The sequence below is a fragment of the Chryseobacterium sp. SNU WT5 genome (genome assembly GCF_007362475.1).
Taxonomy (GTDB): domain Bacteria; phylum Bacteroidota; class Bacteroidia; order Flavobacteriales; family Weeksellaceae; genus Kaistella.
On the sequence record NZ_CP041687.1, the window covers coordinates 2,825,022 to 2,882,692 of the forward strand.

General features: G+C 34.6%; 52 protein-coding genes (1 of these 52 only partly in view). 29 read left to right on the forward strand and 23 right to left on the reverse strand.

What is annotated here, in order from left to right:
* The first annotated feature begins 284 nt into the window (after positions 1–284).
* The 8 genes from FNJ88_RS13315 (at position 285) to FNJ88_RS13350 (ending at position 7,023) form a co-directional block, all read left to right on the forward strand.
* Positions 285–1,688 carry a TolC family protein gene (locus FNJ88_RS13315; RefSeq protein ID WP_143853718.1) on the forward strand — a complete coding sequence of 468 codons (1,404 nt, stop codon included), beginning with the start codon at positions 285–287 and terminating at the stop codon, positions 1,686–1,688.
* Between the two features lie 32 nt (positions 1,689–1,720).
* Positions 1,721–2,680 (forward strand): HlyD family secretion protein, encoded by a 960-nt coding sequence (locus FNJ88_RS13320; protein ID WP_143853719.1) that lies wholly within the window; start codon positions 1,721–1,723, stop codon positions 2,678–2,680.
* 19 nt (positions 2,681–2,699) lie between these two features.
* Entirely contained in the window at positions 2,700–3,920 is a 1,221-nt protein-coding gene (locus tag FNJ88_RS13325) for an ABC transporter permease (protein WP_143853720.1), read from the forward strand.
* A 531-nt stretch (positions 3,921–4,451) separates the two neighbouring features.
* Positions 4,452–5,012: a Crp/Fnr family transcriptional regulator gene (locus FNJ88_RS13330; protein WP_143853721.1), complete on the forward strand. Its 561-nt coding sequence runs from the start codon at positions 4,452–4,454 to the stop codon at positions 5,010–5,012.
* Between the two features lie 51 nt (positions 5,013–5,063).
* The gene (locus FNJ88_RS13335; RefSeq protein ID WP_143853722.1) at positions 5,064–5,519 is read left to right on the forward strand and encodes a DinB family protein; all 456 of its coding nucleotides are present in this window, start codon (positions 5,064–5,066) and stop codon (positions 5,517–5,519) included.
* 32 nt (positions 5,520–5,551) lie between these two features.
* The gene (locus tag FNJ88_RS13340) at positions 5,552–5,944 is read left to right on the forward strand and encodes a hypothetical protein (RefSeq protein ID WP_228414534.1); all 393 of its coding nucleotides are present in this window, start codon (positions 5,552–5,554) and stop codon (positions 5,942–5,944) included.
* A 93-nt stretch (positions 5,945–6,037) separates the two neighbouring features.
* A complete protein-coding gene (locus FNJ88_RS13345; RefSeq protein WP_143853723.1) occupies positions 6,038–6,484 on the forward strand; it encodes a VOC family protein in 447 nt (148 codons plus the stop codon).
* A 146-nt stretch (positions 6,485–6,630) separates the two neighbouring features.
* Entirely contained in the window at positions 6,631–7,023 is a 393-nt protein-coding gene (locus FNJ88_RS13350; RefSeq protein ID WP_143853724.1) for a DUF1398 domain-containing protein, read from the forward strand.
* Between the two features lie 66 nt (positions 7,024–7,089).
* Here FNJ88_RS13350 and FNJ88_RS13355 read toward each other — a convergent pair whose 3' ends face one another.
* Positions 7,090–8,304: a 3-oxoadipyl-CoA thiolase gene (locus FNJ88_RS13355; RefSeq protein WP_143853725.1), complete on the reverse strand. Its 1,215-nt coding sequence runs from the start codon at positions 8,302–8,304 to the stop codon at positions 7,090–7,092.
* A gap of 544 nt (positions 8,305–8,848) precedes the next feature.
* Here FNJ88_RS13355 and FNJ88_RS13360 point away from each other — a divergent pair.
* The 3 genes from FNJ88_RS13360 (at position 8,849) to FNJ88_RS13370 (ending at position 12,710) form a co-directional block, all read left to right on the forward strand.
* Positions 8,849–10,552, forward strand: coding sequence for a sensor histidine kinase (locus tag FNJ88_RS13360; protein WP_143853726.1), 1,704 nt, complete (start codon positions 8,849–8,851; stop codon positions 10,550–10,552).
* Positions 10,549–11,199: a response regulator transcription factor gene (locus FNJ88_RS13365; protein ID WP_143853727.1), complete on the forward strand. Its 651-nt coding sequence runs from the start codon at positions 10,549–10,551 to the stop codon at positions 11,197–11,199. Before FNJ88_RS13360 ends, FNJ88_RS13365 begins: the two co-directional genes overlap by 4 nt.
* Before the next feature lie 125 nt (positions 11,200–11,324).
* Positions 11,325–12,710, forward strand: coding sequence for a glycosyltransferase (locus FNJ88_RS13370; protein ID WP_143853728.1), 1,386 nt, complete (start codon positions 11,325–11,327; stop codon positions 12,708–12,710).
* A 49-nt stretch (positions 12,711–12,759) separates the two neighbouring features.
* Here the strand turns inward: FNJ88_RS13370 and FNJ88_RS13375 are convergent, their stop codons facing one another.
* From FNJ88_RS13375 to FNJ88_RS13390, 4 genes are all read right to left on the reverse strand, one after another.
* Positions 12,760–13,521: a tryptophan-rich sensory protein gene (locus tag FNJ88_RS13375; RefSeq protein WP_143853729.1), complete on the reverse strand. Its 762-nt coding sequence runs from the start codon at positions 13,519–13,521 to the stop codon at positions 12,760–12,762.
* Between the two features lie 104 nt (positions 13,522–13,625).
* The gene (locus tag FNJ88_RS13380) at positions 13,626–14,723 is read right to left on the reverse strand and encodes an MBL fold metallo-hydrolase (RefSeq protein WP_143853730.1); all 1,098 of its coding nucleotides are present in this window, start codon (positions 14,721–14,723) and stop codon (positions 13,626–13,628) included.
* 222 nt (positions 14,724–14,945) lie between these two features.
* The gene (tatC, locus tag FNJ88_RS13385) at positions 14,946–15,773 is read right to left on the reverse strand and encodes a twin-arginine translocase subunit TatC (RefSeq protein WP_143853731.1); all 828 of its coding nucleotides are present in this window, start codon (positions 15,771–15,773) and stop codon (positions 14,946–14,948) included.
* Positions 15,774–15,924: 151 nt separating this feature from the next.
* On the reverse strand, positions 15,925–16,884 hold the full coding sequence (locus FNJ88_RS13390) for an SIS domain-containing protein (RefSeq protein ID WP_143853732.1): 960 nt from the start codon (positions 16,882–16,884) through the stop codon (positions 15,925–15,927).
* Positions 16,885–17,160: 276 nt separating this feature from the next.
* Here FNJ88_RS13390 and recQ point away from each other — a divergent pair, with 276 nt between their 5' ends.
* From recQ to FNJ88_RS13415, 5 genes are all read left to right on the forward strand, one after another.
* Positions 17,161–19,362, forward strand: a complete 2,202-nt coding sequence (gene recQ / locus FNJ88_RS13395; protein WP_143853733.1) for a DNA helicase RecQ — start codon at positions 17,161–17,163, stop codon at positions 19,360–19,362.
* A gap of 22 nt (positions 19,363–19,384) precedes the next feature.
* On the forward strand, positions 19,385–19,759 hold the full coding sequence (locus FNJ88_RS13400; protein ID WP_143853734.1) for a hypothetical protein: 375 nt from the start codon (positions 19,385–19,387) through the stop codon (positions 19,757–19,759).
* Positions 19,747–20,070 (forward strand): hypothetical protein, encoded by a 324-nt coding sequence (locus FNJ88_RS13405; protein ID WP_143853735.1) that lies wholly within the window; start codon positions 19,747–19,749, stop codon positions 20,068–20,070. The genes FNJ88_RS13400 and FNJ88_RS13405 overlap by 13 nt, the downstream gene beginning before the upstream one ends.
* 57 nt (positions 20,071–20,127) lie before the next feature.
* Positions 20,128–21,201, forward strand: a complete 1,074-nt coding sequence (locus FNJ88_RS13410; protein WP_143853736.1) for a glycosyltransferase — start codon at positions 20,128–20,130, stop codon at positions 21,199–21,201.
* Positions 21,202–21,354: 153 nt separating this feature from the next.
* Positions 21,355–23,907: an adenosylcobalamin-dependent ribonucleoside-diphosphate reductase gene (locus FNJ88_RS13415; protein ID WP_143853737.1), complete on the forward strand. Its 2,553-nt coding sequence runs from the start codon at positions 21,355–21,357 to the stop codon at positions 23,905–23,907.
* 93 nt (positions 23,908–24,000) lie between these two features.
* On the opposite strand, the gene FNJ88_RS13420 is transcribed toward FNJ88_RS13415, so the two are convergent.
* Both FNJ88_RS13420 and FNJ88_RS13425 read right to left on the reverse strand, forming a co-directional pair.
* The gene (locus FNJ88_RS13420; RefSeq protein ID WP_143853738.1) at positions 24,001–24,708 is read right to left on the reverse strand and encodes a DUF2071 domain-containing protein; all 708 of its coding nucleotides are present in this window, start codon (positions 24,706–24,708) and stop codon (positions 24,001–24,003) included.
* 71 nt (positions 24,709–24,779) lie between these two features.
* Positions 24,780–25,577, reverse strand: coding sequence for a hypothetical protein (locus tag FNJ88_RS13425; RefSeq protein WP_143853739.1), 798 nt, complete (start codon positions 25,575–25,577; stop codon positions 24,780–24,782).
* A gap of 392 nt (positions 25,578–25,969) precedes the next feature.
* On the opposite strand from FNJ88_RS13425, the gene lpdA reads away from it, so the two are divergent.
* From lpdA to FNJ88_RS13440, 3 genes are all read left to right on the forward strand, one after another.
* A complete protein-coding gene (gene lpdA / locus FNJ88_RS13430) occupies positions 25,970–27,373 on the forward strand; it encodes a dihydrolipoyl dehydrogenase (RefSeq protein WP_143853740.1) in 1,404 nt (467 codons plus the stop codon).
* A 197-nt stretch (positions 27,374–27,570) separates the two neighbouring features.
* On the forward strand, positions 27,571–29,751 hold the full coding sequence (locus FNJ88_RS13435; RefSeq protein WP_143853741.1) for a TonB-dependent siderophore receptor: 2,181 nt from the start codon (positions 27,571–27,573) through the stop codon (positions 29,749–29,751).
* Positions 29,752–29,809: 58 nt separating this feature from the next.
* Positions 29,810–31,027 (forward strand): PepSY-associated TM helix domain-containing protein, encoded by a 1,218-nt coding sequence (locus tag FNJ88_RS13440; RefSeq protein WP_143853742.1) that lies wholly within the window; start codon positions 29,810–29,812, stop codon positions 31,025–31,027.
* A gap of 89 nt (positions 31,028–31,116) precedes the next feature.
* On the opposite strand, the gene FNJ88_RS13445 is transcribed toward FNJ88_RS13440, so the two are convergent.
* Together FNJ88_RS13445 and FNJ88_RS13450 are read right to left on the reverse strand one after the other, a co-directional pair.
* Positions 31,117–32,991 (reverse strand): leucine-rich repeat domain-containing protein, encoded by a 1,875-nt coding sequence (locus FNJ88_RS13445; RefSeq protein ID WP_143853743.1) that lies wholly within the window; start codon positions 32,989–32,991, stop codon positions 31,117–31,119.
* Between the two features lie 561 nt (positions 32,992–33,552).
* A complete protein-coding gene (locus FNJ88_RS13450) occupies positions 33,553–34,683 on the reverse strand; it encodes a leucine-rich repeat domain-containing protein (protein ID WP_143853744.1) in 1,131 nt (376 codons plus the stop codon).
* Between the two features lie 146 nt (positions 34,684–34,829).
* Here FNJ88_RS13450 and FNJ88_RS13455 point away from each other — a divergent pair, with 146 nt between their 5' ends.
* Positions 34,830–35,672 (forward strand): S1 RNA-binding domain-containing protein, encoded by an 843-nt coding sequence (locus FNJ88_RS13455; RefSeq protein WP_143853745.1) that lies wholly within the window; start codon positions 34,830–34,832, stop codon positions 35,670–35,672.
* Positions 35,673–35,734: 62 nt separating this feature from the next.
* On the opposite strand, the gene FNJ88_RS13460 is transcribed toward FNJ88_RS13455, so the two are convergent.
* From FNJ88_RS13460 to FNJ88_RS13485, 6 genes are all read right to left on the reverse strand, one after another.
* Positions 35,735–37,312: a flotillin family protein gene (locus FNJ88_RS13460; RefSeq protein ID WP_143853746.1), complete on the reverse strand. Its 1,578-nt coding sequence runs from the start codon at positions 37,310–37,312 to the stop codon at positions 35,735–35,737.
* Positions 37,313–37,326: 14 nt separating this feature from the next.
* Positions 37,327–37,896 carry an NfeD family protein gene (locus FNJ88_RS13465; protein ID WP_228414535.1) on the reverse strand — a complete coding sequence of 190 codons (570 nt, stop codon included), beginning with the start codon at positions 37,894–37,896 and terminating at the stop codon, positions 37,327–37,329.
* Between the two features lie 51 nt (positions 37,897–37,947).
* Positions 37,948–38,295, reverse strand: a complete 348-nt coding sequence (locus FNJ88_RS13470) for a hypothetical protein (protein ID WP_143853747.1) — start codon at positions 38,293–38,295, stop codon at positions 37,948–37,950.
* Between the two features lie 20 nt (positions 38,296–38,315).
* On the reverse strand, positions 38,316–39,119 hold the full coding sequence (locus FNJ88_RS13475; RefSeq protein WP_143853748.1) for a GLPGLI family protein: 804 nt from the start codon (positions 39,117–39,119) through the stop codon (positions 38,316–38,318).
* A gap of 115 nt (positions 39,120–39,234) precedes the next feature.
* Positions 39,235–39,645, reverse strand: coding sequence for a hypothetical protein (locus tag FNJ88_RS13480; protein ID WP_143853749.1), 411 nt, complete (start codon positions 39,643–39,645; stop codon positions 39,235–39,237).
* Between the two features lie 205 nt (positions 39,646–39,850).
* Positions 39,851–41,629, reverse strand: a complete 1,779-nt coding sequence (locus FNJ88_RS13485; RefSeq protein ID WP_143853750.1) for an AMP-dependent synthetase/ligase — start codon at positions 41,627–41,629, stop codon at positions 39,851–39,853.
* A gap of 169 nt (positions 41,630–41,798) precedes the next feature.
* Between FNJ88_RS13485 and FNJ88_RS13490 the strand changes: the two genes are divergently transcribed.
* From FNJ88_RS13490 to FNJ88_RS13500, 3 genes are read left to right on the forward strand one after another with little or no spacing between them, the layout of a single operon-like run.
* The gene (locus FNJ88_RS13490) at positions 41,799–42,938 is read left to right on the forward strand and encodes an acyl-CoA dehydrogenase (protein WP_143853751.1); all 1,140 of its coding nucleotides are present in this window, start codon (positions 41,799–41,801) and stop codon (positions 42,936–42,938) included.
* A 22-nt stretch (positions 42,939–42,960) separates the two neighbouring features.
* On the forward strand, positions 42,961–43,323 hold the full coding sequence (locus FNJ88_RS13495) for a hypothetical protein (protein WP_143853752.1): 363 nt from the start codon (positions 42,961–42,963) through the stop codon (positions 43,321–43,323).
* Between the two features lie 45 nt (positions 43,324–43,368).
* Complete coding sequence (locus tag FNJ88_RS13500; protein ID WP_143853753.1) at positions 43,369–43,611, forward strand: hypothetical protein; 243 nt, start codon at positions 43,369–43,371, stop codon at positions 43,609–43,611.
* 25 nt (positions 43,612–43,636) lie between these two features.
* On the opposite strand, the gene FNJ88_RS13505 is transcribed toward FNJ88_RS13500, so the two are convergent.
* Positions 43,637–44,782, reverse strand: a complete 1,146-nt coding sequence (locus FNJ88_RS13505; protein ID WP_143853754.1) for a DUF4349 domain-containing protein — start codon at positions 44,780–44,782, stop codon at positions 43,637–43,639.
* A 129-nt stretch (positions 44,783–44,911) separates the two neighbouring features.
* Positions 44,912–46,507, reverse strand: a complete 1,596-nt coding sequence (locus FNJ88_RS13510) for a peptide chain release factor 3 (protein ID WP_143853755.1) — start codon at positions 46,505–46,507, stop codon at positions 44,912–44,914.
* A 148-nt stretch (positions 46,508–46,655) separates the two neighbouring features.
* Between FNJ88_RS13510 and FNJ88_RS13515 the strand changes: the two genes are divergently transcribed.
* The 3 genes from FNJ88_RS13515 (at position 46,656) to pheS (ending at position 49,241) form a co-directional block, all read left to right on the forward strand.
* Positions 46,656–47,489, forward strand: a complete 834-nt coding sequence (locus FNJ88_RS13515; protein ID WP_143853756.1) for a CPBP family intramembrane glutamic endopeptidase — start codon at positions 46,656–46,658, stop codon at positions 47,487–47,489.
* Positions 47,490–47,563: 74 nt separating this feature from the next.
* Positions 47,564–48,139: an RdgB/HAM1 family non-canonical purine NTP pyrophosphatase gene (gene rdgB, locus FNJ88_RS13520; RefSeq protein WP_143853757.1), complete on the forward strand. Its 576-nt coding sequence runs from the start codon at positions 47,564–47,566 to the stop codon at positions 48,137–48,139.
* Positions 48,140–48,230: 91 nt separating this feature from the next.
* Positions 48,231–49,241, forward strand: a complete 1,011-nt coding sequence (pheS, locus tag FNJ88_RS13525; protein WP_143853758.1) for a phenylalanine--tRNA ligase subunit alpha — start codon at positions 48,231–48,233, stop codon at positions 49,239–49,241.
* Positions 49,242–49,337: 96 nt separating this feature from the next.
* On the opposite strand, the gene FNJ88_RS13530 is transcribed toward pheS, so the two are convergent.
* Together FNJ88_RS13530 and FNJ88_RS13535 are read right to left on the reverse strand one after the other, a co-directional pair.
* Positions 49,338–51,764 (reverse strand): DUF5916 domain-containing protein, encoded by a 2,427-nt coding sequence (locus tag FNJ88_RS13530; protein WP_228414536.1) that lies wholly within the window; start codon positions 51,762–51,764, stop codon positions 49,338–49,340.
* A gap of 117 nt (positions 51,765–51,881) precedes the next feature.
* Positions 51,882–52,649 (reverse strand): DUF3108 domain-containing protein, encoded by a 768-nt coding sequence (locus tag FNJ88_RS13535; RefSeq protein ID WP_143853759.1) that lies wholly within the window; start codon positions 52,647–52,649, stop codon positions 51,882–51,884.
* 141 nt (positions 52,650–52,790) lie between these two features.
* On the opposite strand from FNJ88_RS13535, the gene FNJ88_RS13540 reads away from it, so the two are divergent.
* The 3 genes from FNJ88_RS13540 to xth all read left to right on the forward strand — a co-directional run bounded on the left by FNJ88_RS13540 (position 52,791) and on the right by xth (position 55,493).
* Positions 52,791–53,843 carry an NAD(P)/FAD-dependent oxidoreductase gene (locus FNJ88_RS13540; protein WP_143853760.1) on the forward strand — a complete coding sequence of 351 codons (1,053 nt, stop codon included), beginning with the start codon at positions 52,791–52,793 and terminating at the stop codon, positions 53,841–53,843.
* Between the two features lie 48 nt (positions 53,844–53,891).
* The gene (locus FNJ88_RS13545; RefSeq protein ID WP_143853761.1) at positions 53,892–54,224 is read left to right on the forward strand and encodes a 2Fe-2S iron-sulfur cluster-binding protein; all 333 of its coding nucleotides are present in this window, start codon (positions 53,892–53,894) and stop codon (positions 54,222–54,224) included.
* Between the two features lie 495 nt (positions 54,225–54,719).
* Positions 54,720–55,493, forward strand: coding sequence for an exodeoxyribonuclease III (gene xth / locus FNJ88_RS13550; RefSeq protein ID WP_143853762.1), 774 nt, complete (start codon positions 54,720–54,722; stop codon positions 55,491–55,493).
* A gap of 17 nt (positions 55,494–55,510) precedes the next feature.
* On the opposite strand, the gene FNJ88_RS13555 is transcribed toward xth, so the two are convergent.
* The 4 genes in view from FNJ88_RS13555 to FNJ88_RS13570 are tightly spaced (at most 44 nt apart) and all read right to left on the reverse strand, a layout consistent with a single transcriptional unit that may run on beyond the window.
* Positions 55,511–56,194, reverse strand: a complete 684-nt coding sequence (locus FNJ88_RS13555; protein WP_185145834.1) for a DNA-formamidopyrimidine glycosylase family protein — start codon at positions 56,192–56,194, stop codon at positions 55,511–55,513.
* Between the two features lie 38 nt (positions 56,195–56,232).
* Positions 56,233–57,345, reverse strand: coding sequence for a DNA topoisomerase IB (locus FNJ88_RS13560; protein WP_143853937.1), 1,113 nt, complete (start codon positions 57,343–57,345; stop codon positions 56,233–56,235).
* Between the two features lie 10 nt (positions 57,346–57,355).
* Positions 57,356–57,520 carry a phosphatidate cytidylyltransferase gene (locus FNJ88_RS13565; protein ID WP_143853764.1) on the reverse strand — a complete coding sequence of 55 codons (165 nt, stop codon included), beginning with the start codon at positions 57,518–57,520 and terminating at the stop codon, positions 57,356–57,358.
* Between the two features lie 44 nt (positions 57,521–57,564).
* Positions 57,565–57,671, reverse strand: partial view of a DUF6526 family protein gene (locus tag FNJ88_RS13570; RefSeq protein ID WP_143853765.1) — the final stretch only. It continues 331 nt past the right edge of the window; the window shows 107 of its 438 coding nt (coding positions 332–438); the start codon falls outside the window, past its right edge — the gene reads right to left on this strand; the stop codon is at positions 57,565–57,567.

Below are 57,671 nucleotides of genomic sequence, written 5' to 3' on the forward strand. Positions count from 1 at the left end.
AGTCACAAAAGTTGATTACCATAATGATAGACAGAAGAACACAAAAGTGAAAATCTATAGATTTTCAAAGCTTTTGTGATCTTAAGCGATTTGATTTTAAACTCTATTATCAAAGTAATCTTTGTTTCTTTATGGTTTAATATTTCTTTATTCTCATAGTTTATGTGGTAAACATCTTTAAAAAAAAATCTTTGCGGTCATGGTGCTTAAATTCATTTTTTGATAAATGTCAAAGGAATGAATTCTTATTTTCCGCAACTTTGCATCAACAAACAAACTTAGAAATGAAAACCTTAAATAATTTAAGCAAACTATTACTCTTTTTTCCTGCGTTCGCATTTGCGCAATCAGCGCCTACCTTACAGGAATTGATTGATAGTGCTTTAATCAACGACGGAACATTAACCCAACAAACGCTTGAAAATAAATACACCAAACTCGACGATCAAAAACTGAAAGATGTTTTTCTTCCGAAAGTTGAAGTTTCAGGGAAAGCTGGTTATTTATATACTTCAGCACATCTAAAATCACCCGAAATTAATCTTCCCGCAGTTCCGCCAATTTTTCCAGGCGCTACAATTCCAGAAGGACAAATCACCAATAATCTCAATATTTCAGGCTTTTCTACGATGGCAAAAGCAGAAGCAAGTGTCCTCTTATATTCAGGCGGAAAAGTAAAATATCTTAAAGAAGCCAATCGTGAGAAAAATATTTCTGAAAATTTGCTGATGCAGAAAAGCCGTGATGAAATAATTACCGAAATTTCTAAAGCTTATGATCAAATGGCTTTGATTCAGGAATCTAAGAAAGTTTTAGATGAGGCAAAAAAACGTTTAGACATTAATCGTAAAACCGCTGACAAAGCTTTAGGTTACGGATTAATTACTCCGTACGATCGCAAAAAAATCGAATTAGCACAGGCAACTTTGGATTCTAAATTAGTAGAGTATGAAGGAAAAAAAGAACTGTTGATTACTCAAATTCAAATATTAACTGGAATTGAGCGGGAAAGAATTGCTCAGATCGAACCGCAACTTCAAACAATTTCTTACGAAGTTTTAGATCAGAATATTGAAAATAGAGTAGAGATTCAAGCTTTGGAGCATGGTATCAAAGCAACCGATTATAAAATAAAAGCTGAAGAAAGATGGTGGGTTCCAAAAGTTCAAGCGCAAACTTCAGTGAGTTATTTTGGGTTGTTTAATAATAATATCTCAACTTCAAAAGAATTATTACCCAATACAGGAAAGAAATTAGATTTGAATCCTGCCAATATTAATGTGTTGCCTTTGGTTCAAGCCGGAGTTGGATTTAAATGGGATATTTTTGATGGAAATGAAGGAAAGCATTTGGTTGAAAAAGCAAAAATTGAAAAAGAAATTTTAGAGAACAAAAAACGTGATGCTTCCAAAAAACTCAATTTAAATTTAGCCAACAATCAAACCAATTATACGGTTGCTCAGGCTCAAATTAAGTTGAAAGAAAAATCCCGTGAAATAGCTAAGGAAGGCTTAGAACAAGTGGAGAAAGAATTCCGTTACGGAACCAAAACTTCGTCTGCTTTAATCGATGCAGAAAATGATCTCGAAAATGCAGAACTGGAATTGCAGAACGCCATCTTTAATCAAAGAAGAAGTGCAATAGAATTGATGAAGTCGACTCAGAATTTGCAGATTCAAAAACTTTAATTAAAACGAACAACCAACAACAAACAAACAAAATGAAAAATACTGTATTAAAATCTTTGGCTTTAGTAAGTGTCATTACACTTTCTGGCTGTAAAGAAGCAAAACCGGAAAGAGCGATCGTCGGAAAAACCAAGAAAGAGGTGGTTTCCTTTTCACCAAAATTGACCGGGAGAGTTCTGAAAATTTACGTAGAAGAAGGACAAACCGTAAAAGTGGGAGATACACTTGCTCTTTTAGATGTGCCAGAAATTTCGGCAAAAATCGCACAGGCAAAAGGGGCGACTTCTGCTGCCAGAGCACAGGTTCAAATGGCTAAAAATGGGGCGAGTCCTGATCAGCTTAGACAATTGAAAGCAAAACAAAACGGTTTACAACAGCAGTTCAACTATGCGCAGAAATCATTTAACCGTGCAAAAAATATGTATCGAGATAGTTTACTTTCGCCTCAAAATTATGATGAATATTTTGCAAAATACCAAGGTGCAAAAGCGCAGTTGGATGCGGTGAATGCAGAACTTCATGATGTTCAGTTAGGAACACGCTTCGAAAAAATTGACATGGCACAAGGTCAGGCAAATCAAGCGATGGGTGCTTTGCAGGAAGCCAATGTGGCCAATGCAGAAAAATATATTATTGCGACAAATGACATGGAGATTGAAACGATCGCTTTAAACAAAGGAGAATTAGCAACGGCCGGTTATCCGTTGTTTACAGGTTATATTCCCGAAACTTCTTATTTCCGTTTTACGATTCCTGAAAGTAAAATTGCAAAATACCAAAAAGGAATGTCGGTAAAAATGTTGGTGAATTATAGCAACAAAGAATTCTCAGGTAAAATTATAGCTATCAAACAATTGGCAAAATATGCTGATATCACCACCGCTTTCCCAGATTACGAACCTGAAGAAGCGATTTATGAAATTAAAGTTGTTCCTGAAAATAAGGACGCGACCATAGATATTTTGGTGAATTCAAACGTGACTTTAAAATAGTCGCCTCAAACCCAAAATAATGAAACAGATCAAATATTTATTGAAAAGGGAATTCCGGCTGTTTTTCACCAATAGAACGATGCTTTCGGTTTTCTTTTTAGCACCGGTTTTTTACGCTTTGCTTATCGGTTTTACGTATAAGTCCGGAAAGGTAGAAGATATTCCAGTCATTGTTGTGAACCACGATAATACACCGTTATCCAATCAAGTGGTGGAAATGTTGCAGGACAGTAAAACTTTGAAAATTCTGAGTTATATTCACGAACCAGCCGATCTTAAAGATGAAACGATTAAAACAGAAGCGGCTGCAGTCATCATTATTCCAGAACGTTTTGAGGCGATGATGCTTCAGAAAAAATATCCGGAATTGAATGTGTATGTGAACACGTCTAATGTGTTAACAGCCAACTTTGCCACCAAAGCCATTCAGCAAACTTTAGGAACATTTTCTGCGGGGGCTGAAATCAAAGCTTTACAAAAACGGGGGATGAATTTTGAATTGGCAAAAACCCAGTTTGAACCTTTCAAAGCCAATTATATTACGCTGTTTAATACGACCAGTAATTACCTTGTTTTTATGTGGCCTGCGATGATGGCGGTGATTTTACAACAGGTCATTTTACTCGCAATGGCAGTTACTTTTTCCGAAGAGTTTAAAAGAGAATCTTTCATCAAAGATTTCGCCGGAAAAGAAAAATACGCCATTTTCGTGATGACCATTAAATGTCTCCCAATTTGGCTTTTTGCGAATTTCAATATCTTATTTTTCTATCTGTGCAGTTTGTATTTCAAGATTCCAGTGCCGGAAAACTTATGGAATTTCTTTTTATTGACTGCCGTTTTTGTCGTTGCAGCAGCAAATCTTGGAGTATTGGTGAGCATTCTGGTTCCCGATGCTTTGAAAGCTACGCAGATTTTAATGGTTATTGCGTCTCCGGCGTTCATCATCAGTGGATTTACTTGGCCAACCTCTGCGATGCCAGAATTTATAAAAAACTTTACAGCAATAATTCCATTGACACCGTATTTAGAAGCGTTGAAGATTATGGTTGTACAAAATGGAGCTGATTATCTGACTAAAAAACACTTGATTCATTTGTTTATTTTAGGATGGGTTTATTTCATTATGGGTTGGATTGCCTTGAAAATTAAAATCCATTTTCTATTTAAAAAGTACAATATCTCTGAAGATTATCAAGAAGAAATTTCTGAAGATGATAATCCTAATTTAATCATTTAGGAACATCAATTTTCAGAATTAAAGAATAACAGTTTTCATACTGTTTGTTTGTTGAGAGCGTCTGAACTTCGGTTCGGACGCTCTTTTTTTTGGCAGAGATTTCCGCCTTCTGTTCCCGCTCTTTTTATTGTTGTATTCGGCTCCGCTCCGATAACAATAAAAATGAGCTCCATTCAAACCGCCCAGTGTTTCGACGAATCAAATAGCAAAGCTAAACGGAGAGTCAAGTCGGGCTGCAAACCTCCCTTCTAAAAAAAGCTATTTTTTAATTACAAATATTGAAATTAACTCAAAATTGCGTTTTAAAGTTACCGAAAAAATTTTCATTATTTGCTAAGTGAAACGCCTTTGTCTCGATCTATTTATTGTTTGAGGAATCCGGCGAACCTGGCGGTTCGCGACCTTAATTTTTTTACTGATAGAAAGAAGTACTTTGCGATCCTTGCGTTTAAATAAATTCAGAATTGACGCTGAATTCAAAATATAAACGATTTTATAATCTTTTCTTTATTTTTGTGAAAACTACACCACGTGAAACTCCTTGACCAAATTTCAAAATATATAAAGCCAGACGATGTTACCGAAGATTTTCTTAGGAACGAAACGCAAACCAAAACTTTTGCAAAAGGTGAATTATTAAGCCATCAAAATACCTACAACCGAAATGTCTATTACATGGAAGAAGGTTTAGCGAGAACGTATTATTTTGAAAAAGGAAAGGATATTACCACCAATTTTTATTCAGAAGGAAAATCATTCGGCAGCATCGACACGATTTTCGCCAGTGTTCCTTCCATTTATAATATCGAAACTTTGGAGGAAAGTACCATAACTTTTTGTGATTACAAAAAGTTAGAAGAATTGTGTTCCGTATCTTTAACTTCTGCGAATTTCAGTCGGTTTATTTTGGGGAACTTAATGACACAGATGACCAAACGGATAAGTTCTCTACAACACATGACGGCGAAGGAGAAATACGCTCAGCTTTTGGAAGAAAATCCAAACATCATTCTGCGTGCTCCGTTGGGAATGATTGCCACTTTTTTGGGTATTTCTCAGGAAACGCTCAGCAGAATTCGAAGCGAAATTTAAAATGTTAATATCTGCGTAAATAATTCTATTTTTGTTATTTAATACTAAATTATGCAAGACGTATTTAATGCTCAGGAAGCGCAGCACTTTATTGACCGTATAAATAAGCTTACCCCATTCGCAATACCGGCTTGGGGGAAAATGACTGTAGACCAGATGCTGGCACATTGCAATGTGACCTACGAAATGGTATATGAACCGCAAAAGCATAAAGCGCCAGGTGGAATTGCAAAATTTATTTTGAAAAAATTTGTAAAGCCGAAGGTTGTTGGTGAAAAAGGTTATTCTAAAAATTCTCCGACCGCACCTCAGTTTTTAATAAAGGAAAGACAGGATTATATCTTGGAAAAAAAACGGCTTATTGGTTTTATTCAAAAAACGCAACAGTTAGGTCGAGAAGCATTTGACGGAAAAGAATCCTTCTCTTTTGGGAAACTGAAAGCCCAAGAATGGAATAATATGTTTGCAAAACACTTGAATCACCACCTGGAACAATTCGGCGTTTAAAGAATAAAATAGGAAAACACAAAACAAGATTTATGAAAAAACTTACCTTTATCTTTTTGCTCATAAGCAGTTTTGCTTTCTCGCAGATGCCCAATATTTCCAGTGTTTGGATGAACAATTCTCAACCTTATTTGGGAAGCATTAGTTCTGAGAAAATACCGATGAAGGTGAAAATTAATATCTCTGAACAAGATAAAAAAAATGATCAGGAATATTTTCTTTCCGGTTTTACTTTGGTAGGAAACACCAATACCAAATTCGAAGGAAAGTTGAAAATTACCAAATACAAAGCCGGAAAGAAAAGAAATACCGTTTTCGGCGAATATGAACTCGTCGAAGAAAATAAAGGAAAACATTCTGGGATATTGAAAGGGAAATTTGTCTATACTTTTATTTGGAATAAGAAAACAGAGAAAATTGAATAGCAGTTCATTCAATTTTTTGGAAACTGGAATAGTTATGATGGAGCTATGACCTACCAAACCAACTGGAGAAATTAATAATTTAAATATAAAATAATGGCAACAGTAAATCCTTATCTAATGTTTGATGGAAAATGCAAAGAAGCATTTGATTTTTATAAAGATGCTTTCGGAAAAGACTTTGCAGATATTAATTTTTTTGGTGATATGCCGCCACAGGAAGACATGCCGCCTTTATCGGAAGCGCAAAAAGGAATGGTCATGCATGTAAGATTAGAAATCTCGGCAGAAACCATATTGTTTGGAAGTGATATTTTCCCTGGAACACCTGGCTTTAAACATGGCGATAATTATGCAGTTTCGCTCAATGCAGATTCTCGCGAAGAAGCTACTAATTTATTTACCAAATTATCCGAGGGTGGAACGGTAACAATGCCTTTAGTTGATACCTTTTGGGGCGCTTATTTTGGGATGTGGAAAGATAAATTCGGTATCGATTGGATGGTGAATTATGACGATCCAGCGAAAGTTCAGGCAGATTAATTTTAGGAGCAACAATAATTTCGGTTTGTGTAAAAACCAGTCGTCTCGTTTTAGATACGAGGCGCACTTTGTTTGCTTAATTCTTTAGATTATCTGAAATTAATATTTAGAATAAAATTTAGTTTTTCTTTTTAAAAATGATCGCAATGAAATTTACTTTAGAACAAATCACCGAAACTCAAACAAAAAGTAGAAATATATTTCCGGTATTAATTCAGCAATTTAAAATATTGGGAGTTGATCAATTTATCACTTTTGTTTCCGATGGACATACCGATTATTTTGATGATGAAAAAGAAAAAATTACTTCAGAAGGTTCACAAGATCTTGTAATTTCTGATAATACCAATGCAGGAAAATTCATCGAGCGATTAAAATTACATCAAAATGGTGAAACTGATTATGCAAGTTTTTGTAATGACTGCGCAGAAAATGGGATTGACAATTGGATTGTAGATTTGCAAAAAATGACTTGCACGTATTATGACAAAAGCGGAAACGAAACACTAGTGGAAAAAGTACCTAATATTTCTCTTTAATACAAAATGAAAAACCCTTTCAGTCTTTTAAAGATTGAAAGGGTTTTTTAAATAAATTGGATAAATTTAGATATTTACATTCTCCAGAATAATTGCATAACCTTGTCCGACCCCAATACACATCGTAGCCAAGGCATATTTCTTTCCAGTCTTTTGAAGTTCTAAAGCAGCAGAGTAAGTGATTCTGGTTCCACTCATTCCAAGTGGATGACCGAGCGCAATTGCGCCACCATTTACGTTGACTCTCGCATCATTATTTGCGAGTCCGAGTTCTTTTAAACACGCAATACTTTGAGAAGCAAAAGCTTCATTCAGTTCGATAATGTCGATTTGATCCAAGGTTAAGTTTGCTCTTTTCAAAGCTAATTTAGTAGCTTCAACCGGACCGATTCCCATAATTCTAGGCTCAACTCCAACTACCGCAGAACTCAATATTTTAGCCATTGGCTTTAAATTGTAATTTTTCACCGCATCATCAGAAGCAACGATTACAGCAGCTGCACCGTCATTTAATCCAGAAGCATTTCCGGCAGTTACGGTTCCGTTTTCTTTAATGAAAGCGGCTCTTAATTTTCCTAAAATTTCTAAAGTGGAAGTAGGTTTGATGAACTCATCTTTATTGATTACTACCGCTTCACCTTTTCTTTGTGGGATTTTGATGTCAGATATTTCTTCTGCCAATCTCCCTGATTCCTGGGCTTTCGTGGCTTTCATTTGAGAATGTAAAGCAAACTCATCTTGTTCTTCCCGAGAGATTTTATACAGTTCAGCAAGATTTTCAGCGGTTTTTCCCATGGCATCGATTCCGTAGGTTTTTTCCATTTGAGGATTGATAAATCGCCACCCAAAACTTGAATCATACATTTTTTGATCGGTTGCAAATCCGCTTTCCGATTTCGAGATTACGTAAGGTCCACGTGACATTCCTTCAACTCCGCCGGAAATAAATAAATCTCCTTCACCTGAACGAATAGCTCGCATTGCCTGTACAATGGAACTCATTCCAGATGCACACAGTCTATTCACTGTTTCACCGGGAACATTAATAGGAATTCCGGCAAGAAGCAAAGCCATTCTCGCAATATTACGATTGTCTTCACCCGCTTGGTTTGCGCAACCAATGATCACATCATCAATTTTATCTAAAGGTAAATCTGGATTTTTTTCAATTAAGCTTTTAAGGACAGAAGCCATTAAATCATCCGTTCTCACTGCAGCCAAACTTCCTTTAAAATTTCCGATTGCGGAACGGGTTCCGTCGATAATATATGCGTTGTTCATTTTTAAGATTTTAATGAGCGTAAATTTAAGAAAATAAAAAAGACTCTTATAATAGTAAGTTTTTACTTGTTTGTTTCTCACAAAATAATCAAATCGTTAGTTGATAAGCAGAAATAAAACTTGATTATGTATTGAATATCCTATTGGAATTTAATTTTTAATGTATACCGTTTTCAATCATGTTGCAAATTTTAAACGCAATCCCGATAGCCACCGGCACGCAAAGATTTAATTACAAAAATGCTGTTTTACAGGCTTTTTTGAGTTTTGCAAAGGCATTTCATTAAGCAAAGTTCGCAGAGAAAATACAGTAATGATGATTTGAGAATATACCATTTAATTTTCTCTTAAAATTCGAGAATATGTTTTCTGGATGCGAAATTATTTTAAACTCATTTCCTTTCAAAAAATTGACTTTCTTTGATTGAAATTTAATTTTAAGAGTAATTTTTACCGGTTCGGCCGATTCTTTGCTGTGATGCTCCTTTTTTGCACAGGTTTAAATAGCAAAAGTTTCAATAAATTCTTCTTGGTAAATAATTGAATGTTTTATAAAATAAAATACAGACAACTTATTCATTACTCGCTAATTGCATGCGCTTTATGTATTCAATTAATCATTGCAATATTTATGTATAATGAATATTTTAATGGGAAAAAGTTAGATGTAATTGAGCATAAACTTCAGGAAACGCGGGTTCTGAAAAGCTTAATGGAGGATTCGCGGCAAGATCTTTTGAGTGCGCAAAATAATCTGCAAAAATATGTTTTTGATAATAAGAAGCAACATTTGGAGGCTTACTTCGAGTCTTTAAGGAATTTGAATAAAAATTTAGATAGTATCAGTGCTTACAAAAATATAAATCCTTCCCTAAAAAATTTCATCGACTCAAGAAAGGATGAATTGTCAAAACTTCCCGATCTCGAAAAAACGATCGGTTCTGTTTATAAGGAATTTAAAAAACCAGTAACAAAGAAAGTTCCTTTTAAAATAAAAGATTTCAAAGTCAAAAGTATTTCTAAAAAACAAGATACCAAAATTGAATATAGTTTAGACAGTGTTGAAAAAAAGAGTCTGGTTTCCAGATTGAAAGATGCTGTTAATAATGATGTAAAAGTTCAGCGTGAGGTACTGGTGATTTCGACTAAATCTGGTGATTCCGTCAATACCAAGAAAATCAACAAAGATATCGACAGTATCATCACAGGTGTAAATAATCATTATGCAAATGAAATAAAGAAATACGAATCTGGTCTTGATCAGTCACAGACCAAGAATAACAATTTGTATCGTATTTATGATGAGCTTATTGTTTACAGTAATAATTGGATGGGAATTTACAATATTGCCATAAGTGATTTCAGCAATGATCTAGAAAAACAATTCTATGAACAAAATTCTGTCAACAATAAAATACGAAAATATGCGGTCTTAGGCTTGATGTTATTGATGTTCTTAATTTTGATACTGATCGTTTACTACAACAGACAATCACAGCGATATGAGAAAGAACTCAAAATTGCCTACGAAGAAATTAATAAAAACCTTAATTTTAAGAATAAAATTTTGGGAATGTTAAGTCATGAAATACGTTCTCCTTTAAAAATTATCAATATTTTCATCGATAGAATTAGCAAAAAAACAAATGATGATACGATTGCAGATTATTTGAAATCGATAAAATTTACGAATAATTCATTATTAATTCAGGCCAACCAAATTCTGGAATACACCAAAAATCAGGAAAAACAAGTTGAATTAAAACCTATCGAATTTAACCTTCGAAATGAAATAGAAGCCATACTTCATGCATTTCAACCTTATATAGAATCGAAAAATAATATTTTTAAAGCGAAAAATGGCATTAATCCTGAAACAACTGTTCTCGCTGATAATATTAAAATTCATCAGGTTTTCATCAATATTTTAGGTAACGCCAATAAGTTTACAGAAAATGGTGAAATTAAAGTAAATATTGAAACTTCCTCTATTGATGAAAAACGACTGAGACTCAATGTCAAGGTTTCCGATACTGGAGCAGGTATTTCAAAATCGGATATTAAAAAAATATTTGAACCTTATTTTCAAGGTGTGATTTCTGATGAAATTGATAATCTGGGAGCAGGTTTAGGTTTAAATTTATGCAAAGAAATCATCGATCTTTTCCAGGGAAATATTTCTGCAGAAAGCACGTTGGGAAAAGGAACAACTGTATCTTTCGCCATTAATCTGAATATCGTAAAATGAACAAATCCGAAAATAAACCAATAAAAATTTTACTAGGAGATGATCACCATATCGTGCGACAAGGTATTCATTTTGTTATCGAAGATATCGTGGCAGATGCGGAAATCATTCATGCAGCCAGTTTGGAACAGATTCTTGATCAAATAAAATCTAATCCTGTAGAGTTCGCTTTTTTAGATGCGCAGTTTCCCGATGGTAATTCTCTTTCTATTGTGGCGGAAATTAAGCGGTTGCAACCTGAGATCAAAATTTTAATTTTCACCAGTTTCGAGGAAGAAAACTATTCTTTAAAGTTTATTAAAGAAGGTGCTGATGGCTTTCTGAGTAAGATGAGCGAAGAAGCTGAGATCCAAAATGCAATACGCGAAATAATTGAAAATGGAACATATTTGCCGCCTTTTACCCAAAAAATGCTGCAATTCTCCGATGAGCATATTGCACTCTTAAATCCTTTGAATCAACTGACAGAAAGAGAATTAGAAATTGCTATGATGTACGCCAAAGGTTACGGTAATCTGGAAATTGCAAATAGTTTAGCGCTTCGTCAAAATACGATCAGCACGTTTAAAAAAAGAATTTTTGATAAACTGAAAATAACCACATTAGTTGAGTTAATAGACTTAATTAGAATCCATCATGATATCTAAATCTTTGTTCCGTAGATAAATATCTACACGACCATCGACAAACATCGACTCCTATTTTCCTATAAAAAAATTCCTTTCCCTTTACTTTGTATTTGACTTTAACAACAACTATAAAGTTTAGGAAAATGAATAAAACTCGTGTACATAAAAAAGAATCTTTAGGTGTCAAAATAGAACGCGCCCTCTCAAAAATTAAAGCATTGACCAAAAAAGAATTTGGTGTTTTAATTTTAGTACAAATACTCATGTTTACTGCTATTTATGCCGTCAACAATTTTCATCCTTATTTTGAAGAACTTCATTTCGTAAGAATGCAAACCCTTTCGGGACGTATTTTAATTTTCTCTTTGTTGACGATCTTAGTATTTCAGATTTCGTTTCTACTTTACATTGCCTATTTATTTTTCAAATATAAAGCGATACCGTCCGTAACTGATGAAGAGCTTCCAAGCTGTACTATAATTGTACCTGCGTACAATGAAGGAAAACTGGTTTATGAAACACTCTTAAGTATTGCTGCCAGTGATTTCCCGATGCATAAAATGGAAGTTATTGCAGTAGACGATGGTAGTAAAGATGATACTTGGTATTGGATTAATAAAGCAAATGCAGATTTAGAAAATACGATAACTGTTTATAAACAACCTGTAAATAAGGGAAAAAGACATGCTTTACACATCGGATTTACCACAGGAACGGGTGACGTTTTCATCTCAATAGATAGCGATTCTGTAGTAGAAAAAAATACGATCACAAATTTAATTAGCCCTTTTGCGGTAAATAAAAACTGTGGTGCAGTAGCAGGAAACGTGAAGGTTTTAAACAAAAATCAAGGCATGATTCCAAGAATGCTCAACGTGAGTTTTGTATTTAGTTTTGAATTTATGCGTGCTGCCCAAAGTTCTTTAGGATTTGTATTATGTACGCCAGGCGCTTTATCTGCTTACCGCAGAGAAGCAGTTTTACACAGCTTGAAAGATTGGATTGATCAGAAGTTTTTAGGTCGTGCTGCGACGATAGGGGAAGATCGTGCGATGACTAATTTAATTTTGAAACAAGGTTATGATGTTCAATTTCAAAGAAATGCGAATGTTTTAACAAATACGCCAACGTCATTTAAGACATTACACAAAATGTTTACAAGATGGGGAAGAAGTAATGTGCGGGAAACCTTAATGATGAACCGTTTTGTTTTCAGTGATTTCAGAAAGAAGAACAAGACTGGTGCAAGGTTTATTTTTATTAATCAATGGGTAAATTTGATCGCCGCGTTCCCTTTGATGATACTGATGTTCTACTTTTTAATGACCCATCCACTTTTATATCTAAGTTCAGCATTGACGGCGACTTTTATTTTTGCCAGTATTCAGATGTTATTTTTCAGTAGAAAATATAATTTTGTAGATGCGCTTTGGGCCTATCCTTACAGTGTATTTTACTTATTTGGACTTTTTTGGATTTTTCCCTTTTCAATTGCTACCGTTAAAAATGGAGGTTGGTTGACAAGATAATTTTCAATTTAGAGATAAGAAATAAAGAGCTCCTTTTAATATAACATTATTAAAGGGAGCTTTTTTTGAATATTTTAAGACAGCTAGTAATAAAGAGAATTCCCGCCGCAACCAAAGCTGCTAAATAAATCTCGTGACTTACTTCTTTATTCGCCATTGCAATAGCAACTAAAGCCCAAACTGCAACGAAAGCGAAAATAGGAGCGTTCTTTTTCCAAGTCATAAAAAGGTGAATAATGGAAGCGATGATAATTAGAATGATAGTCCAGATTACTTCTGAAAGTCCAAATCTGCTCCATTCAATTTTTGTTAACCAAGCTGCTACAGCTGCGATTAACGCAACACTTACCCAACCAGCATAAATTTGAAAAGGGAAATTAATAAACCATTTTTGTGCTGGACTTGAATTATATTTTAGAGCTTCCGTCAAAATAATTAGAAGAGAAATAAGGGAGACTGACAAAACAATAACTGATATTCCGGTGTAACCATAAAGCCACGTCAAAATCCAGGCGCAATTTGCGATACATGAAATCACAAACCACCAGCCGATTTTTTCTACAAATGGGTCTGCCTGATTTTTCGAAGAGTTGAATAAACTTCTGCCCGTATAAAAAACGAACCCAATTAAAAGTAAATAGATAAACCCCCAAATGGAAAAGGCATATCCTGCCGGCGTAAATAAATTGTGATATTGATTGGAAACGTTTGCAATCGTCTTCCCATTAAAAATTCCGGTATTGCTTAAATAATTAAAGATGATCGTGAATATCAAAAAGAAGCCGTTAGCAATTTGTAATATTTTTTTCATATTGTAAAAGTTTTATAATAAGATTCACGTAGTAAATAGGAGACTAAATTAAGAAATTTCAAATGTAATTTGTTTTTATGTTTTAATTAAAGAATCAACTTTAACTACTGACGATTTTCCCACCATTTTTCATAAACCTTTTCGTCATCCTCCCAATTTACTTTTTCGCCAATTTTCGGAGTGATCATTCGCAGGTTTTCTTTTTCATTAAACGCTGAAATCATTTCTAAAGGTTCTTTCCAATGATGTAATGCGAGAGCAAATTTTGAATTGTGAACAGGAATTATTCTTTTAGCTTTTAAGTTTTTAGCGGCTACTAAAAATTCGTCTGGCAGCATGTGAATGTAGCGCCAATCTTTATTGTATTGACCGTTTTCTAATATTGCTAAATCGAAACCGCCATATTGATTTCCGATCTTTTCAAAATGATCATCAAATCCAGAATCGCCACCAATATAAATTTTTCTTTGTGGAGTTTCAAAAACAAAACTCGCCCAAATTGCCTGATCTCTTTTAAGACCCCGTCCGGAAAAATGTCGCGCTGTTTCCGCATAAACTTTGAAACCGTTTCCTAAATCAAAATTTTCGCCCCAATCCAATTCAATGATTTTTGCGGGATCGTAGTTCCAATATTCTAAATGTTCGCCAGTTCCTAAACCAGTAATAACTTGCTTTACTTTTGGATTGAGTTTTTTTACCGTTTCATAATCCAGATGATCCCAATGATCGTGAGTGATGATTAGATAATCCAGCTCAGGAATGTCTTCTGTAGTATATAAATCTGATCCTTTAAAAGCTTTCGTGGTGAAAGTTACAGGTGAAGCATTTCCACTGAAAACGGGATCTACAAGAATTTTTTCACCATCAATCTGAAGAAAATAGGAGGAATGTCCCATCCAAACATAAATATTTTCACTTGGATCTAAATTCAATAAATCTGTCTTGGTAAAATTGAATTTCTGCTTTGGTATTAAATTTTTATTTTTAGTAAAAAGAAAATGGAATAATACTTTGGGCATTGATGTTTCTTCTGCAATTGGCGGTGTGAAATTAATATTATCAAATTTATCTTTCTTATAATGCGGTGATTTTAAAATCCGTTCCAAACGTTTTCCGGACGGAGCTTTTCCAAATGTTGGATGTTGCAAGAATAAGAATGTTGCTGCTATAATTAATAATATGAGAACTAAAACAAAAATCATGGAAGGAGTTTTTAAGGTCATAAAAATCGAAAAAAAGTAGACGTAAAATTAAAGTAATTATTTATCATGTTCCTGTTTCTATCAAAGAATTTCCATAGTTTTAAGTAGTGAAGTTAGTTGGTTTTAATACAGACTTAAACTATGAATTTAGTTTGTAAAAAAGTAGCCGTAAAAATATAAAACACGCTCGAAAGCGTGTTTTAATGAATAAATCATATTCTTCTAGAGTCTAGACTTCTCTTCTTCCAATTTTCTTTTTTCAACTTTTTTGTAAGTATACGCGCTCATCATGATGCTAAATTCATACAAAAGAAGAAGAGGAATAGCAGCCATCATCATACTTAAAACGTCTGCAGGAGTTATAATTGCAGCAACAACCATTATCAGAACAATCGCATGACGGCGATATTTACGCATGAATGCAGGAGTTAAGATTCCAATTGATGTTGTAAAATACACGACGATAGGAAATAAGAACACGAGCCCCATTCCCAAAACGATCTGCATAAATAAGGTGGTGTAATCACTCAAGTCAAAAAGTTGAGTAATCGAGTCAGAGACTTTGAAAAGTAAACCGAAATTAATCGCAAAAGGCAGAATCAGAAAGTAACCGCACATTATTCCGATTGCAAATAATATCCAAACGAAATTAATGAGAAAAACAGAGTTCTTACGCTCTTTGGGATGTAAAGCGGGAGAAATGAATCGCCATAATTCCCATACTAAATAAGGAAATGCTGCTACAATACCACCGAAGATCGAAACCGCCATCATCACATTAAACTGCTCAAAAAGCTTTTTCTGCTGAACCGCAAAATGACCAGGAAGGGTAATACTGTCGTGTCCTAACAGTTCCCGTGAAAAATGGTTGACTACCCTAAAAGTATAAAAATCATTTCGGGTTGGGCCGAAGAAAATATGATCCATGATCCAATTTACATTAAACCCAACTATAATTGCACATATGACAATTGCGATCAATGAGCGAACCATGTGTGCCCTTAATTCACCGATGTGTCCCCAAAAAGACATTTCTTTACCTTCGCTCACGAAATTTTAATTTTATAAAATTGTTATTTTAATGTACCAGATTTTTCCAAGGCGAAATTAAATAATTATCCGTGAAAAATGGTGTAATTCGTTCTAAATTTGCTATTTAAAAATATAAGACTGTATATTAAATACCACAAACAATCATTTGTTAATTAATTCCTTCATCAAGTAAACGGTGAATGTCGATAATACCAAAATACTGACCATTTTCTGTCACAATTAATTGGCCAATATTCCTGGCTTTTAAGAGCTGCATTGCTTCCTTTGCCAGTGAATTTTTGTCAACACTCTTGGGATTTTTACTCATAATATCTTTCGCCGTAAACTTAGATAGATCTTGCTCACTCATTAACATCCTACGCAAATCACCGTCTGTAATTACTCCGGTAATCTTATCTTGATCGGTCACTACCGTAATCCCATGTTTTGAACTGCTTACAGAAATAATAATATCACGCAAACTAGCATTTTCTGACACTTGTGGTTTTTGAGCAGATAAGAACTGTTCTACTTTTGCTGTGAGATTTTTACCTAAACTTCCGCCGGGATGAAATTTTGCAAAATCGGTTTCCTTAAATCCATTGAGTTCCATTAAGCATACTGCCAAAGCGTCTCCTAAAGCCATTTGTACTGTTGTTGAACTTGTGGGAGCCAATTTGATCGGACAGGCTTCCTTTTCTACAAAAGTACTAAGTACTACATCTGAAAATTCCGCAAGTTTACTTTTTGAATTTCCCGTCATGGCAATAAGTGAAGAAGAATATTCCTTTAAATAAGGTAGAAGGGCAACGATTTCGGGTGAGTTTCCGGAATTTGAGATACAAAGAACGATATCTGTTTTTTGAATGACTCCCAAATCTCCGTGAATTGCTTCCGAAGCGTGAAGAAACTGAGCAGGAGTTCCGGTAGAATTAAGGGTTGCGACCATCTTATTTCCAACATGCGCAGATTTTCCAATCCCAACAATGATTAATTTACCTTTTGCAGAATTAATCAGTTCCAAAGCTTTCAGGAAATCTGAATCTAAACGAGATCGTAGTTTTTCCAGTTCGTCAATTTCGATTGATAGCGCATTTTTAGCAATTTGTAGAATTTGCGTTTTGTTCATTATATTTTTCTCTAAATTTGAAGCTGATGTTACTTTAAAAGGTTATTTTTACCAATGCATGTTTCAATTTCGGATTACATAATGCTATTCTTAACATCGTTTTCACCTATCCGAAACCTATAAATTAAACTTGGATCATTTTAAATCTAATTTTAATTTTTTAACTTTGAGTAATATGCAAATTTAGCAAACAAATTTAGATCGAATGTGATAATCTGAATTTTCGGCAGTATAAACTGATCATCAGCTACTGCTTCATTAAAATTACGCGATAAAATGAATACCATGCCCACCGATTTATCTAAAGAGCTTAAGAAATATTTCGGTTTTTCAAAATTTAAAGGTCATCAGGAGGAGATCATAAAAACTCTTTTTCAAGGCAATGACGTTTTTGTGCTTATGCCCACTGGTGGTGGGAAATCGCTTTGCTATCAACTTCCTGCCTTAATATCGACTGGAACTGCAATCGTAGTTTCTCCCTTAATTGCGCTGATGAAGAATCAGGTCGACGCAATAAATGGGCTTTCTTCTGTGGAAGGGATTGCACACGTTCTGAATTCTTCGCTCAATAAAACGCAGACTAAACAGGTCTTTGATGATATTAAATCAGGAGTTACTAAATTATTGTACGTTGCACCGGAATCTTTAATAAAAGAAGAATATCTGGAGTTTTTGAAAGGAGTAGAGATTTCCTTTGTTGCAATTGATGAAGCACACTGTATCTCCGAGTGGGGACATGATTTCCGTCCGGAATATAGAAATCTTAAAACGATTATTGATAAAATTGCAGATGTTCCCATGATTGCGTTAACAGCAACAGCTACCCCCAAAGTACAGGATGATATCCAGAAAACGCTTGGGATGAGTAATGCGGTTGTATTCAAGGAAAGTTTTAACCGTCCTAATTTGTTTTATGAAGTACGGCCGAAAGTTAATATTGACCGTGAGATTGTTAAGTTTATTAATGCCCGAAAAGGTAAATCAGGCATCGTTTATTGTTTAAGTCGAAGAAAAGTAGAAGAGTTTGCGCAGGTTCTTCAGGTGAACGGAATTAACGCGTTGCCTTATCACGCAGGTTTGGATCAGAAAACGAGAGTGATGAATCAGGATAAATTCTTGATGGAAGATGCAGATGTAATTGTTGCTACCATTGCTTTTGGGATGGGAATCGATAAGCCCGATGTCCGGTTTGTGATCCACTATGATATTCCAAAATCACTAGAAAGTTATTACCAGGAAACTGGTCGAGCTGGTCGAGATGGGGGCGAGGGCTATTGCCTTGCATTCTATGACCCAAAAGATATTGAAAAATTAGAGAAATTCTTAGCTCAAAAGCCTGTTTCCGAAAGGGAGATTGGTTTACAACTTCTCAATGAAGTGGTCGGTTATGCTGAAACTTCCATGAGTAGAAGACAATATATTTTGTATTATTTTGGGGAGCAATTTGATCCAGTAAAAGGTCAAGGTGCGATGATGTGCGATAACTCAACAAACCCTCCGGTGCTGAAAGATGCCTCAAAAGAATTGGCTATTTTGTTAAAATTGGTGAGAGATTTAGAAGAGAAATTCAAAACCAAAGATTTGATTTCCGTTATCGTCGGAAAAGAGAATCCAGTTACAAAGTCTTATAAACTTGACGCGACAGAACATTTCGGTATTGGAAAAGCGCAACCGGAAAATTTTTGGAAATCTGTTATTCGACAAGCGACCGTTCAAAATTATCTTCAAAAAGATATTGAAACCTACGGCGTTTTAAAATTAACCGAAAAAGGAAATAAAGCAATAATTGAAAAGAAAAGTCAGTTCTTCATTGCGGAAGACCGCGAATATAATTTAGAGCAAACCAAAGCAGATTCCGATAAAGTACAGACGCAAACAGGCGAAGGTTTGGATCAAGTCCTGTTTGCTCAGTTAAAAGATCTGCGTAAAAAGATCGCCAAAAAACATGAAAAACCACCGTATACTATTTTCATGGATCCGAGTCTGGAAGATATGACGGTTCAATATCCGGTGACCGTAGAGGAAATCGGTAACATTTATGGAGTAGGAGATGGTAAAGCAAAAAAATATGGAAAAGACTTTGCTGATTTTATTAAGAAGTACGTCGAAGAAAATAATATAGAGCGAACGCAGGATATGGTGATGAAAACTGTCGCCAATAAATCAAGTCACAAAGTTTTCATCATTCAGAGTACTGATAAAAAAATTGATCTGGAAGATATCGCAAGAGCGAAGAATCTGTCCATGGGTGATCTTTTGAAAGAGATGGAACGTATTGTTTATCAAGGAACAAAAATCAATATTAACTACTATATTGATGAGAATTTCGATGAAGATATTGTTGAGGATTTTATGACTTTTATGGGAGAAAGCGAAAGTGACAGTATGAAAATTCTTTTGGCTGAATTTGGCGATGATTTAAGCGATGAAGAAGTGAGAATGTTGCGGATTAAATTTATTTCTGATGTTGCAAATTAAATAGTAAGTCGTGGAAAATTCAATGATAGAAATAAAAAATGATTTGATCGAATGGATCGAAAGTACTTATGATTTAGAGATCCTGCAGAAGTTCCTTGATTTAAAAAATAATGAAGGGGTCTCAACTTTAATTTCGGAGATCAATGCTGACAAAGTGGTGGAAGATGATTTTGATCAACAGTTTGCGGCAGGCATGACGCCCGATGAACTAATGGAAAATATTGCAGCTCATATTGAATCTATATCGTCGGAAGATCCTTCTTCAGTAGTTTCTGATATCCAATCTGAATATGTTTTGAAAGATGACTTTGATGAAAGGTTTTCAAAGGGAATCAGTTCAGAAGAATCTCGAAAAAGAACACATTCTTTTATAGAAAGTTTACCTTGGAAGAAATAATTATTTTTTCGGATGAATTTCACGAGTCTATTGAAGAGTTAATTCAGATTTTATTTGAAGAAAATTATTTTGGATTTAAAATCGACTGCGATCATTATGCAGATAAAATTTATGAATTCATAGAAAATAGTATCAATTTTCCAATTTCGAAAAATTCTCCGGTAAAATTTCAGAAACATGGTAAGAAATATTTAAAATATACCGCAAACAAAAGTACCACTTGGTACATTTTCTTCGATCAAAAAGGTAATCAATTTATCGTCAACCATATTCTAAATAACCATTCACAAGACTTTCCGGAATTGTTGTAAATTCGCATTTAACCGTGTCAAGATTTAGAACTTTGACAAGGTTCTGAAATACAAAGCATGCAGAAAATCTCCATCCTATTTATTCTTCCTGATTTAGAAACCGGCGGTGCCGAAAGAATTGTCACCACGATTGCGAATCATTTGCCACGCGAAAAGTTTGAACCCAAAATTCTCCTCTTAAGAAAAGAAGGCGGTTATCTGGAGTTTCTAAAAAAAGATGTTGAGATCATTGATATTAAAACACCAAGAATTCGTCATTCTTTAAAACCGATTTTAAACGAGATTCGGAAAAGAAAACCCGCTATTGTTTTCAGTGGTTTCGGTGAAATCAACGCATATCTTGCTTTATTTATTAAATTTTTTCCCAAAACAAAATTCATAGCAAGAGAAACCAATGTTGTTTCTCAACATGTTACCAGAAAAGAAATTAAATTTTTCTATAATTTCTATAATAATTATAACAAGATCATTTGTCAGAGCGATGACATGCAAAACGATCTGATTGAGAATTTTAAAATTAAAAAAGAGAAATTGATCAAGATCAATAATCCGGTCGATTTTGAATTTATTAATGAGAAACTCACAATTTCAGAAAAGCCGGAATCGTTTAAAAATGATTTTAAAAATGTTGTTGCGATCGGAAATCTATCTTCCAGAAAAGGTTTTGATAATTTACTGAAAGTTTTTAGCCATTTAAAGAATGAAAAAATTCAGCTTCACATTTTAGGAGATGGACGGGACAAAGAATTGCTTCATCAAATGAAAAATGATTTGGGTTTGGAAAATGTCAACTTTCACGGACAGCAAAAAAATCCGTATCAGTTTTTAAAGTTTGCCGATCTATTTATTCTCTCTTCCCGATACGAAGGTTTTCCGAACGTTTTGTTAGAAGCTGGAGCTTGCGGAACTTATTCTTTAGCCAATAATTGTGCAGGTGGAATTACGGAAATTATTCAGCCCAAAATTAATGGTGAGATTTCTAAAATTGAAAATCATCAGGAATTTGCTGATAAAATAATTTCTGTGGTTAATAAATCTCATGATAAAGTCGCTATCAAAAATTCCATTTCTTCTCGGTTTTCTAAAAACTTTATTTTAAAACAATATGAAGATATTTTCTTAAGCTTATGATTTTAATCATAGCTTTGTTTTTCTTTTTTGTAAACTTTTTGAAATTTATAAATAATTATTTAATTGATAGTCAATATTTTAAGTTAAAATATTTGTAAACAATTTTTTATTAAAAGATACTTGTGTATATTTATTTCGTCAAAACAAATAATTATGGAAGCAACGATCTTAGCAAAAAATACAAATACTTATACATACGATGAGGCGTATCAAGCTTCTCTACAATATTTCGAAGGCGATGATTTAGCCGCCAAAGTTTGGGTGAGTAAATATGCCTTAAAAGATTCAGACGGCAATATTTATGAGCAAAATCCTGATGATATGCACCGAAGAATCGCTTCGGAAATTGGCAGGGTTGAAGCGAAATATCCCAATGCGCTTTCTGAAGAAAAAGTCTTCGATCTCATCAAAAAATTCAAATATATTATTCCGCAAGGAAGTCCGATGACCGGAATTGGGAATGGTTTTCAGATTGCTTCTCTTTCCAATTGTTTTGTAATAGGCAGTGGAACGCAGAGTGATTCCTACGGAAGCATTATGAAAATTGATGAAGAGCAGGTTCAGTTGATGAAACGCCGTGGTGGAGTAGGTCACGATCTTTCCAATGTTCGGCCGAAAGGTTCTGCAGTTAAAAATTCTGCTTTAACTTCCACGGGTTTGGTTCCTTTTATGGAACGATATTCCAACTCGACGCGTGAAGTGGCGCAAGATGGTAGAAGAGGAGCGTTGATGCTTTCTGTGTCTGTAAATCATCCGGATTCTGAAGATTTTGTGGATGCAAAATTGGAGCAAGGAAAAATTACAGGAGCCAATATTTCCGTGAGAATTGATGACGAGTTTATGAATGCCGTTGTCAATAAGGAAAATTATATTCAGAAATATCCTATTCATAGTTCAAATCCGAAGTTTCAAAAGGAAATAAAAGCGACTGATCTTTGGGATAAAATTATTCATAACGCCTGGAAATCTGCGGAACCGGGAATTCTTTTCTGGGATACCATTATTAATGAATCTTTACCAGATTGTTATGCAGATCTTGGTTACGAAACAGTTTCTACAAATCCGTGTGGCGAAATTCCTTTGTGTCCGTATGATTCTTGCCGATTGTTGGCGGTGAATCTTTTCTCGTACGTTGAAAATCCGTTTACGAAAAAAGCGAAATTTAATTTTGAATTATTCAAAGAGCACGTTGGTTATGCCCAAAGAATGATGGATGATATCATAGATTTGGAAATTGAAAAAATTGATGCGATTCTAGCGAAGATTGAATCCGATCCGGAAGGTGAAGAAATAAAAGCAACAGAGAAAAATCTTTGGACAAAAATCCGTCACAAAACAATTGAAGGGCGAAGAACCGGCGTTGGAATTACGGCGGAAGGCGATATGTTGGCTGCTTTAGGAATTCAATATGGAAGTAAGGAAGGAAATGAATTCTCAACATTGGTTCATAAAACTTTGGCTTTGGCGGCTTATCGTTCATCCGTAGAAATGGCGAAAGAAAGAGGAGCGTTCGCAATTTATGATGCGAAAAGAGAAGAGAATAACCCGTTCATTTTAAGAATGAAAGAAGCCGATCCGGAATTGTACGAATATCTGAAAAAACACGGACGTAGAAATATTGCGTTGTTGACAATTGCGCCAACTGGAAGTACGTCTTTAATGTCTCAAACTTCGTCTGGAATTGAACCAGTGTTTATGCCGGTTTATAAAAGACGCAGAAAAGTAAATCCAAATGATCAGGATAGTCGCGTGGATTTTGTGGATGAAGTTGGTGATTCCTGGGAAGAATATTTGGTTTTTCATCACCGTTTTAAAGAATGGATGGAAGTCAATGGAATCGATACCGACAAAAATTATTCTCAAGAGGAATTGAATAAAATTATTGAGCAATCGCCGTATTACAAAGCGACTTCCAATGATGTGGATTGGTTGAGCAAGGTCGAAATGCAGGGTTCGATTCAGAAATGGGTAGATCATTCAATTTCGGTCACGATCAATGTTCCGAATGATGCGACGGAAGAATTGGTGAATCAACTCTACGTCAAAGCGTGGGAAGTGGGTTGCAAAGGCGTGACGGTTTATCGCGACGGTTCACGTTCCGGAGTTTTAATTTCTGCAGACGAAAAGAAAGACGAAAAAGCAGAAATGATCACTTCAGTTTTCCCAACGAAAAGACCGCACATTTTAGAAGCCGATGTTGTTCGTTTTCAAAATAATAAGGAAAAATGGATCGCTTTCGTTGGTTTAATTGAAGGTAAACCTTACGAAATTTTCACTGGTTTGGCAGATGATGAAGAAGGGATTTCAATTCCACGTTGGGTGAATGATGGCGTGATTATTAAAAACCAGGACGAGAATGGAAAATCCCGTTATGATTTCCAGTTTAAAAATCAGCGTGGGTACAAAACGACGATTGAAGGGCTTTCTCACAAGTTTAAACCAGAATTCTGGAATTATGCAAAATTGATTTCCGGAACTTTAAGACACGGAATGCCGATTGAAAATGCGGTGGAATTAATTAACCGTTTAGAACTCGATTCTGAATCCATCAACAACTGGAAAGCCGGAGTTGCCCGTGCTTTAAAACGCTACATCGCCGATGGAACCAACGCCGGTGGAAAATGTTCGAGTTGTGGTTCTGACCAGGTGGTTTATCAGGAAGGTTGCCTGACTTGCAAGAATTGCGGGAATAGTAAGTGTGGGTAATGTCATTGCGAGAAGCGGAACAAAGTGGAGAGACGAAGCAATCTTAACTATTTATAAATTTAAAGACGCAATTTTTTGCGTCTATTTTTTGGTTTATTTTTCCTTTTCGCTTTGCCATTCATGCTCAATATTGCTCATCAATAAAGCATTGTCAAAAGTCACGGAACCTTTTGGAAAGATTTCTTCGTTTTCAAAAAAACTTGATCTCACATTTGAAACTTCCAGCGGTTGAACTTCCCATTTGTAAGCTTTCAATCGTAATCCATCAAACTTATCTTTGTTGGGTGAATATCCAAGATCGCCATTTTCAAAAAATTTAGAAGCATTTTCTAAGGTTTCGAAGATGGAGTTTTGATTAAATAATTTGGTTTCAGTGGCATCAATTGATGTTTCGGTATCATCTGAACTTTTAAAGTCGATGTGATAATTTCCGTTTGCTTCTTGTATGTTGAATTTTGCTAGATAGTGTTTGCCCGGAAATAGTCTACCGCCAACAAAGGCATTTAATTTTAGAGAAGTGTCTCGGCGTGGAATGTAAACGCCAGATTTTGTTTCCCCATTTTCGTCCCATTCAACAGCAATTCTGTGTGCCCCGTTTTCTGACTTGACGCCGATGAAGTCTGGAAATCCTTTTGGTTTGATATCTTTTAATCTGATCAAACAAATTCCTACGATGGCTTTGTCTTTATAAATTTTTGGTCGAAAAGGAAATGGAATTATTTTCTCCACCGATTTTGGATCAGCGGTAAAGTTGATTAAAATTCTTCTGTCGATGTAGCCGGGGATTGTGGGGATTTTCATATTTGCACTTTTCTTAAAAATTATTTGATCAGCACTTAAGATTTACCTTTTAATAAATATTTTTTATTTATCTATATCAATTTTCTCTTTTGCAAATCGTGCATTATTTCATTGATCGTTTTTATGCATAAAGATAAAAGATCTTGTGTTTCGTCACTTGTATAAGTGTTTTGTGGATGTTGTGTTTTATTTCGATAATATTTCCTTAAACTACTAATGTTAATAATTAATTGTTCATCTGGCACGGGAGTAATTAATCCACTTCCAATACTTTTAATAATTGCGGTTTCAAAAGTGCCCCAAGTATCGCGATCAGTAGCAGTTTTTGAGCACAGTTTTTCATAATACATTTTGATAACATCTTCGGTACCGCGTAGCGAATGAAATGCGCAAGCAGTATATCTATCAAAAGCTAAACATTGACCGCTTTCTTCAAAATCAAACTTAGCAATATCTGGTAATAGTACGAATGTGCCTTTGGAAAATAACTGATATATCTTACCGGTTAGAATTTCATTAGAAAATCTTTTTTCATCCAGCAAATATGCAATTTTAGTGTTTAATTCTGCGTCCAAAGTCAAGTCTACTTTTTTTAATTTCGCCACAATAGATTTCCAAAAAACAGGTTCTATTTTTTGATCTCTAGTTTTTTTTACTTTAGCTAATTTTTGCAATTTTTCCATTTCTGGAACTAACTGATTAAGCTTAATTGATGATGTCGTTACCCTCAGGTCAAGTCTTTTAAGAAATGATGTATATTTTTTTAAATCTTCTAAACATTCGATATTAGTCTTATCCGTTTCTTCATTTAATAATATATAGTAATTATATCCGAAAGAATAATAGTCGTAAATTTTTATTTTTTCCATTTTTTTGTATTGATCATAATCAAATATACCGATTTTAAAATTTTACTATATATTATTTTTTTAAAGATAAGAGAATTTAATTTTGCTTCAAATTAAACGTTTTTATTAACTTCTTTAGACGCAAATTCTGTAGCCCTGATTGCAGCGGCATCCTTTTTTGCATTTCTCTACTTTTTCTTTTCATAAATGAATTCTCGAGCAAAAAAGATACAGCGGAAAGCAGGTTCCCGGCTTCTAAAAATTATTAGGATTTTATTCAACAGATTGCCACGTCATTCGTTCCTCATTCCTCGCAATGACGATCGAGGAAAATCTCTGCATTTCCACACCACAGAACGGGAAAATATTTTGTAAATTTGCCCTACTTTTAATTAAATCATAAAAAGATAAATATGAGTCAATTCGATGTTACCGTAATCGGTTCCGGTCCTGGTGGTTATGTTGCGGCAATTAGATGTGCGCAACTGGGTTTCAAAACAGCAATTATTGAGAAATATTCCGTTCTGGGTGGAACTTGCCTGAACGTGGGTTGTATTCCGAGTAAAGCGCTTTTGGATTCTTCGGAACATTTTTATAACGCCAAACACGATTTCGCCAATCACGGAATTATCATCAATGATCCTGTGGCAGACTTGTCCAGAATGATCGCACGTAAAAGTGAAGTGGTAGATCAAACGACCAAAGGAATTCAGTTCTTGATGGATAAAAACAAGATCACTGTTTTCGAAGGTGTTGGAAGTTTTGAATCTGCAACTCAGATCAAAGTGACGAAAAACGATGGTTCTACGGAAACCATTGATTCTAAATATACGATTATCGCGACGGGTTCTAAACCAACTGCGCTTCCTTTTATTACTTTGGATAAGGAAAGAATTATTACTTCTACGGAGGCTTTGGAACTGAAAGAAATTCCGAAACACCTGATCGTTATCGGTGGTGGTGTGATTGGTTTGGAGTTGGGTTCTGTTTACAAAAGATTAGGTTCTGAAGTAACGGTGGTAGAATTTATGGATAAAATTATCCCTACCATGGACGGTGCTTTGTCGAAAGAATTGAACAAAGTTTTGCGTAAACAAGGAATGAAATTCAACCTTTCTACGGGAGTTCAGTCTGTTGAAAGAAACGGCGATACCGTAAAAGTTACAGCGAAAGATAAAAAAGGCGAAGAAGTAGTTTTCGAAGGTGATTACGTTTTGGTTGCGGTCGGTAGAAAACCTTATACTGACGGACTTGCTGTTGAAAAAGCAGGTGTTGATCTGGACGAAAGAGGAAGAGTAAAAGTGAACGAACATTTACAAACCAATGTTTCGAATATTTACGCTATTGGTGATGTTGTAGTCGGTGCAATGTTAGCGCACAAAGCGTCTGAAGAAGGAACGATGGTGGCTGAATTGATCGCTGGACAAAAACCGCATATCAATTATAATTTGATTCCAGGTGTTGTTTACACTTGGCCAGAAGTTGCTGCTGTTGGTAAAACGGAAGAGCAGTTGAAAGCGGAAGGTGTTGCCATTAAAGTGGGTAATTTCCCGATGCGTGCTTTAGGAAGAAGCCGTGCTTCCGGTGATGTTGATGGTTTCATCAAAGTAATCGCTGACGAAAAAACAGATGAGATTTTGGGAGTTCACATGATCGGAGCGAGAGCAGCAGATTTAATAGCAGAAGCGGTTGTGGCAATGGAATACAGAGCAAGTGCTGAAGATATTTCGAGAATGTCTCACGCTCACCCAACGTATGCAGAAGCTGTGAAAGAAGCGGCTTTGGATGCGACTGGCAAGAGAGCGATTCATTTTTAGGAAGAGCCAAGTAATAAGGAAAAAGAGCCAAGATGAATTCAAGCATTTTTTGGCGGATCAGTTTATTATAATATAAAAGAGAAGTTTCGGCTTCTCTTTTTTTTGGTTAAAATCATTAAATTTATTTAGAATAATTAAAGATAGTGTTGAAATATTTTTTATATTTGCCGCCTATTTAAAACAATTCTAAATAACCTATGAGAAAAATAGTTTTGCCGATTGCAGTTATAATGACGTCTGCCGCAATTTATGGTCAAAAAACAGATACTTTAAGATTTGAAAGTATTGATGAAGTCATTCTGAACAATATCAGAAAAAATGATATTGAATCTTCCAATAAGATGCCGTTGAAATATATTGAGAATACGCAGGTTTATTCTTCGGTCGATAAAACAGTTTTACAAAATCAGAATATTTTTACGGTTGACGATGCTTTTCGTAACGTGACCGGATTACAGAAAATGTGGAACGCCACGAACCGTTCTGGAGATGGTGGAACCTATATTAATTTAAGAGGTTTTATCGCTTCTAATGGAATGAGAAATGGTATGGTATCTCCTGTTTCTGGTACCATTGATGCTGTGAATTTAGAGAAATTTGAAGTTTTAAAAGGACCTTCTGGAACTATTTTCGGTAGTAATATTACTTCGTATGGTGGAATTGTAAACCGGGTTACAAAAAAGCCATTTGACAAATTGAAGGGTCAGGTAACCGTTGCTGGTGGAGGATATGATCTTTATCGTGCTCAGGCTGATCTTAATGTACCTTTAAATAATTCCAAATCGGTCATGTTTAGGCTTAATACGGCCTATACGACGGAAGGAAACTTCCAGAATAAATCGGTACATAATAGTTACTTTGCATTCGTCCCAAGTTTAACCTGGAAGATCAACGATCAAATTAATTTGAATGTCGACTACGAAGCATTTGAAAACCGAACTCAGGCAGAACAAAATCTTTTCTTTATTTTTTCTCCGTCTTTATACGGATTCAAAGATATGCACGACCTGGAAAGTGCAGGGTTGCAATACAATAAACCATATATTGGGAATGATCTTTATAATAATGGAAAAAGTAGAAATCTTTTCGGCCAATTGAATTATAAAATCAGTGATAAGATAAAGTCAACGACGTTATTGAGCAGTTCTTATAGTTTTTCAGATGGCTTCAATCCTTATTTTTATGTCACCACTGCCTCTTATTTACCAGATGGAAGCCCGCTTGGATTATATCGCGGTGATCAATCGACCAGAAACAGTAAACAAAAGTATTTTCAGGTTCAGCAAAACTTTAATTTTGATTTTAAAGTTGGGGAAGTCAGAAACAGGTTGTTGGTTGGGGGAGATTATCTTCAGTCAAAAAGCAACCAACTTTTTGAATATGGCATTATCGACTTTGTTCCCTTGGCGGGAGATTACAATTATGATAATTTTAATGGGCAGACCGTTAGCGATTTTTATAAAACCAATAGTGTCGGATCTTACCCGATCAAAAATAAACAAAATACATACAGCGCATATGTTTCTGAGGTTGCAACAATCGCAGACGGCTTGAATGTGATGGCTTCTTTAAGATATGAAAATAATAATTTTGAAGGAGGTATTTTAGGCGCTACGGAGGTTTCTCCATATTCACAATCTGCATTTTCCCCAAAATTTGGAGTAGTTTATGAAATTGTAAATAATAAATTTTCAGTTTTTGCGAACTATCAAAACAGTTTCAAAAGCAATGGGTATTACATTAATTCTGCGGCAGGAACTACTGCACTTTCAGATCCGGAACGAGCCAATCAGTGGGAGGCAGGATTTAAAACAAATTTAATCGGTGGTAAAGTAAATGCTACGGTAAGCTATTATGATATTAAAGTGAAAAATACTTTACAAACGGTAGGTTACACTTCGTCGTCATTTGCAATTCAAGATCAAGCGGGAAAAGTAGAAAGCAAAGGAGTAGAATTTGAAGTTAATGCGTATCTGGTAAAAGGGTTTTCTGTTATCGCTGGGGCAAGCTACAATGATTCTAAATATCTGGAGGTAAACGATGAAACAATATTGGGTAAAAGACCCAATACCGCGTCTTCACCCTGGTTATTGAATTTCAGTGCGAATTATCAGTTTGTGGATGGAAAGTTCGAAGGTTTGGGATTTGGAGTTGGCGGAAATTATGCCAATTCCAATAAGATCTTCAACTCTACGACCGCTGTTTTTGAATTGCCAAAGTATTTAATATTAAATGCCAATGCTTTTTACGATACTCCGAAATTCAGACTTGGGCTAACGGTTGAAAATCTAACTAATGAACACTACTGGATTGGATATAGCACTGGAAATCCTCAGAAATTACTGCAGGCTGTAGGAAGCTTTACCTATAAATTTTAATGTAACAAATTATTTAAAAAAACAGCTTGAAACTTTTCACAAGCATCACTCATAAAAAATGAATAAAAAACACAGGAACAAAACGAAGAAATCATTTGTCAAGAGATGGATTGGCAATTTGCATTTATGGTTTGGGCTGGGAATTGGTTTGATCGTATTTATTGTAAGCATCACCGGAGCACTTTATGTTTTTAAAGATGAAGTACAAAATTATCTGCGTAAAGATTTTATCCATCATTCCGAACAGAATATTGCACAAAAAAAAACACTTCCTTTAAAAGTTTTAGAGAAAAAAGTCGATGCCCAGGTGAAAGAGAAATTCCCTTTGCATTGGGTGGATATTCCATTGGATAAGTCACGATCTTACCAATTCCATTATTATGAAAATAATCCCGAAGGATGGAATTATTTTAATGAATTGGTGGTGTATAAAACGGCTTATGTAAATCCATTTACAGGAAAGGTGCTCTCTGTTCAGGACGAAAAAAACGGATTTTTTAATATAGTTAAATTTATTCACTGGAGCTTTCTCTTAAAATCAACCTGGGGAAAATATATTGTGGGAATTCCGGTTTTGCTTTTTCTTTTTATGCTGATCTCCGGAATTATTTTATGGTGGCCCAAGAATAAAAAAGCAAGAAAGCAACGTTTTTGGTTTCAATGGAAAAATATTAAAACCTGGAGGCGCAAAAATTACGATTTACACAGTATTGTAGGTTTTTATACTTCTTTCTTTGCCCTGATCTTTACCATTACAGGATTATTCTATTCCTACTTTTTTGTACAGGCGATCATGTACGTTTTGTTTTCGGGTGGCAGTACTGTTTATCCTGACTATTCTGCCATAAAAACAACTGCACTGCTAGAAATGCGGACCGATCATACTTTAGATAAAATAGCCTCAAAAGTTGAAGCACTTTATCCTACGGCTTCTTCTTACAGTTTGGACTTCGGATATGATCATCTCGACGATCATGAACATCCTAATTATGAAGTTTTCGTAAAGCAATTAGATTATTCCTACCATATCAATCATCAAATAATTTTCGATGAAAACTCAGGAGAGATGCTGCAAAACAGACCTCATAAAACTAAAAACTTTGGGGAGAAATATGTCGCTGCTAATTACGACATTCATGTAGGTGCAATTTTAGGGATATGGGGTAAAATCTTTGCTTTCATTATCAGTCTTGCCTGTGCTTCACTCCCGGTGACTGGATTTTTAGTTTGGTGGGGAAGAAATAATAAAAAGAATGTGAAACTTAAAGCGATCTAATAATTTGTATTGAAAAAGAAGAAAATATTTAAAAAAAAGCTGTCTCAAAAAATGAAACAGCTTTTAAAAATTTTATAAAAGAATTTTTTCTAATTCTTAATCACTTTCGTCACAGATTTCCCAACTTTAAATAAATAAATTCCATTTGGTAAATTACTGGTATTGATTGTGTTTTTAGAATTATTATTTAAAGATTTTCTAAGAACCATTTTTCCGTTTATATCATAAACTTCTAATTGAGAGTTATCAGAATTTTTTAGTTCTAAAATGGCTTCGTTGTGAACTGGATTTGGATAAAGAACTATATTATTTTTAGAATTACTTTCTGAAGTACTCAAAATTGGAGCACCAATTATTGGACTAAAATCTTTCCAAACGTTCGCTGCTTGGTAAGCCGAAACGCTCGAAGAAGGAACAGTCAAACTACAGTTGCTTTGATTTACTCCACCAAAAACAGCTGCATTGACTGTTAAAGGTGTTGCAAGATTGCATATTACAGAAGTTAAATTAGTGCCATAAAAAGCATAATTTCCAATAGAAGTTACAGAATTTGGAATTGTAACTGAAGTTAAATCACTACAATCAGCAAAAGCCTGATTTCCAATAGAAGTTACAGAATTACCAATTGTGAGCGAAGATAAACTTGAACAACCATAAAAAGCATAATTTCCAATAGAGATTACAGAATTGGGAATCGTAAGCGAAGCTAATTTAGAACAACCGTAAAAAGCTCCAGCCCCCAGAGATATCAAAGAATCTGGGAGTATAATCGAAGTTAAACCTGTACAATAAGTAAAAGCATAATCTTCAATAGAAGTTACAGAATCTGGAATGATTAGCGAAGTTAATTTAGAACAACCGTAAAAAGCTCCAGCCCCCAGAGATATCAAAGAATCTGGGAGTATAATCGAAGTTAAACCTGTACAATAAGAAAAAGCATAATCTTCAATAGAAGTTACAGAATCTGGAATGATAAGCGAAGTTAAACCAAAACAATACCCAAAAGCTCCATTTTTAATAGAAGTAACAGAACTTGGAATTGTTATGGAACTTAAAACTTTACAATCATAAAAAGCAGAAATTCCAATTGAAGTTACGCTATTACCTATTGTAACTGAACTTAAAACTTCACAACCATAAAAAGCATAATTTCCAATTGAAGTTACAGAATCTGGAATTATAACCGAAGTTAAACCTGCACAATAATAGAATGCCGCCTCTCCGATAGAAGTTACAGTATAAGTTTTTGTACCATTGGTGACGGCAGGAGGTATCGTTGCGACGCCAGCAAAACTACTATTAGAACCAACTTCCACTTTATTGGGACCAATTACTTTGTAGTTAATTCCGCCCACTGTAAAAGTTTGAGGCTCAATTGGACTAAAAGCCATCCAAACATCCGCTGCTTGGTAAGCCGAAACGCTTCCGGAAGGAACTGTTAAACTACATGCAGACTGGTTTACGTTTTCAAAAATATTGGTGTTAATTGCTAAAGGTATTTCAATATTGCAGATCACAGAAGTTAAACCTGTACAATCATAAAAGGCATAATCTCCAATAGAAGCTACAGAACTACCAATGGTAATCGAAGTTAGATTAGTACAGGATTCGAAAGCACTACCTCCAATATAATTTACGGAATTTGGAATTGAGATTGAAGTCAGACCAGAACAATTCATAAAAGCAGCATTTCCAATAGAGGTAATCGGTCCTTCAATTGTAAGGTTCGTTAAACCGGTACAAGACTGAAAAGCATTGTCTCCGATAGAAGTTACACTGTAGGTCATACCATTGGTTACGGTAGCAGGTATCATTGCTGCCCCACTAAAACCAGGATTTGTACTAACTTCCACAGTGGTAGCGCCTGTGATATTGTAATTAATGCCATCCACATTAAAAGTTTGTGCAGAAGCAAAAACAGTAGTGATGAAACAAAACAAGAGAACAGATAAATTTTTAAGCATAATTATTATTTTGTTTTTCAAATTTATTAATAAATGTTTAAAAAACGTTTATTTATATCCTGTTTATTTTTGTCATTCTATAAAAATAAATAGATTTTATTGAATATTCTATTTTTATAAGATAGGTTTAAAGTAAATGGCAGTCTCAATCCTATGAAATCAGTAGAGATATTTAAAAAACAAAATACGTAATGTTGCGATATTTATTAGATCTTCATTTTTAAATTATTATTTAATTCTATATCTGCAAATCGTTATTAATGTATTTTCTCTGCGAACTTTACTAAATGAAATGCGTTTTCGAACCTTAAAAAAAAGCGTGTAAACAGCATTTATATTTTAAATCTTTGCGTCCCGATGGCTATCGGGATTGTGTTTATAATTTGAAACATATTTGAACACGGATATACATATTAGTTAATGTCAGTTTTACTAACCTAAAATTACATATAATTTAATCCATTAAAACAAAACGAACACCGGTATGACCCAATTTATATAGGTCGCAGAAAAAAATATTCTGGATTATTTCTGGAAGATGAATAGGATAAAAGATTATTTTTAGTTTTTCAGAACTTTCGTAACCGTTTTACCAACTTTAAATAAGTATATACCATTACTTAGACGAGAAGTATTGATTAGATTTGAAGTATTGTTATTCAATGTTTTTTCAAGAATAATTCTGCCGTTACTGTCATAAATTTCCAAATGATTGCTTTCCGAATTTTTTAATTCTAAAACGGTTTCATTGTGAACGGGATTTGGGTAAATTGAAATAGTATTTTGATTTGCAATATTTTTAGTACTTAAAATAGGATTGCCTAATATAGGATTGAAATTTTTCCACACATCAGCCAACTGATAACTGCTAACACTATTTGTAGGAACTGTTAAACTGCAATTTGCCTGGTTAACATTTTCAAAAACGTCAGTCCCAATGGTTAATGGTGAACTTATAGCGCAGGAAATCGAATTTAAATTCGTGCAATTTCCAAAGCTTTTAGTGCCTATAGAAATTACAGATTCTGGTATTACAACTGATTGCAAATTGGTACAAAATTCAAATGCATAATCACCAATTGTAGAAACCGAATTAGGAATGGTAACTGTAGTTAAATTGGTACATCTCGTAAATGCTTTATAAGGAATTGAAGTAATGCTATTAGGAATCGAAATAGAAGTTAATCCAGAAAATTCAAAAGCAGATTCACCGATGGAAGTAACCGAATTAGGAATGGTAATCGATGCTAAACCAGAACATCTTGCAAAACATTTGGTTGGAATAGCAGTTATAGAATCTGGGATAATAATGGAAGTCAAATTTGTACAAAACTCAAACCCTGATTCTCCTATAGAAGTTACAGAATTGGGAATGGAAACCGAATTTAAATTGCTGCATCTTGAAAAACTTTTATAACCAATTTTGGTAACAGTATTGGGGATGATAACAGAAGTTAAATTAGCACAAAATTCAAAGGCATAGTCTCCAATAGAAGTAACTGCATACTGCGTTCCACCATAGTCAACAGATGAAGGAATTGTTAGCGCTCCTGTATAACATGAATTGGTAACTTCTACATTAGTTGTTGCGCCAAGGACTTTGTAATTAATATCGTTTACGGTGAAGGTTTGCGCAGTTATGAATATTAAAGAAATAAAACTACATACTAAAAAAGATAAATTTTTAATCATAATAATAAATTTTAAAAGTTATAATGTTAAAGTTACTTAAAATAACTGCAACTTAACAATACCCGAAATAGTTTTCTATCTCAATTTTATTAAACTAAATTTGCATTTCTAATTCTATAAGTAGAAATCATCATTAATATAGTAACATGCAAATCGGACAAACTCAACTATTAAAAATCGCAGAAAAAAATTACTCAGGATTATTTCTGGAAGATGAAGAGGGAGAAAGATGTTTCTTACCGAAAATTTTCGCATCTGAAGACGCGGAGATTGGTGATGAAATGGAAGTTTTCGTTTATCAGGACGATGATAAATTAAAGGCAACCACGGAAAAGCCATACGCAGAAATAGGAGAGTACGCCATCATGACCTGTGTGCAGAGTTTACCAAGTGGTGCGTTTATGGACTGGGGAATCATCAAAGATTTGTTTGTTCCTTACAAACAACAGCGTGCGAAAATCATTGAAGGAAAGAAATATCTTGTTTATGTTTATATTGATGAGTTTTTAGAATTGATCACCGGAACCACAAGATTTAAGAAAAATCCAAGTTATGAAAATCTCCCGTATCAAAAAGGGGAGAAAGTGAATTTAATAGTTGCCGGCGAAAGTGAATTGGGCTGGAATGTGGTGATCGATAAAAAATATATTGGTCTAATTTATACGTCGGATGTTTATAAGAAACTTTTTCCGTTATCAGAAGAAGTTGGTTATATTAAAACGATACGGGAAGACGGAAAAATCGATGTTTCGCTTCAACCTGAAGGGTATGAAAATATCGATGAATTTCAGAAGATCATCATTGACAAGCTGGAATTGAATTATGGTTTAATTTACCTTTCAGATAAATCGACACCCGAAGAAATTAAAGATGAATTGCAAATGAGCAAAAAGAATTTCAAGAAAGCAATCGGTGGTTTATACCGGGACAAGAAAATTGAGATTTTGGAAGATAAAATAAGATTGATTACGGAAGACGAAATCAAATAATCCATTTTTAAAAATAAAAAAAGAGCAGAAATTTCTGCTCTTTTTTATCTCCTGTTAGATGATTATTCAGAAGAATGATCTTCTTTGTCTTTCGGTTCCTGCTGTCTAGGCTCTTCTTTCGGATTTTGTGGATACACCACTTTCGTTTTTTCTTTAACGATGGTCGCTTCTTTTGTCTCTTCCCCTTTTAAATAGGTAGGTAAATTAAGTCCAGCCATATTAAATAAATCATTCAAAGGTGGTACTGATTTCATCATCCCGGAAACAAAATTAGAAGTGGACGTGGTCCCATCAGCGTTATTTCCACCATCCCAAACGGTTATTTTATCGATCTTGATATTCTTAACCGCTTCTACTTGAGTTTTCACCAATTCCGGTAATTTTTCAATTAAGAGTAATTGGAATGCACTGTTAGTATCTCCGCCGGCAGCTTGTACGATTTTATCGTATCCTTGAGCTTGCTTGGTTAGTATTTCATATAAACCTTTCGCTTCGGCGTCCATTTTCGCAAATATCGCATCTGCTTCACCTCGTGCTTCCAATCTTATTTTTTCAGCATCGGCTTCAGCAGCAATAATTTGTTTCTGTTTCGCAATCTCTGCGGGAATTACAATATTAGCATTTTGAGTTGCACGCTCTCTTTCTGCTCTGGCTTGTTCAGCACGTTGTTCTGCAACATAGGATTCTTCCAAAGCTTGTGCTGCTTGAACTTTCTCTGCAGCCATTGCCAATTTGCTGGCTTCTGCTTCTTTCTCACGGCGCAAAGCATCTGATTGTGCAATGGTAATTTTAGCCTCATTTTCCCCTTTTACAGCGAGTGAATCTGCTTCTGATGTTGCAATTCTTGATTCTTTTGCTGCAACAGCCCGACCAATACTTTCGTCTTTGGCTGCGGAAGCAATACTTACTTCACGGTCTTTATTGGTGATGGCAATTTTAACATCACGATCTCGGTGTGTTTCTGCAATTTGAGTTTCACGTTCCCGATCAGCAATCGCTTTTCCAGTTTCCCCGATTTTTTCTTGTTCAGCAACAGAAATTTTAGCTTCGTTGATTGCTTTTGCAGCAGCTTCTTTTCCTAAAGCTTCAATATATCCAGACTCATCTTTAATATCGGTAACGTTGACGTTGATTAGCTTTAGACCAATCTTTTTCAATTCATTATCAACATTTTTTGCAATGTTTTCTAGGAATTTATCACGGTCGGAGTTAATTTCTTCAATCGTCATCATCGCAACGACCAAACGCAATTGTCCAAAAAGAATATCTTTAGATAATTCCTGAATTTGCTCTGTCGTTAATCCTAATAGTCTTTCCGCTGCATTTCCCATAGAATCAGGTTCTGTAGAAATCGCAATTGTAAATCGACACGGAACATCAACTCTAATGTTTTGTTTTGAAAGTGCGTTGGTTAAATTAGCTTCAATGGAGATTGGTTTTAAATCAAGATATGCATAATCCTGAATTACAGGCCAAATAAAAGCTCCACCACCGTGAATACATTTTGCAGATTGACCACCTGTTTTTCCGTAAACCACTAAAATTTTGTCCGATGGACAACGTTTGTACCTTGAAATTAGGGCCAGAATAGTTACAAAAACTACGAACGCTCCAATGCCAATAAGAATAAATCCTTCCATTAATATTTATGTTTTTAAATTTTTTCTACAAATAAAATTTGATCTTCCACTTTTACGACTTTCACATTGTTTCCTGCATAGATCTTTTTTTCCTGCTCAGTTACTGCTTCCAATTCATGAACACTTCCATTTACACTAATCTGTACTTTTCCTGAACCCATTTTATGGCCAGGAATCGTCATATAGACTACCGCATTTTTTCCTAAAGTAGTTTTGATGTTGAAAGTGTTGTCTTCCTGTAATTTTAAAATTTGCTTAATGATAAAGAAGAATATTCCCACGAAGATAACGCCTACGACAAAAGACATGATTACCAAAATAGATTCATTTACTTTTCCATAAAAAGCTACTCCGGTCCAACCGAATCCAAGTAAGAAATTAATTAGATTTCTAAATGAAAACAATTCGAATGGCGCCTCAACATCATGAAAATCACCATCGAAGTCTGCATCTAAATCTGCAGTAGCATCGGTTCCTAAAAAGGTCATTACAGTCTGAAAAATAAAAATTAAACTTGCAAAAAGAGAGAGGTACCAGAAGGCTTTTTGTAAAGCAGGCATCTCTGAAAAGAATTCTGTAATCATAAGTGTTAAATGTGGTGCTAATATAAAGAAAAGATCTTGCTTTTGGGAGTTTTATTCCTTTCGTACCAGTAAAATCCAGTCATCTTCTAGCAGTTTATATCCAATGTCATAAAGATACCTATATTCGGCACCATTTTTATAAACAATCAGGCTGGTAAAATACTCGAAATGAAAACCTTCTGAAATTAATTTATTTCGTGTTGTTTTTGCTTTTCCATCAATAAATTTTTGTTCAGAAAGAATTCGGTGGTTTTTGCGCAATCTGTTATTAATATTGCGCATTAGGTTAGATGAATCTTTGTTGTGGTTATTGTTGTAAGAATTCCGACAACCGTCATTACAAAATTTCTTATCGCTTCTGCCTATAATTTTTGCGCCACATTCTAAACAGTTTTCCATGATCAGACTTTTTAAAGTGATTATTTCAGAAGGTCTATTTCGATGATGTTATTATCTCGAGCTATTCTTTTAAGACTCATGATTTCTAACTCTCTATAGGTATCTGCATTTACTTTTCCAAGCAGATGAGCCGTAGGATTGATACGATTTGTTTTATAGACTTTGGTGTATTCAGGATAACTAACCGCAATCATTTCGCTCGGCTTTTTTAAATCAGGATATTTCACAGTCGTGCTGAAGTTTTTAATTCCTGCTAAAATGAATTGATGACTTGCAGTGTTGTCTTCAATTTTAACGATGAGCCCGGGTAATCCAGAAAATTTATAAGGACCATCTTGAATCGGAATATCCTTCGTAAACCAAGCGGTCCATCTTCTTCCGCCAAAGTCTGCAGTCGCTTTTTGAGCTTTATAATTCAAAACGGTAATAAATTCGGACTGTAGTTTCCAGTTGATCTTTAAGTTTTGATCGATAATATACTCGTCCTGTCCAATGCTCGAAATGTAGATGATATTCTTCGACTTATTATTTTTAATCACCCGATCGCTCACTTTCTTTCTTGATTGCGGAGGTGGAATAATATTATTGCTTAACTGATTCAAAACCGTTGAATCCGCCAGGTATTTATTATAACTAAAATATTCTGATTGATTAGAGTTGATATTTAATATCATTCGTTCCGTGACCACATTTGCTCGATTAGTACTGTCGGCGACGAAAGTATAATCGTATATAAACTGTTTGGTTTGCGAAAATGTGACGACATTAGATAGCATAAAGATCGCTAAAGCAATCTTTTTAAATAGAGTAGTTGTGTTTTTCATCAGTTCATTTGTTACTCAAATATATAAAATTTTGGTGTAAAAATGATCTTATTTGTACTAATTAGCCTGTGGAAACTACTAAAAACTAATGCTTAAGTTAAATAAATAGAACGCATTACATTGACACCGCATTCTGCTGGTCCAACTTATCTTTAAGCCTATTAAAAAAATGATCAAACTCATCACGCTGACTTTTTTTGATCTGAGATTTTATAATTTTCAAAGTTTTGCCGGCAGTTTTAAAAGTATAATCATCTGCATAGTACTTTGCTTCAACCAGTTCGCTTAAATTGACTTCTTTTGCAGGTATTGAAAAGACCGTAATTTTCTCTGAAGTTACTTCAAAGTATTTTTTTACATACTCGTAAAGAAAATATGATAGATAAAAGATCCCTAAAAAAAGAAATAAAGAATCAAGTAATTGCAGTTCGGGTGAAGTTAATAATTTTGATATTCCTAAAAAAGTCCAGATACAACCCAATATTAAATTGAGAGCTAATTTTTTAGTTGTAAAAGAGTATTTCATAGATTTGTGTTATTATTTCAGTATCAATTAAAAGTTAACGTTTTTTCACTACAAAAGAAGTTTTTGGAGTGAAAATGAAAGCTTGATGATTGAACTTTTATAATAAAAGAATGATCGATCAGATAAGTTGCATTGGTCACAAAAAACGACAAGAAACACGGCTAGAAAACCGTGTTCCATTATATCTTAGATCATGACAAAGAATTTAATCCTTATGTCCGTACAATTCATTATACAAGTGGATATATCGCTCCTTCACAGCTTTTCTTTTCAGTTTTAAAGTTGGCGTCAATAAACCTAATTCGATCGACCAAATTTCTGGAGTCAATTCAAATTTCTTGATTTGTTCCCAATGTCCAAGTTTGGTATTCAGATAATCAATTTCTTTTTTAATTCTTTCTTTAAGTTCAGGGCTTTTTGCCATTTCTGCAGTTGCAGTTCCTACATTTATATTCTTTCTTTCAGCCCAGTTTTTAATGAAATTATAATCTGGTTGAACCAAAGCACACGGCATTTTCTCACCGTCACCTACCACCATGATCTGCTCAATAAATTTAGAAGCTTTTGCTAAATTCTCAATAACTTGTGGTGCGATATATTTTCCACCCGACGTTTTAAACATTTCTTTTTTACGATCGGTGATATGTAAATAGCCTTCATCATCCAGGTGTCCGATATCACCGGTTCTGAAATAACCATCTGCTGTAAATGCTTCTTTAGTCATTTCCTCATTCTTAAAATACCCTTTAAAGACAGAAGGTCCTTTTACGGTAATCTCTCCATCTTCCTGTATTTTAACGTCCAGATTGTCCAAAACATGACCTACCGTTCCGATTTTGATCTTACCAAAACTATTCACGGCAATTACGGGAGACGTTTCCGTTAAACCATAACCTTCTAAAATGGGGATTCCCGCATTTTGGAACATTTTATTCAACCTCGTGGATAAAGCTGCAGAACCCGAAACCAGCGTGATAATATTACCGCCTAATCCCTCGCGCCATTTTGAAAATACAAGTTTGTCTGCAATGATCTGTTTCAAACCAGAAGGCTTGCCGATCTTCTCCTTCGCTTTATTGACTCCTAATGCCCAAAGAAAAATTTTAGACTTTAAGCCGCCTGCACTTGTTCCTTTGTCGTAAATTTTATCATATACTTTTTCGACTAGTCGTGGTACAACCGACATAAGATGAGGCTGTACTTCCTTGATGTTGTCACCCATTTTTTCAATACTTTCCGCAAAGTAAATAGCATAACCGTTATATTGATAAAGGTAAAAAAGCATTCTTTCAAAAATATGACAGATCGGAAGGAAACTTAAAATTTTAATATCGGTAAATTCCAAACCTTTAACCCTCGGGATTCTTGAGTTAGAAGCCAATACATTGGCCACAATATTTTGGTGTGAAAGCATAACTCCTTTTGGTCTTCCCGTAGTTCCTGAGGTGTAGATTACCGTGGCCAGATCTTCTGAATTGATCGCGTTTGATAAATCTTCAACTTCATTTTGTGTAGCATCATCACTTCCTAAATCAATAATCTCGCGCCAGTTAGGAGCACTTTCTATTGCATCAAAAGTGAAAACACCTTGTAAACTTTCTACTTTCGATCTGATTTTCATTACTTTATCATAAAGTTCACGATCGGAAACGAAACAGTATTTTACATCTGCATTATTAAAAATAAAATCATAATCTTCAGCAGATATACTAGGGTAAACAGGAACCGATACAGCACCAATTTGGGCAATACCCAAGTCCATAACTGCCCATTCTGTTCGGGTTGCAGTGGTAATTAATGCAATCTTATCTCCTGGTTTAATACCTAACTTTAGTAATCCCCTGGAAATCTTATTTCCTAGTGTAGTTAATTCTACAGTAGAGGTTTTCTGCCACTTCCCATCATACTTCGTGACGAACATATCGTCTCTAGAATATTTTTCTAATGCATTGTGGGCAAAATCAAAAGTTCTTTTTATTGTCATATCTAAATATTTTTTACTGATAAATTATAAATAACCAATGGAACACTGATTATTTGTAAAAATATCATTTTTATTTTAACTCGCAAGAACATTTATAAAGGAATATTTGTTTTAATTTTTTACTTTTTAGAAATATTGTAAATTTACCACCAAACAATTTTTAAACTTTATGAATTTTAATTTATCTGAAGAACAGTTAATGATTCAGCAAGCGGCAAGAGATTTTGCTCAAACTGAACTTTTACCAGGAGTAATAGAAAGGGATAACGCTCAGAGGTTTCCGCACGAACAGGTAAAGAAAATGGGGGAACTTGGATTTTTAGGAATGATGGTTGATCCGAAATATGGTGGTGCCGGTATGGACAGTATATCTTATGTTTGTGCCATTGAAGAAATTGCCAAAGTAGACGCTTCCGCTGCGGTCGTAATGTCTGTAAACAATTCTTTGGTTTGTGCGGGCTTGGAAAAATATTGTAACGAAGAGCAAAAAATGAAATATTTAGTGCCTCTTGCAAGTGGGGAAGTGATTGGTGCTTTCGCTTTATCTGAGCCAGAAGCTGGTTCTGATGCCACTTCTCAGCAAACTACAGCGGTAGACAGAGGAGATCACTATATATTAAACGGTACCAAAAACTGGATTACCAATGGTGGAAACGCTACTTACTATATTGTTATTGCACAAACTGATCCCGAAAAGAAACACAAAGGAATTAATGCCTTTATCGTAGAAAAAGGATGGCCAGGTTTTGAGATCGGACCAAAAGAAGATAAATTAGGAATTCGTGGGAGTGATACCCATTCTCTATTATTCACGGATGTGAAGGTTCCTAAAGAGAATAGAATCGGAGAAGATGGTTTCGGATTTGCATTTGCAATGGGAGTTTTAAATGGTGGTAGAATCGGGATTGCTTCTCAGGCTTTAGGAATCGCTTCTGGTGCTTATGAGCTGGCATTAAAATATGCGAAAACCAGAAAAGCTTTTAAAACGGAGATTATCAATCACCAAGCGATCGCTTTTAAATTAGCAGATATGGCTACATCTATTATGGCAGCCAGAATGTTATGTTATAAAGCAGCGGTTGAAAAAGATGAAGGAAAAGATATTTCTGAAATCGGTGCGATGGCGAAATTATATGCGTCGCAAGTCGCAATGGATACTTCAATTGAAGCGGTCCAGATCCATGGGGGTTATGGATACGTAAAAGAATACCATGTAGAAAGAATGATGCGTGATGCGAAGATTACCCAAATATATGAGGGAACTTCTGAAATCCAAAAAATTGTTATTTCCAGAAGTATCGCCAAATAACTACTATAAATAAAAATTTGCCATGAAAAAAGTTTGGATCATTGTTGTTGCCGTTCTCCTTGTTTTGGGAGGTTTTATGTGGTACAAGTATTTTTTCGTATTCGCTGAAGGAGTAAAATCCGGATATCTTAATTATGCGAACAAGAAAGGATATATTTTTAAAACCTATGAAGGTAAATTAATTCAGGAAGGTTTTGGCCGTGGAAAAACGGGTGGCTTGACCAGTTATGAATTCGAATTTTCTGTCGAAAACGAAGCTGTTTTTAAACAACTCGAAGAAAACAGTGGAAAACAATTCGATCTGCATTACAAAGAATACAATGGTGCTATCCCGTGGCGAGGAAATACCAAATATGTGGTTGATAAAGTTGTCAACATGAAATAAAAGAAAATCCTTTCAGCATCTGAAAGGATTTCTTATTTTTAAAAAATGAAAGAATATTTATTAAAGAGAGAAAGAATATTTCACTTTTTGTCATTGGCACTCATCGCCGGTTCCTTATTTCTAAAAGATCCGATCCAGAAAATGACCATTTTAGGTTTAGGAATCGTTGGCCTTCTTTTGTTATCAATACTAAAGAAACAAAAAGCTCTGACCGTCATTTACTTGGCTCTTTTACTTTTGTCTGGGCTTGGCTATTATTTAATTACGACCGGAAAACTTCAGTTTTAACATTCACTCTTTAAGAAACTTTTACTTATTTTTTAGGTAGATATTTCGAATAATCCGGCTCATTAGTAGGTTGATTATTTTCGTTTTCTATAATTTCTGATGGAGAAGTTACGCGAGTTGTTTCATGTTGAGTATTTATTTGGTTTCCTAAATCCTTTATTTTCCTTTTGTTTCTATTTCTTCGTATAAAAAACAAGATCAGGCCTGCAATAAGAAAAATAGGCCAAAAGGGTAGGACTGCGATCGTTATTTCTTCTAAAACTCTAAATCCACTCATAAATGCGTTAGTTGATTTATCACCGAAAGAGTCTTGTCTTCCGTCGGTATCATTCCCGATAATACGAGTTTCGGCGAATTTCTCATTTTGTATGAAGGTTAGTTCAATATCACACATCTGGTTAGAATCATACTCTGTTCCTTCACTTGCAGTACTTTTAAGCTGTACGTCTCCAAATTCTTTAGAAAGTGTTTGGCTTAACTGATCGAAATTTTGCAGCGGAACTTTTATAGAAATGTTTTCTCGTTGAATTCCCTCATTCTGACTAAAATTTTCACTAACAATATTTGCATTGCTTTCACTAATCTTCAGATTCAACAATGATTTTGCATTCGGAAGTTCTTCTACTTTAATTTCAAATCTGGCAGATTTTACCAAAGGATCTTTATGAACAATTGGTGGAATAACAACTGTGTTGTTTCGATTAATCTGTGGATTTTGACTTTCAGAATTTGGTGGCGTAGTTACTTTTTGGGTTTGCGTTTGTTGAAGTATTTTGTCAGCCGTTTTGCTTAAAACTGAAATTGCATTTTCACCATTCTTTAATAACTGACTAGCAGAATCTAATGTTTTTGCAACATCAGTTCCTGTTTTTACATGTTTTGTGATCTCAGCAATATCTTTGTTAATGGAATCGATCTTCCAAGTTCCAGACTTCAGAGTACTGTCGATTCTTTTGGTCTGTTTTTCAATTTCTGGAATGATGACTTTTTTGGCAATTCCGTTGGAATCGTTCACCCTTTTCGAAATGGAATCCAAAATCTTTAAACCATCTCTTGCTTTGGTGAAAAGGCTATCCGCGGTTTTAATGGAACTGGTCGTATCATTAAATTCCTGCTTGCTACAGGAAAAAAGCAACATAAAAATAGAAAGAAACGCAATTATATTTTTCATTATTTTTTTTAATTGTAATCGACGCTAGATAATCAAATAGTATTCCCTTCGGTATTGCAAAAGACTCCTAAAATATTTAAGAGTCTGTATATCTATTCCTTGCAAATCAGTTTACAAAACCTTTACAAATTAATCTTGTTTAAATTCACTTATAAAATGCAGTTTCACATTTGGGAACTTCTCCTGAGTCATATGAATCGTAAATGCTGAATCTGCTAAAAATACCATTTGACCGTATTTATCTCTACACATAAAGCGCTGTTTCAATCTCGCAAACTCTTTAAATTCCTCAGATTTTTCGTCAGCTTCAATCCAACATGCTTTGTGAATCGAAAGAGGTTCGTAATTACATTTCGCTCCGTATTCATGCTCGAGACGGTATTGAATAACCTCGTATTGAAGTGCTCCAACGGTTCCAATGATTTTTCTGTTATTCATTTCTAGGGTGAATAATTGAGCGACTCCTTCATCCATTAACTGATCGATTCCTTTGGCCAGCTGTTTCGCTTTTAACGGATCGTCATTATTAATATATCTGAAATGTTCAGGAGAGAAATTTGGTATTCCTTTGAAACTTAATTTTTCGCCACCTGTTAAGGTGTCTCCGATCCTGAAATTTCCGGTATCGTGAAGTCCTACAATATCACCAGGGAAACTTTCGTCAACGACTTCTTTTTTATCAGCGAAGAAAGCGTTAGGAGAAGAAAATTTCATTTTTTTATTTTCTCTTACTAACAGATAGTTTTCATTTCGTTTGAATGTTCCGGAAACGATTTTTACGAAAGCCAATCGATCGCGGTGTTTCGGATCCATATTGGCATGAATTTTAAAAATAAATCCAGTGAAATCTTTCTCTTCCGGTTTTACAATTCTGGAATCACTTTCTTTTGGTTGTGGATTTGGTGCGATTTCGATAAAAGCATCTAACAATTCGCGAACACCAAAATTATTCAAAGCAGATCCGAAGAAAACCGGTTGCTGATTACCATTCATGTAATCTTCACGATTAAATTCGGGATAGACTTCGCTAATTAATTCCAATTCCTCGCGCATCGTTTCAGCAGCTTTCGAACCAATTGCTTCATCGATCTTTGGATCATTAATATCATCAAATTTTACGGCTTGACCTACTCTTTGTTTTTTTTCCTCTAAGAATAGCTGAATATTATGTTCCCAAATGTTATAAATACCCTGGAAATCACTTCCCATACCAATTGGCAAAGAAAGTGGAACGACAGTTAAACCTAATTTTTGCTCCACTTCATCTAACAAATCGAAAGCATCTTTTCCTTCGCGGTCTAATTTATTAATGAAAACAATCATAGGGATGTTTCGCATTCTACAAACCTGAACCAGTTTTTCGGTTTGTTCCTCAACTCCTTTTGCAACATCAACAACCACGATTACAGAGTCAACAGCTGTTAAGGTCCGGTAGGTGTCTTCTGCAAAGTCTTTGTGACCAGGAGTGTCCAGAATATTGATTTTGTGACCTTTATATTCAAAAGCCAAAACCGAAGTTGCAACAGAGATTCCTCTCTGTCTTTCAATTTCCATGAAATCAGAAGTAGCTCCTTTCTTAATCTTATTGGATTTTACAGCCCCTGCTTCCTGAATTGCACCTCCGAAAAGCAATAATTTTTCCGTAAGTGTGGTCTTTCCAGCATCGGGATGTGCGATAATTCCGAAAGTTTTTCTTTTTCCTATTTCTTTAAGTAGATCTGACATAATTAAATTTGAGACTGCAAAAATCGCTTTTTTTTATCGAAAATGAAAATGACGTCTATTTTGACTTTATTTTGTTTTCTCTTAAAAAGTTGAGTTCTTATTACGACCTTTTGATTTATAAATTTATATTTGTGGAAATTAAATTTTTATGGAAGAAAATCGACTGAAGAATAAGGGTATTTTTGATGGTTATGGAGCTATGGCATTAATTGGAGGCTTGGTTGGAGGTAGCATTATTGTTGCCGTTTTCAACTTTATTGCGATGTACGTTTTTAAAGTTAATTTCCAGTATGATGATATCTATTTGATCATTTCTCAAATTGCCACATTTGGTGGAGCAATTTTCGCCTTCGATTATTTCGTCTATCGACCTAATACTGGGAGAAAACTTAATTTTAATTTTTCCCCTACCAATTTAATGACTTATTTTTTAATTTTTCCAATGATGTTCGGAATGATGCTCATTGCTGAATTTGTTACCATGCAAATTCCTACTTCTGGGCCTGTTTTTGGGGAAATGTATCGCTATTTTTCGAAGTTAATGGACCAAATGTCAAGTGATCCTGCTACTTTAATACTTTTAGCCGTTATCTTGGCCCCGATATTTGAGGAGATTGTTTTTCGTGGTATTATTATGAAAGGTCTTATCAATAAAGGAATGAAACCGAAAAAGGCTATTATTATTGCTGCAGTGGTTTTTGGTTTGGTTCATGCTAATCCTTGGCAATTTGTAGGCGCGGTATTATTAGGTTTGGTTTTGGGCTTGGTTTACTATAAAACAAAGTCCTTATTATTACCCATCTTATTGCATGCCTTTAACAATTTGATTTCCGCACTGCTCATTTTTAATGGTAATACAGAAAGTCTCGCAGAAACTTTTCATATATCTGAATGGATCCTGTTAGGTGTAGGTGTCATATTATTCACTTCCTTCTATATTCTTTTTGCTAAAAGATACCGTGTACACTATGCCGAGGCTTAATTTCTTTCTATAAAATCAAAGTACTATTTAATAATTCCATTATACCAAAATTTGTCGCTCATTAATAAAAATCTATGAAAAAAGAAATCCTCATTGCAACTCATAATACTCACAAAAAAGAAGAAATTCAGCAAATATTAGGAGATAAATTTACCGTCACTTCGCTTACAGACTATGATATTCATGATGAAATTGTAGAAGATGGATCTAGTTTTCATGCCAATGCTTTGATCAAGGCACAATATTGTTTTGATAAAACTGGAAAACCAAGTTTGGGAGATGATTCAGGTCTAGTTGTTGAAGCTTTAGATGGAAGACCTGGGATTTACTCTGCGCGCTATGCTGGAAATCATGATTTTGCAAAAAATATGGCGAAAGTTTTGGAGGAATTAGACGGCATAGAAAACCGTAAAGCCTATTTCGTAACGGTGATGTGTTTGGTTGATGAATTTGGAACTAATTATTTTGAAGGTAGAGTATATGGACATTTAACTAAAGAGATTCGCGGTGAAAAAGGATTCGGTTATGATCCTATTTTTATTCCAGACAATCACGAAATCACCTTTGCCCAAATGCGTGCTGAGGATAAAAATAAGATCAGTCACCGTAAAAAAGCGATCGAACAGTTTTTGAGATTTATGGAGAATTAGGTAAAGTCATTTAAATGAAATTTTAGTGAAATTCCGGTATGAGTTTTTAAACGAAATATCGTATTTTTGCACTCACTTATATTAAAAAGAAATGTTAGAAAAGATTGATGAATTATTGGTTGACGTAAATAAATTCAGTTCAGCAAATAAAGATGAGATAGAACAGTTCCGCATCAAATTCAGTGGGAAGAAAGGAATTATAAATGATATCTTTTCTAAATTTAAAGAAGTTCCTAACGAACAGAAAAAAGAGTTTGGCCAGAAGATAAATGCATTGAAACAAGCAGTAGAAGCTAAACTTGAAGATTTAAAGAATACAACAAGTTCTACATTGATCCTTGAAAAAGATGATTTGACCAAACCTGGTTTTCCATCCGAATTGGGTACACGTCATCCTATCAATTTAGTAAAGAACAGAATTATAGAAATCTTCAGATCAATCGGTTTTGCTGTTGCAGATGGACCAGAAATTGAAGATGACTGGCATAATTTTACCGCGTTGAATCTTCCGGAATACCACCCTGCAAGAGATATGCAGGATACCTTTTTCATCGAAACCGCTCCAGATATTTTATTAAGAACGCATACTTCTTCAGTGCAGATCCGTTATATGGAGGAAAATGAACCACCGATGAGAATTTTATCTCCTGGACGCGTATTTAGGAATGAGGCGATCTCATCACGTTCACATTGTATCTTCCACCAGATCGAAGGTTTATATATCGACCAAAATGTAAGTTTTGCAGATTTGAAACAAACGATCCAATATTTTACCACGGAACTTTTCGGAAAGTCAAAAATTAGATTACGGCCTTCTTATTTCCCCTTCACAGAACCAAGTGCAGAAGTAGACGTTTACTGGGGTTTAAACTCAGAAACTGACTACCGAATTACAAAAGGTACGGGTTGGCTGGAAATTATGGGGTGTGGAATGGTTGATCCTGCCGTTTTGACCAATGTGAATATAGATCCTGATAAATTCTCTGGTTATGCTTTTGGAATGGGGATTGAAAGAATAGTGATGTTGCTCTATCAAATGAGTGATATCCGTATGTTCTTTGAAAATGATAAAAGAATGCTCGAGCAGTTTAAGTCGCTTTAGCATTTTTAAAATAAAGAAAAAGACCGTTTCAATAATTTTGAAGCGGTCTTTTACTTTGTTATGTTCTATTGATTGTTATGACATTTTCTAAATAGCCTAAGCTTTCTTCTTAAACAGGTTTTTCGTTTTATTGTAATCTAGATAGTAAGTAACTTTTAACGAAATGTTGTTTAGCATTTTCTCATTGAATAATCGGTCAAAATTATCTTTAAATTTCAATCGCGAAACACCTAAATAATCGTCAACGGCATTTCTATATAACAATGTAAGTTGACTCCCAGGTGCAAACCACCAGGAATATCGCAGATCTACATTCCAGGAGTTATAGGTTCCATTTAAATTTTTGGTAAATAAGTTAGTATCTGCCAAACTACCGTCGTGATTCAGCGTGTAGAAATTTTTATAAGTAACATCTGAATAATAGTGTCGAAATTCCAGTGACAAAGACATTTTATCGTTAAAAGTGTAGCGTGAACTTAGACTGTTTTCATAGGTATTTCTCTGCCTTCTTCCAATAAAGATCTCACCACCATCACTTCCTGCAAATCCCGTTTCATTGTTGCTGAAAGAGGGGCTGAAACTATAGCTGGTACTGAACTTATCTGAAAAACGGTATTTCAAATTAATATTCGATCGAACTAAATTTCGTCCTTGTTCATCAAAAGCATAATAATCCAAGTCGAAATTGTATTGAAACTTTTTTCGACTGTCACTATTGATCCAAATCCATGGATTAATATATGCAGGATTTTTCAGAAACCGTCCGACTGTTCGTGGCTCGTAAGTATCATTCTCTCCAAAGGGACTCGTTTCTAAACCTGCTCCATAATTTCTAAAATCTTTTGTCGTGAACTGCAAATTACTGTTTAGAACGATTTTTTTATTTAAAAATGGCTGTAATTGGTGTGCATATGAAAGATTGATATTTGCATTAATGGAATTAAATTTTTCAGTTGGTTGCAGTGTACGGTAATTATAGTGAGTGCTATAGTTCACATAATTTGTACTTGTAGAAAAACCTAAATCATTAATATCCCAATTTTTATCTTTATAATTAGCATTTATCCCAAATCTATTTTTCCCGGCGTTTTTATCAAATCCTATTTCACTACTGGATCCAAATTTAGTATCACCATCCATCACCCAACTTCCTTTGAGATTTCCGTAGTAATTAAAAATATTTTTTTTGTCATTGATACTCCATAATAAACCAGTTGAATTAGCATCCCGAAATTTTCCTTCGCGCATCACATTCGTATTAACGAGTGTAACTGATGAGTTTTTATTAAATCTTTGATCCAGAACTAAAACATTGTAATTGGCCCAAGGTTCAACGATCTCTTGTCTCGTTTGCCCACTTTGATCATTTACAATGGACGCTTCCATTTCTTCTGTAATTCCATTAAAAAAACCAATACCTAATCCCTTGTTTGTTCTTCCTGAAATTTTAAAAGCATTAAACAATTTTACTTTAGATGGATAATTAATGACTGTTTCATCTATAGAAGTAGTTGGGTAATTAGAGGGCGATCCCCCAATACGTCGGGAGTAGAAAAGATTACCTTTACTAAACAGTTCGGTACCTTCTGTAAAAAAAGAACGTTGCTCACCAAATTGCTGTTCAAACGGACCCAGATTTAAAATTGCAGGATCAAAACTGGTTTGCCCAAAATCTGGTATCAAAGTCATATCCAAAGTGAACGCATCATTAATTCCATATTTGATGTCCATTCCACCATTAAAATTAGTTGTAGTTTTTTCATCATAGTTATTTACATAACTTGAAAAATAAGGAGTTAGTGACAATCTTAAAGGAGGTTGGATGTCTTTTATTCCTTCTAAAGTACCGTCATACATTAAATAGTCTCCTTTCTTATTATCAACAAAATTCCAACTAAGATTTTGATTTGTTTTCTGAATGATTCTCATCATATTAAGTCCCCAAGTTTGAATGTCTTTTTTGGGAAAACGCAGCTCAGAATAAGGAATTTTAATTTCTGCGGTCCATCCGTTTTCATTTATGTTTACCGCTGAATACCACACTGGATTCCAGGAGAAATCATCATTGGAATTGGACATTATTTTAGCATCTGCTTGCACTCCGGAAGCTTGTAATATGAAAAAAACACCTTGTTGTTGATCATTATAACCATTGATCGTTATTGCAAAAGCATCGTCATTGCCAATGTCGTCTCTTTCTACCAGTTCTCTTTGTATATTTTCAGGATGAGGATCATACATTGTTGCACCGAAATAGACCCCGGTATCATCATACATGATTTTTACGACCGTCTTAAAGTCTTCGGGTTCTGGTTTGCCGTTGGAAGGGTTTCTTTCTATAAAGTTTTGCGCAATTGGTGCAGTTTTCCAGACTTCTTCATCTAAAATACCGTCAATTTTTGGTGCTTGGCTAATCTTTGAGAGACTGATTCTCTTTCTATCAATACTGTCTTTAATCTTAGTTTGGCCAATTAGGTTTATCGCGCTGAAGGAGATCAGCATTGTTGCAAGCAGAACTTTCATTTACCAGTTTTCTTATAAGACAATAAAAGCTACTTAAATGTTACATTGAATTATAAATTTTTTAAAAAAAAAACGAACCGAAGTCCGTTTATAATAATTTATGCCATAATAATAAATTTATTTTACAAAACTTAAAGGATATTTTACATTCGAATAAGACTCAATATCTGCTTTTAATGACCCTACTGCTAATTCAGCTTTAATTGAAACAGGAACGTGGTTAGCATCGTTTGTTACCCAAAGAGTAACTCCTTCTTTATCTTTAAAAACACGGCCACTAATTACTTGCGGAATAATTTTGAGACAGTTTATATTTCCAAATTTGGTCTTTAGATTTTCAACACCTATAACTTTAAGTTGAAAAGGGAACATTTCATCATCAATCCATACATCTACTTTTTTCACAGCTCCAACTTTAAGGTCAGAATCACTTAAGGTTCTAAGATAATAGAAAGCAGACAACATGTCCTGAATACCTTTGACCGAATTCAATTTTTTTGTTTCATTTTTCTCCTTATCAGTTAAGAGAAGGGTTTGATTACTTTGGTTAAAAACTGTTTCAAAATGTTGGGTGTAATTTCCTTCTTTTACATTACGTACATAGAAACTTGGTAAAGCAGTATTATAATTAATAAAACTTTCATAATGATCTTCCACTTTAAAAAATGCACGAACTGCACCTGTTGTTTTTCCATAACCCTTTACGTACAAGTGCGGCTGCCCTTGATAATTTACTTTTAAAGTGGTCAGGCTTGCGGTCCCTGCATTCAATAATCCGTAATGAATTCTATATTTTAGCACTTCTCCGGATTGGATATTCTGGAGTTTTTGCCCGCTTGAAAACAGCATGGTAATAACTCCAAACAATAATAAAATCTTTTTCATGCGGATGCTTTTGCAAATAATTTGCCAAAATTACTAAACATTGAAATTGGATATAAAATATATGACAATTGTCACATGCGCTCACCGAGGTTTTCTTTTAAATTTTGTAAATTTGTGAAAATATTCCCTAATTTTTAATTAATGATTACTACAGATATATTAATAATAGGCGCTGGTCCAACAGGACTTTTTGCAATTTTTGAAGCAGGTTTGTTAAAAATGAAATGTCATCTTATCGACGCACTCCCACAACCTGGCGGGCAGCTAACAGAGCTTTATCCTAAGAAACCTATTTTTGATATTCCTGGTTTTCCCTCTATCAATGCTGGTGCGTTGGTTGATAATTTAATGGAGCAAACGAAGCAATTTCAGCCAGGATTTACTTTGGGTGAAACTGCTCAGACCCTGACCAAACTCGAAGATGGAACTTTTGAAGTGATTACTAATAAAGGAACCATTCATCGTGCGAAAGCAGTTGCAATTGCGGGTGGTTTAGGAACTTTTGAACCTAGAAAACCTACTTTGGAAAATCTTTCAGATTTTGAGGAGAAGGGAATTGAATATTTTATCAAAGAACCTGAGCATTTTAGAGATAAGAAAGTAGTAATAGCTGGTGGTGGAGACTCCGCGTTGGACTGGAGCATTTTCTTAGCCGACATTGCGAGTGAAGTAACCTTAATTCACCGTAGAAATGAATTTCGTGGGGCTTTGGATTCTGTAGAAAAAGTACAGGTATTAAAAGATCAGGGGAAGATCAATTTAATTACTCCTGCAGAAGTTACCGGTTTAAAAGGTGACGGTAAATTGTCTGCAATTACTGTTGAAAAAGAAGGAGAAACTTTCGATGTAGAAACCGATTATTTTATTCCTCTATTTGGTCTGACTCCTAAATTGGGAGATATCGCAAACTGGGGTCTGGAAATTGAAAAAAATGCAATTGTTGCAAATAATGCTTTGGATTACCAAACCAATATTCCTGGAGTGTATGCAATCGGTGATGTGAATACATATCCAGGCAAATTGAAATTGATTTTGTGCGGTTTTCATGAAGCGACCTTAATGTGCCAAAGTGTTTATAATATGTTGAACCCAGGTAAAAAATTCGTCTTAAAATATACAACCGTAAGTGGAGTAGATGGTTTTGATGGAAGTCGGAAGCAAGCTGAAAAAGCGGTTGTCATGAAAATTAACTAATACCATTCCACGTTTCGTCAAACTTTAAACTATTATACAAGTAGAGCAATGCAGGATATCAATCTTAAAATTACAGATAGAAACGGGCAAATTCATGAGGTGGTTGCACCCACTGACATGTCAATGAACCTTATGGAAGTTATTCGTTCTTACGAATTGGCAGAAGAAGGGACAATTGGGGTGTGTGGTGGAATGGCAATGTGTGCGTCCTGTCAGGTTTACGTAGTTGATGGAGCAGATAAATTGCAGGAAATGGGAGATGAAGAGGATGCCATGTTAGGTGAAGCTTTTCACGTAAAAGAAAACAGCCGTTTAGGTTGCCAAATTCATATTACCGATTTAATTGATGGTTTGGAAGTGCAGATCGCACCTTATCCGTAGTCATTGGAGGAAGTAAAAACAGGAAGGAAAGAAAATTAATTTTTCTTTCCTTTTTTATTTAATAGCAGATTGAGAAACTTAATCTGAGTACCAAATTTTAGATGACACCTTATTCATTAACTTTGCTTAAAGTAATTTTCAAAAGATATTATTTCAAATTTTCTAAGATCTAAAAGAATGAAACGATAAAGAACTTCAGCAGGCACCGCAACAATTTGCTTTTAATGAGATGAGTAGCTGATGATAACTAACCGCTTTGATAAAAAATAAAATTTGAGAAATTATAAATCGCTGGAAGATACCATTACAGGTTCTTTTCAATAAAAATGTAAATTTTTAACGGAAATGACACAAGTATTTTATTTATAAATGCCTTTTCGTATTTTTCTAAGTTCTCAAAGCTATTCCATTTTGCAAAATTGCAAATATTTTGGAATTATCACTAATTAGGGATTTACAAGGATATTTTTAGTAATTTAATAAAAAATATTTATCATGAAAATTGCAACATATAATGTCAATGGAGTAAATGGTAGATTGCCCGTTCTTTTACAGTGGCTGACTGCAGAGCAACCGGATGTAGTTTGCCTACAAGAATTAAAAGCTCCTCAAGATAAGTTCCCCGAACATGAAATTATGAAAGCAGGTTATCATGCTGTTTGGGTTGGACAAAAAAGTTGGAATGGAGTGGCAGTTTTAACCAAATCTAAGAAAGCGACTGTCATCCGAACTAACCTTCCTGGAGATGAAACAGATGAGCAGAGTAGATATTTGGAAGTAAAGGTGGATGACCTAACAATTGTGTGTATTTATGTGCCTAATGGAAATCCAACGCCAGGCGATAAATTTGATTATAAACTCAATTGGTTACAGAGATTAGATGCTCAAGCTGAACTTTTAATCAGTTCTGGAAAACCAGTAATCATCACTGGTGATTTTAATATTATTCCCACAGAGGAAGATGTGTATAAACCTGAAAAGTATAAAAAAGACGCTCTTTTTCTACCTGAAGTTCGTACGGCATTTGAGAATTTAATTGATCAAGGTTGGACCGATGCTCTGCGACATCTTTACCCAAGAGAGACAATTTATACTTTTTATGATTATTTCCGAAATGCTTATGAAAGAGATGCGGGGATGCGAATCGATCATTTTCTCCTTTCCCCTGACCTTTTACCTACTTTAGAAAGAGGTGGTGTAGATAAGAAGGTTCGAGGTTGGGAGAAAACGAGTGATCATGTTCCAACCTGGATTGAGGTTAGGGAATAGCAAATGCGGAGAGTAAATTACTGATAAACTTTCTGCACTTTCTCTACAACGTAGGTTTTTCGTTTAATTTTTGGAGCTACATATTCGAGGACCTTTTCCTTTTTCCACTCTTTTTTCTTGTAAACGGAACTTGAAGATTTCCAGATTTTTTGTTCAATTAATTCAACTGAAGCTGATGAAAAGTCTTTAATATTACGAAGCAATTCATCAACTTTTTTTGCCGGAATTTTATTAACTGTACTTTCAGGGTGAATTTTACTTAAAAATAAGACCTCATTTCTGAGGATATTTCCCAAGCCTGGAAATACATCTTGATTCAAAAGAACATCACCAATTTTGTTTTCGGAATATTTTTCGAGTAAAAGTTGGTGTGTTTTTTCTAATTCATATTTTTCAGAGAATACATTAAGTTGCTGATCAAAAGAATCTCTATTATCTAATTTTTTGATTTTAACTACATAGAAGTTGATGAAATTTTTATCAAAAAATAATGAAAAACTTGCATTAACCTTTTTCGTATCATCAATTAAAAAACTGCCAAATAGACCAAAATGAACGGTGATAATAAAATGATTGAAATCGAGAAGTAGATACTTTCCGTATGTTTCAATATCTTTTAAAATTTTGCCAGAAATATCTTCAGCAAAAGGATTGTTGTAACCGCCGCTTTCAGTCACTTTCCGTCCTTTAAACTTTTGCATTCTCTTTTGGAAAACTACAAGTGTTGGTCCCTCCGGCATTATTTAGGCTTTTCGTTCTGTAGAATTTTCATCACAATCTGTTCTTCTTTAGTCAAACCTGCTTTGCCATCGTCAACTTCAATTTCATCTAATTCGCTCAAATATTTTTTAATAGAATTATTTTCATAAAGATTGATAATAAGTGGATGAATATAATATTTACGACACACCGTACTGGTATTTCCCAATTCACAAGCGACCCGTTCAATGGCATGTTTGATTTTGGTTTTTTGATTGTCTTCGTTTTCCTGCATATCGATCTCCTTAAAAGCTATTAATGCGTTTACTGTTCCCGACCAGGTCCGGAAATCTTTTGCGCTAAAGTTTTCACCACTGATTTCCTTAATATAATCATTCACCATTCCACTGTCGATGGCATGCCTCTTTCCCTCCTCATCATAAAATTGAAATAATTCTTTTCCTGGGATATCACGGCAGTTTTTAACGGCTTTTGCAAGTTTTGCATTTTTTAAATCGATATCATGGTAAATACCCTTCTTGCCTTTAAAGGAAAATTTTATTTTTTGACCTTTAACGTTCACATGTTTATCTTTCAGAGTTGTTAAGCCGAATGAACCATATAATTTTTCATAGATATTATTACCGATTCGAATATTCGTTCGTTCCATCAAACTTACCACCAGCGCTAGAACTTTACGTTTATCTAATTTACGATGAGCAAGATCCTGTTCTAAATTGAGACGAATCTGTGGAAGTGCATCGCCAAACTTAAGCATTCGATAAAATTTGGTATGATTTCGAAGTGCGTTCCACAGTGGGTGATAACGGTATTGTTTTCTTTTTTTTGCATCAAGACCGGTTGCTTGTAGATGTCCGTTTTGTAGGGCACAAATCCAAACACATTCCCAAGCAGGAGGAATAGCAAGCTTTTGAATACGCTCTATCTCCTCCTTATCATTTATTTTGATCCCCTTGTAAAAATAAGTGAATTTTTCACCTCTTTTTTTTCTTACAAAACCGTTATCTTCCGCATCTGTAGTATAGATTAAGTTGACTGCCTTTGCAGATTTCACCGGATCCTCCATGATTTTGACTAATTTGGACGGAGTTATCTTGGTGATAATCTCTAAATTAAGTGGCTCAGGCTTCATCACTTAAAAATTAATTTTTGCCTCTGGTAAATAACCATAGAATAACGGCAATTACACCACCAATCAAAATAAATGCCCACCACATTCCAGCTTTAAAAATAGTTCCGATTGCATCACAACCTGTTAACATCATGATTGAAAGAATTGCTAAATAAAGAAATGTAAACTTTTTCATAATAGTAAATTTTAATGTTTATATAATTTTAATGTTTAATAGTATTAAATTCGATGGAGGTCTGGTTTCCACTGAGTGATTGATTTTTTGATTTCGTCACCAGATATTTTAGATTTTAACGCTTTATCGAGCAAAGTTTTAAATTCGTCGT

Bases quoted from the DNA above. Each gene is read 5' to 3' on its own strand.
- FNJ88_RS13315 (WP_143853718.1), top strand. From the start codon at position 285: ATGAAAACCTTAAATAATTTAAGCAAACTATTACTCTTTTTTCCTGCG.
- FNJ88_RS13320 (WP_143853719.1), top strand. From the start codon at position 1,721: ATGAAAAATACTGTATTAAAATCTTTGGCTTTAGTAAGTGTCATTACA.
- FNJ88_RS13325 (WP_143853720.1), top strand. From the start codon at position 2,700: ATGAAACAGATCAAATATTTATTGAAAAGGGAATTCCGGCTGTTTTTC.
- FNJ88_RS13335 (WP_143853722.1), top strand. From the start codon at position 5,064: ATGCAAGACGTATTTAATGCTCAGGAAGCGCAGCACTTTATTGACCGT.
- FNJ88_RS13340 (WP_228414534.1), top strand. From the start codon at position 5,552: ATGAAAAAACTTACCTTTATCTTTTTGCTCATAAGCAGTTTTGCTTTC.
- FNJ88_RS13345 (WP_143853723.1), top strand. From the start codon at position 6,038: ATGGCAACAGTAAATCCTTATCTAATGTTTGATGGAAAATGCAAAGAA.
- FNJ88_RS13350 (WP_143853724.1), top strand. From the start codon at position 6,631: ATGAAATTTACTTTAGAACAAATCACCGAAACTCAAACAAAAAGTAGA.
- FNJ88_RS13355 (WP_143853725.1), bottom strand. From the start codon at position 8,304: ATGAACAACGCATATATTATCGACGGAACCCGTTCCGCAATCGGAAAT.
- FNJ88_RS13360 (WP_143853726.1), top strand. From the start codon at position 8,849: ATGTTTTATAAAATAAAATACAGACAACTTATTCATTACTCGCTAATT.
- FNJ88_RS13365 (WP_143853727.1), top strand. From the start codon at position 10,549: ATGAACAAATCCGAAAATAAACCAATAAAAATTTTACTAGGAGATGAT.
- FNJ88_RS13370 (WP_143853728.1), top strand. From the start codon at position 11,325: ATGAATAAAACTCGTGTACATAAAAAAGAATCTTTAGGTGTCAAAATA.
- FNJ88_RS13375 (WP_143853729.1), bottom strand. From the start codon at position 13,521: ATGAAAAAAATATTACAAATTGCTAACGGCTTCTTTTTGATATTCACG.
- FNJ88_RS13380 (WP_143853730.1), bottom strand. From the start codon at position 14,723: ATGATTTTTGTTTTAGTTCTCATATTATTAATTATAGCAGCAACATTC.
- FNJ88_RS13390 (WP_143853732.1), bottom strand. From the start codon at position 16,884: ATGAACAAAACGCAAATTCTACAAATTGCTAAAAATGCGCTATCAATC.
- recQ (WP_143853733.1), top strand. From the start codon at position 17,161: ATGAATACCATGCCCACCGATTTATCTAAAGAGCTTAAGAAATATTTC.
- FNJ88_RS13400 (WP_143853734.1), top strand. From the start codon at position 19,385: ATGATAGAAATAAAAAATGATTTGATCGAATGGATCGAAAGTACTTAT.
- FNJ88_RS13410 (WP_143853736.1), top strand. From the start codon at position 20,128: ATGCAGAAAATCTCCATCCTATTTATTCTTCCTGATTTAGAAACCGGC.
- FNJ88_RS13415 (WP_143853737.1), top strand. From the start codon at position 21,355: ATGGAAGCAACGATCTTAGCAAAAAATACAAATACTTATACATACGAT.
- FNJ88_RS13420 (WP_143853738.1), bottom strand. From the start codon at position 24,708: ATGAAAATCCCCACAATCCCCGGCTACATCGACAGAAGAATTTTAATC.
- FNJ88_RS13425 (WP_143853739.1), bottom strand. From the start codon at position 25,577: ATGGAAAAAATAAAAATTTACGACTATTATTCTTTCGGATATAATTAC.
- lpdA (WP_143853740.1), top strand. From the start codon at position 25,970: ATGAGTCAATTCGATGTTACCGTAATCGGTTCCGGTCCTGGTGGTTAT.
- FNJ88_RS13435 (WP_143853741.1), top strand. From the start codon at position 27,571: ATGAGAAAAATAGTTTTGCCGATTGCAGTTATAATGACGTCTGCCGCA.
- FNJ88_RS13440 (WP_143853742.1), top strand. From the start codon at position 29,810: ATGAATAAAAAACACAGGAACAAAACGAAGAAATCATTTGTCAAGAGA.
- FNJ88_RS13445 (WP_143853743.1), bottom strand. From the start codon at position 32,991: ATGCTTAAAAATTTATCTGTTCTCTTGTTTTGTTTCATCACTACTGTT.
- FNJ88_RS13450 (WP_143853744.1), bottom strand. From the start codon at position 34,683: ATGATTAAAAATTTATCTTTTTTAGTATGTAGTTTTATTTCTTTAATA.
- FNJ88_RS13455 (WP_143853745.1), top strand. From the start codon at position 34,830: ATGCAAATCGGACAAACTCAACTATTAAAAATCGCAGAAAAAAATTAC.
- FNJ88_RS13460 (WP_143853746.1), bottom strand. From the start codon at position 37,312: ATGGAAGGATTTATTCTTATTGGCATTGGAGCGTTCGTAGTTTTTGTA.
- FNJ88_RS13465 (WP_228414535.1), bottom strand. From the start codon at position 37,896: ATGATTACAGAATTCTTTTCAGAGATGCCTGCTTTACAAAAAGCCTTC.
- FNJ88_RS13470 (WP_143853747.1), bottom strand. From the start codon at position 38,295: ATGGAAAACTGTTTAGAATGTGGCGCAAAAATTATAGGCAGAAGCGAT.
- FNJ88_RS13475 (WP_143853748.1), bottom strand. From the start codon at position 39,119: ATGAAAAACACAACTACTCTATTTAAAAAGATTGCTTTAGCGATCTTT.
- FNJ88_RS13480 (WP_143853749.1), bottom strand. From the start codon at position 39,645: ATGAAATACTCTTTTACAACTAAAAAATTAGCTCTCAATTTAATATTG.
- FNJ88_RS13485 (WP_143853750.1), bottom strand. From the start codon at position 41,629: ATGACAATAAAAAGAACTTTTGATTTTGCCCACAATGCATTAGAAAAA.
- FNJ88_RS13490 (WP_143853751.1), top strand. From the start codon at position 41,799: ATGAATTTTAATTTATCTGAAGAACAGTTAATGATTCAGCAAGCGGCA.
- FNJ88_RS13495 (WP_143853752.1), top strand. From the start codon at position 42,961: ATGAAAAAAGTTTGGATCATTGTTGTTGCCGTTCTCCTTGTTTTGGGA.
- FNJ88_RS13500 (WP_143853753.1), top strand. From the start codon at position 43,369: ATGAAAGAATATTTATTAAAGAGAGAAAGAATATTTCACTTTTTGTCA.
- FNJ88_RS13505 (WP_143853754.1), bottom strand. From the start codon at position 44,782: ATGAAAAATATAATTGCGTTTCTTTCTATTTTTATGTTGCTTTTTTCC.
- FNJ88_RS13510 (WP_143853755.1), bottom strand. From the start codon at position 46,507: ATGTCAGATCTACTTAAAGAAATAGGAAAAAGAAAAACTTTCGGAATT.
- FNJ88_RS13515 (WP_143853756.1), top strand. From the start codon at position 46,656: ATGGAAGAAAATCGACTGAAGAATAAGGGTATTTTTGATGGTTATGGA.
- rdgB (WP_143853757.1), top strand. From the start codon at position 47,564: ATGAAAAAAGAAATCCTCATTGCAACTCATAATACTCACAAAAAAGAA.
- pheS (WP_143853758.1), top strand. From the start codon at position 48,231: ATGTTAGAAAAGATTGATGAATTATTGGTTGACGTAAATAAATTCAGT.
- FNJ88_RS13530 (WP_228414536.1), bottom strand. From the start codon at position 51,764: ATGAAAGTTCTGCTTGCAACAATGCTGATCTCCTTCAGCGCGATAAAC.
- FNJ88_RS13535 (WP_143853759.1), bottom strand. From the start codon at position 52,649: ATGAAAAAGATTTTATTATTGTTTGGAGTTATTACCATGCTGTTTTCA.
- FNJ88_RS13540 (WP_143853760.1), top strand. From the start codon at position 52,791: ATGATTACTACAGATATATTAATAATAGGCGCTGGTCCAACAGGACTT.
- FNJ88_RS13545 (WP_143853761.1), top strand. From the start codon at position 53,892: ATGCAGGATATCAATCTTAAAATTACAGATAGAAACGGGCAAATTCAT.
- xth (WP_143853762.1), top strand. From the start codon at position 54,720: ATGAAAATTGCAACATATAATGTCAATGGAGTAAATGGTAGATTGCCC.
- FNJ88_RS13555 (WP_185145834.1), bottom strand. From the start codon at position 56,194: ATGCAAAAGTTTAAAGGACGGAAAGTGACTGAAAGCGGCGGTTACAAC.
- FNJ88_RS13560 (WP_143853937.1), bottom strand. From the start codon at position 57,345: ATGAAGCCTGAGCCACTTAATTTAGAGATTATCACCAAGATAACTCCG.
- FNJ88_RS13565 (WP_143853764.1), bottom strand. From the start codon at position 57,520: ATGAAAAAGTTTACATTTCTTTATTTAGCAATTCTTTCAATCATGATG.